Source organism: Mesorhizobium sp. M1399, assembly GCF_040317735.1.
GTDB lineage: Bacteria > Pseudomonadota > Alphaproteobacteria > Rhizobiales > Rhizobiaceae > Mesorhizobium.
This window is the reverse complement of sequence record NZ_JAMYKZ010000004.1, coordinates 1-56237: the sequence shown is the minus strand read 5'-3', so window position 1 is coordinate 56237 and position 56237 is coordinate 1. Positions and strand designations below refer to the sequence as shown.

At 62.8% G+C, this 56237-nt stretch carries 57 protein-coding genes (1 of these 57 running past the window's edge); 36 read left to right on the top strand and 21 right to left on the bottom strand.

Annotated elements, in window-relative coordinates:
- From NKH05_RS07370 to hslV, 8 genes are all read right to left on the bottom strand, one after another.
- Nucleotides 1–491 carry the 5' portion of an SDR family oxidoreductase gene (locus tag NKH05_RS07370; RefSeq protein WP_352858108.1) on the bottom strand. 253 nt of this gene lie to the left of the window's left edge, so the window shows 491 of its 744 coding nt (coding positions 1–491); the start codon lies at nt 489–491; its stop codon lies off the left edge, out of view.
- Complete coding sequence (locus NKH05_RS07365) at nt 488–853, bottom strand: putative quinol monooxygenase (protein ID WP_353025204.1); 366 nt, start codon at nt 851–853, stop codon at nt 488–490. Before NKH05_RS07365 ends, NKH05_RS07370 begins: the two co-directional genes overlap by 4 nt.
- Before the next feature lie 187 nt (nt 854–1040).
- Nucleotides 1041–2051, bottom strand: coding sequence for an AraC family transcriptional regulator (locus tag NKH05_RS07360; RefSeq protein WP_352495256.1), 1011 nt, complete (start codon nt 2049–2051; stop codon nt 1041–1043).
- Between the two features lie 319 nt (nt 2052–2370).
- Nucleotides 2371–3330: a DUF1402 family protein gene (locus NKH05_RS07355; RefSeq protein WP_023718256.1), complete on the bottom strand. Its 960-nt coding sequence runs from the start codon at nt 3328–3330 to the stop codon at nt 2371–2373.
- A gap of 184 nt (nt 3331–3514) precedes the next feature.
- A complete protein-coding gene (gene hslU / locus NKH05_RS07350) occupies nt 3515–4828 on the bottom strand; it encodes an ATP-dependent protease ATPase subunit HslU (RefSeq protein ID WP_023718257.1) in 1314 nt (437 codons plus the stop codon).
- A 4-nt stretch (nt 4829–4832) separates the two neighbouring features.
- Nucleotides 4833–5429, bottom strand: coding sequence for a DUF2585 domain-containing protein (locus NKH05_RS07345; protein WP_023718258.1), 597 nt, complete (start codon nt 5427–5429; stop codon nt 4833–4835).
- Between the two features lie 4 nt (nt 5430–5433).
- Nucleotides 5434–5976 carry a GNAT family N-acetyltransferase gene (locus tag NKH05_RS07340; RefSeq protein ID WP_352495253.1) on the bottom strand — a complete coding sequence of 181 codons (543 nt, stop codon included), beginning with the start codon at nt 5974–5976 and terminating at the stop codon, nt 5434–5436.
- Nucleotides 5966–6517: an ATP-dependent protease subunit HslV gene (gene hslV, locus NKH05_RS07335; protein WP_023718260.1), complete on the bottom strand. Its 552-nt coding sequence runs from the start codon at nt 6515–6517 to the stop codon at nt 5966–5968. The genes NKH05_RS07340 and hslV overlap by 11 nt, the downstream gene beginning before the upstream one ends.
- Nucleotides 6518–6742: 225 nt before the next feature.
- Between hslV and hisB the strand changes: the two genes are divergently transcribed.
- The 15 genes from hisB (at nt 6743) to NKH05_RS07260 (ending at nt 18771) form a co-directional block, all read left to right on the top strand.
- Nucleotides 6743–7342 (top strand): imidazoleglycerol-phosphate dehydratase HisB, encoded by a 600-nt coding sequence (gene hisB / locus NKH05_RS07330; protein WP_023718261.1) that lies wholly within the window; start codon nt 6743–6745, stop codon nt 7340–7342.
- A gap of 4 nt (nt 7343–7346) precedes the next feature.
- A complete protein-coding gene (locus NKH05_RS07325; RefSeq protein WP_352484489.1) occupies nt 7347–7820 on the top strand; it encodes a DUF2628 domain-containing protein in 474 nt (157 codons plus the stop codon).
- Between the two features lies 1 nt (nt 7821).
- Nucleotides 7822–8472: an imidazole glycerol phosphate synthase subunit HisH gene (gene hisH / locus NKH05_RS07320; RefSeq protein ID WP_352484488.1), complete on the top strand. Its 651-nt coding sequence runs from the start codon at nt 7822–7824 to the stop codon at nt 8470–8472.
- A gap of 3 nt (nt 8473–8475) precedes the next feature.
- Nucleotides 8476–8766, top strand: coding sequence for a DUF1330 domain-containing protein (locus NKH05_RS07315; protein WP_352484487.1), 291 nt, complete (start codon nt 8476–8478; stop codon nt 8764–8766).
- A 2-nt stretch (nt 8767–8768) separates the two neighbouring features.
- Entirely contained in the window at nt 8769–9518 is a 750-nt protein-coding gene (gene hisA / locus NKH05_RS07310) for a 1-(5-phosphoribosyl)-5-[(5-phosphoribosylamino)methylideneamino]imidazole-4-carboxamide isomerase (protein ID WP_023718265.1), read from the top strand.
- A complete protein-coding gene (locus tag NKH05_RS07305; protein ID WP_352495251.1) occupies nt 9515–10351 on the top strand; it encodes an arginase family protein in 837 nt (278 codons plus the stop codon). The genes hisA and NKH05_RS07305 overlap by 4 nt, the downstream gene beginning before the upstream one ends.
- Complete coding sequence (gene hisF / locus NKH05_RS07300; RefSeq protein ID WP_023718267.1) at nt 10348–11142, top strand: imidazole glycerol phosphate synthase subunit HisF; 795 nt, start codon at nt 10348–10350, stop codon at nt 11140–11142. The genes NKH05_RS07305 and hisF overlap by 4 nt, the downstream gene beginning before the upstream one ends.
- 36 nt (nt 11143–11178) lie before the next feature.
- Nucleotides 11179–11505, top strand: coding sequence for a phosphoribosyl-ATP diphosphatase (locus NKH05_RS07295; protein WP_254815934.1), 327 nt, complete (start codon nt 11179–11181; stop codon nt 11503–11505).
- Nucleotides 11506–11523: 18 nt separating this feature from the next.
- Nucleotides 11524–12483 (top strand): type I pantothenate kinase, encoded by a 960-nt coding sequence (coaA, locus tag NKH05_RS07290; RefSeq protein ID WP_023718269.1) that lies wholly within the window; start codon nt 11524–11526, stop codon nt 12481–12483.
- Nucleotides 12484–12559: 76 nt separating this feature from the next.
- Complete coding sequence (locus NKH05_RS07285; protein WP_031193759.1) at nt 12560–13567, top strand: glycosyltransferase family 2 protein; 1008 nt, start codon at nt 12560–12562, stop codon at nt 13565–13567.
- Nucleotides 13567–14337, top strand: coding sequence for a class I SAM-dependent methyltransferase (locus NKH05_RS07280; RefSeq protein ID WP_023718271.1), 771 nt, complete (start codon nt 13567–13569; stop codon nt 14335–14337). Before NKH05_RS07285 ends, NKH05_RS07280 begins: the two co-directional genes overlap by 1 nt.
- Before the next feature lie 7 nt (nt 14338–14344).
- Nucleotides 14345–14740: a GtrA family protein gene (locus NKH05_RS07275; RefSeq protein WP_023718272.1), complete on the top strand. Its 396-nt coding sequence runs from the start codon at nt 14345–14347 to the stop codon at nt 14738–14740.
- The gene (locus NKH05_RS07270; RefSeq protein WP_156948044.1) at nt 14730–16304 is read left to right on the top strand and encodes a hypothetical protein; all 1575 of its coding nucleotides are present in this window, start codon (nt 14730–14732) and stop codon (nt 16302–16304) included. Before NKH05_RS07275 ends, NKH05_RS07270 begins: the two co-directional genes overlap by 11 nt.
- A gap of 196 nt (nt 16305–16500) precedes the next feature.
- Nucleotides 16501–17994, top strand: a complete 1494-nt coding sequence (locus tag NKH05_RS07265; RefSeq protein WP_352591231.1) for a hypothetical protein — start codon at nt 16501–16503, stop codon at nt 17992–17994.
- A gap of 75 nt (nt 17995–18069) precedes the next feature.
- A complete protein-coding gene (locus NKH05_RS07260; protein WP_352484484.1) occupies nt 18070–18771 on the top strand; it encodes a hypothetical protein in 702 nt (233 codons plus the stop codon).
- On the opposite strand, the gene NKH05_RS07255 is transcribed toward NKH05_RS07260, so the two are convergent.
- The 3 genes from NKH05_RS07255 to NKH05_RS07245 all read right to left on the bottom strand — a co-directional run bounded on the left by NKH05_RS07255 (nt 18734) and on the right by NKH05_RS07245 (nt 21600).
- Nucleotides 18734–19351, bottom strand: coding sequence for an alpha-ketoglutarate-dependent dioxygenase AlkB (locus NKH05_RS07255; RefSeq protein WP_352484500.1), 618 nt, complete (start codon nt 19349–19351; stop codon nt 18734–18736). The genes NKH05_RS07260 and NKH05_RS07255 overlap by 38 nt on opposite strands.
- Before the next feature lie 131 nt (nt 19352–19482).
- Nucleotides 19483–19920 (bottom strand): alternative ribosome rescue aminoacyl-tRNA hydrolase ArfB, encoded by a 438-nt coding sequence (arfB, locus tag NKH05_RS07250; protein ID WP_023718277.1) that lies wholly within the window; start codon nt 19918–19920, stop codon nt 19483–19485.
- Between the two features lie 69 nt (nt 19921–19989).
- A complete protein-coding gene (locus NKH05_RS07245) occupies nt 19990–21600 on the bottom strand; it encodes a phosphoenolpyruvate carboxykinase (protein WP_353025200.1) in 1611 nt (536 codons plus the stop codon).
- A 342-nt stretch (nt 21601–21942) separates the two neighbouring features.
- Between NKH05_RS07245 and NKH05_RS07240 the strand changes: the two genes are divergently transcribed.
- From NKH05_RS07240 to NKH05_RS07180, 13 genes are all read left to right on the top strand, one after another.
- Complete coding sequence (locus tag NKH05_RS07240; protein ID WP_023677547.1) at nt 21943–22644, top strand: response regulator transcription factor; 702 nt, start codon at nt 21943–21945, stop codon at nt 22642–22644.
- A 22-nt stretch (nt 22645–22666) separates the two neighbouring features.
- On the top strand, nt 22667–24451 hold the full coding sequence (locus NKH05_RS07235; protein WP_352484482.1) for a sensor histidine kinase: 1785 nt from the start codon (nt 22667–22669) through the stop codon (nt 24449–24451).
- A 31-nt stretch (nt 24452–24482) separates the two neighbouring features.
- Nucleotides 24483–24929 carry an HPr kinase/phosphorylase gene (locus NKH05_RS07230; RefSeq protein WP_023718279.1) on the top strand — a complete coding sequence of 149 codons (447 nt, stop codon included), beginning with the start codon at nt 24483–24485 and terminating at the stop codon, nt 24927–24929.
- A gap of 164 nt (nt 24930–25093) precedes the next feature.
- The gene (locus NKH05_RS07225) at nt 25094–25495 is read left to right on the top strand and encodes a PTS sugar transporter subunit IIA (RefSeq protein WP_353025199.1); all 402 of its coding nucleotides are present in this window, start codon (nt 25094–25096) and stop codon (nt 25493–25495) included.
- A complete protein-coding gene (locus tag NKH05_RS07220) occupies nt 25492–25788 on the top strand; it encodes an HPr family phosphocarrier protein (protein ID WP_023718281.1) in 297 nt (98 codons plus the stop codon). Before NKH05_RS07225 ends, NKH05_RS07220 begins: the two co-directional genes overlap by 4 nt.
- A 168-nt stretch (nt 25789–25956) precedes the next feature.
- Entirely contained in the window at nt 25957–27357 is a 1401-nt protein-coding gene (ahcY, locus tag NKH05_RS07215) for an adenosylhomocysteinase (protein ID WP_352495247.1), read from the top strand.
- Nucleotides 27358–27545: 188 nt separating this feature from the next.
- Entirely contained in the window at nt 27546–30107 is a 2562-nt protein-coding gene (locus tag NKH05_RS07210; protein WP_352484479.1) for a sensor histidine kinase, read from the top strand.
- Nucleotides 30108–30115: 8 nt separating this feature from the next.
- Complete coding sequence (tsaE, locus tag NKH05_RS07205) at nt 30116–31627, top strand: tRNA (adenosine(37)-N6)-threonylcarbamoyltransferase complex ATPase subunit type 1 TsaE (RefSeq protein WP_352484478.1); 1512 nt, start codon at nt 30116–30118, stop codon at nt 31625–31627.
- 50 nt (nt 31628–31677) lie between these two features.
- Complete coding sequence (locus tag NKH05_RS07200) at nt 31678–32421, top strand: nucleotidyltransferase family protein (RefSeq protein WP_353010611.1); 744 nt, start codon at nt 31678–31680, stop codon at nt 32419–32421.
- The gene (addB, locus tag NKH05_RS07195; RefSeq protein WP_023718285.1) at nt 32418–35555 is read left to right on the top strand and encodes a double-strand break repair protein AddB; all 3138 of its coding nucleotides are present in this window, start codon (nt 32418–32420) and stop codon (nt 35553–35555) included. Before NKH05_RS07200 ends, addB begins: the two co-directional genes overlap by 4 nt.
- Nucleotides 35552–39064, top strand: a complete 3513-nt coding sequence (addA, locus tag NKH05_RS07190; RefSeq protein ID WP_352855812.1) for a double-strand break repair helicase AddA — start codon at nt 35552–35554, stop codon at nt 39062–39064. Before addB ends, addA begins: the two co-directional genes overlap by 4 nt.
- A 73-nt stretch (nt 39065–39137) precedes the next feature.
- Nucleotides 39138–39461, top strand: coding sequence for a thioredoxin (gene trxA, locus NKH05_RS07185; RefSeq protein ID WP_023677558.1), 324 nt, complete (start codon nt 39138–39140; stop codon nt 39459–39461).
- A 132-nt stretch (nt 39462–39593) separates the two neighbouring features.
- Nucleotides 39594–39875: a cupin domain-containing protein gene (locus tag NKH05_RS07180; RefSeq protein WP_023718287.1), complete on the top strand. Its 282-nt coding sequence runs from the start codon at nt 39594–39596 to the stop codon at nt 39873–39875.
- Between the two features lie 47 nt (nt 39876–39922).
- Here the strand turns inward: NKH05_RS07180 and NKH05_RS07175 are convergent, their stop codons facing one another.
- The 6 genes from NKH05_RS07175 to NKH05_RS07150 form a co-directional block, all read right to left on the bottom strand.
- On the bottom strand, nt 39923–40342 hold the full coding sequence (locus tag NKH05_RS07175) for a VOC family protein (RefSeq protein ID WP_023718288.1): 420 nt from the start codon (nt 40340–40342) through the stop codon (nt 39923–39925).
- 62 nt (nt 40343–40404) lie between these two features.
- Entirely contained in the window at nt 40405–41730 is a 1326-nt protein-coding gene (locus NKH05_RS07170; protein ID WP_023718289.1) for a bifunctional folylpolyglutamate synthase/dihydrofolate synthase, read from the bottom strand.
- 62 nt (nt 41731–41792) lie between these two features.
- A complete protein-coding gene (gene accD / locus NKH05_RS07165) occupies nt 41793–42719 on the bottom strand; it encodes an acetyl-CoA carboxylase, carboxyltransferase subunit beta (protein WP_023718290.1) in 927 nt (308 codons plus the stop codon).
- A gap of 95 nt (nt 42720–42814) precedes the next feature.
- Nucleotides 42815–43654 (bottom strand): tryptophan synthase subunit alpha, encoded by an 840-nt coding sequence (gene trpA, locus NKH05_RS07160; RefSeq protein WP_352484473.1) that lies wholly within the window; start codon nt 43652–43654, stop codon nt 42815–42817.
- A 2-nt stretch (nt 43655–43656) separates the two neighbouring features.
- Nucleotides 43657–44907, bottom strand: a complete 1251-nt coding sequence (gene trpB / locus NKH05_RS07155) for a tryptophan synthase subunit beta (RefSeq protein WP_023718292.1) — start codon at nt 44905–44907, stop codon at nt 43657–43659.
- 33 nt (nt 44908–44940) lie between these two features.
- Complete coding sequence (locus tag NKH05_RS07150; RefSeq protein ID WP_023718293.1) at nt 44941–45600, bottom strand: phosphoribosylanthranilate isomerase; 660 nt, start codon at nt 45598–45600, stop codon at nt 44941–44943.
- 167 nt (nt 45601–45767) lie between these two features.
- Between NKH05_RS07150 and NKH05_RS07145 the strand changes: the two genes are divergently transcribed.
- The gene (locus NKH05_RS07145) at nt 45768–45986 is read left to right on the top strand and encodes a hypothetical protein (protein ID WP_023718294.1); all 219 of its coding nucleotides are present in this window, start codon (nt 45768–45770) and stop codon (nt 45984–45986) included.
- Nucleotides 45987–45994: 8 nt separating this feature from the next.
- Here NKH05_RS07145 and NKH05_RS07140 read toward each other — a convergent pair whose 3' ends face one another.
- The 4 genes from NKH05_RS07140 to NKH05_RS07125 form a co-directional block, all read right to left on the bottom strand.
- On the bottom strand, nt 45995–46753 hold the full coding sequence (locus NKH05_RS07140; RefSeq protein ID WP_023718295.1) for a M48 family metallopeptidase: 759 nt from the start codon (nt 46751–46753) through the stop codon (nt 45995–45997).
- Between the two features lie 97 nt (nt 46754–46850).
- Nucleotides 46851–47327 (bottom strand): DUF2852 domain-containing protein, encoded by a 477-nt coding sequence (locus NKH05_RS07135; RefSeq protein WP_352495238.1) that lies wholly within the window; start codon nt 47325–47327, stop codon nt 46851–46853.
- A gap of 116 nt (nt 47328–47443) precedes the next feature.
- Nucleotides 47444–48586, bottom strand: coding sequence for a benzoate/H(+) symporter BenE family transporter (locus tag NKH05_RS07130; protein WP_352484470.1), 1143 nt, complete (start codon nt 48584–48586; stop codon nt 47444–47446).
- Nucleotides 48587–48590: 4 nt separating this feature from the next.
- On the bottom strand, nt 48591–49361 hold the full coding sequence (locus tag NKH05_RS07125; RefSeq protein WP_352484469.1) for an alpha/beta hydrolase: 771 nt from the start codon (nt 49359–49361) through the stop codon (nt 48591–48593).
- A 214-nt stretch (nt 49362–49575) separates the two neighbouring features.
- On the opposite strand from NKH05_RS07125, the gene infC reads away from it, so the two are divergent.
- From infC to NKH05_RS07090, 7 genes are all read left to right on the top strand, one after another.
- On the top strand, nt 49576–50112 hold the full coding sequence (gene infC / locus NKH05_RS07120; protein WP_023677573.1) for a translation initiation factor IF-3: 537 nt from the start codon (nt 49576–49578) through the stop codon (nt 50110–50112).
- A gap of 202 nt (nt 50113–50314) precedes the next feature.
- On the top strand, nt 50315–50956 hold the full coding sequence (locus tag NKH05_RS07115) for a methyltransferase family protein (RefSeq protein WP_023718299.1): 642 nt from the start codon (nt 50315–50317) through the stop codon (nt 50954–50956).
- Between the two features lie 178 nt (nt 50957–51134).
- Entirely contained in the window at nt 51135–51338 is a 204-nt protein-coding gene (gene rpmI / locus NKH05_RS07110; protein WP_006201248.1) for a 50S ribosomal protein L35, read from the top strand.
- A gap of 147 nt (nt 51339–51485) precedes the next feature.
- A complete protein-coding gene (rplT, locus tag NKH05_RS07105; protein ID WP_006201247.1) occupies nt 51486–51887 on the top strand; it encodes a 50S ribosomal protein L20 in 402 nt (133 codons plus the stop codon).
- 96 nt (nt 51888–51983) lie between these two features.
- Nucleotides 51984–53069: a phenylalanine--tRNA ligase subunit alpha gene (pheS, locus tag NKH05_RS07100; RefSeq protein WP_023718300.1), complete on the top strand. Its 1086-nt coding sequence runs from the start codon at nt 51984–51986 to the stop codon at nt 53067–53069.
- A 106-nt stretch (nt 53070–53175) separates the two neighbouring features.
- Nucleotides 53176–55584 carry a phenylalanine--tRNA ligase subunit beta gene (gene pheT / locus NKH05_RS07095; RefSeq protein ID WP_353025197.1) on the top strand — a complete coding sequence of 803 codons (2409 nt, stop codon included), beginning with the start codon at nt 53176–53178 and terminating at the stop codon, nt 55582–55584.
- A 39-nt stretch (nt 55585–55623) separates the two neighbouring features.
- The gene (locus NKH05_RS07090; protein ID WP_352484467.1) at nt 55624–56226 is read left to right on the top strand and encodes a nucleotidyltransferase family protein; all 603 of its coding nucleotides are present in this window, start codon (nt 55624–55626) and stop codon (nt 56224–56226) included.
- The last annotated feature ends 11 nt before the right edge of the window (nt 56227–56237 follow it).

Below are 56237 nucleotides of genomic sequence, written 5' to 3'. Positions count from 1 at the left end.
GCTCGCGTCAGCGCCTCCAGACCAGCAAAGGCGACCATCATCATCGATGCGCCGATGCGAGGCTTGGTCACCAAGCCACCGGTCGTGAATGTGATCGAACCACCTTTCGGCATCCTAGGCGCTGCGTGCCGCGCGCAAGACCAACTGCCCAAGAGCTTGCCGTGCAGAACGGCCTGCGCGTTGGCCATCGTCTGGGAGAGGAAGGGACCTCCCGGACTCGGCGGGGTCGCGGTGATGAGAAGGTGGTCGAGCGTCCCTAGTGTTTCGAACATTTGCTCGACCGCTGTATCATCGGTCATGTCCAGCGACTGGAACGTGATCGAACCGTGGACCCTTTGCTCTGCAACCATTCTCGCTGAAGGGCGCCGCCCGAGCGCAATGACGTCGGCGCCTGCTTGACAGGCTGCGCGGGCCGCACCCATGCCCATGCCGCTTGTCCCGCCGACGATCACGACACGCTGATTCGAAAGAGACTGCTCGTCACCGTTCATCCTGGATCTCTGCCGCTGGCATACGGACTCAGCATCTCCAGCCACTGCGTCTCCATGTCGCCCGGTTCGAGCTCACCAGCATCTACGACGAAGCTCTGGACATAGGCTTCGCCGAAGTGGCTCTTGAGTGCATTGATACTGCGCCAGACCTCGTAGATAACGATGAGATCGGGGTCGGTCCGATCTCGATGGATGTGGAATTGAAGACAGCTGGCTTCCGATCTCGTCGCTTGGAGATCTTTAAGCATACGGGCGACAAGCGCGGAGCCTTGGCCGGGAGTGGCGCGATGCTTAGCGATAACGCAATAGGGCGTGTCTTCGCCAGCGGTTGGTCGAGGAAGATCAGGCAACGTCAGCGCCATGTGGTACTCCTGCCGGAACGGCCGACCGAAGTGGTTGCGGCCATTGAAATTGGCAGATGCTGGTATGGCGTTGCTATGGCAGAAACGACTGAATATTTGACCGTTTGTCGCGCGTATTTTCCGTATTACACGCGGTCGCAACAGGAGCGTATCTGCGGCTGGTCGAAACAGCCTCGCATGAACCCGATCAGGATTCTGTTCCGCTCACACGCAGCCCTGAATCTCGGATAGCGCCGGGTGAGACACCCATGAAGCGTTTGAACGCCCTGCTGAAGGACGCATCGGACTCATATCCCAACTCCGATGCGATCTGTGACTGCGACATATATCCGTTACGCAACCAGGATGCCGCCAGCCGAAGCCTCCATTGCAGGAGATAGCGGGCGGGGGATACCGACAACAGGCTCTTGAACCGCTGCGAGAACCTCGATCGCGACAGCCCGGACAATGCAGCCAGGCGATCGACTGGCCAGTCTTCCCCAGGGGAGCGATGGATTCTTGCAAGCGCCGACCCGATTTGTGGATCCTGCACGGCCGCCAGCCAACCAGTCAGATCGTCGGAACATGTCTCGACCCAGGTTCTGATTACTTGCGTCATGACAATATCGGCAAGGCGCGCCATTATCGTTGCCGAGCCGATTCTTTGCCCTTCAGCCTCGCGCGCCATCATCGCAATGAGGCTTGGTAGGTCAGTATCGCCATGCTCGGCATGCCGGATGTGCATCACAGAAGGTAGCAGTTCCAGCAGCGGATTTGCTGTCGGGCCCTCAAAGCCGATCGTACAGCATGCGATCAACGATCGCGCGCCGCCGCCGCCAGACTTCAACTCGTAAGTTCCGTTCCCGATCAACGCTGGTTTGACATCGGCGAGCGGCAAGGTTCGCCGTTTTGGCCGATCGGACATAGTGTGCTCTGTTCCGTGGGGAAGAAGAAGCACATCGCCGTTTTCGAGCAGCAGCGGCGGCAAGCCCTTGGCTTGTATCCAGCAATGACCCTCGAGCATCGCATGAAAACGTACACCCTCCCTGAACGGCACGGCGATGCCCCAGGGCGCCGTCAACTCGCTGCGGCCATATCTCGCATGGGCAAGGCGTAGATCGCGCAGCACCTCGCTCAACAAATCATTCTCGGCCGGCTGGTAGCCCATCGTTGCACGCCCTAAACCGGGCCGATCAATGGACCTAAGCGGATCACTCATCTGCACTCCTTTGCCCCAACTTCGCATACGCTTATGCATCCCGTTACCTCTCTTAGTAGGCAACCGAACGGAGACCTATTACGGATCCAGATTCCGCAAGAGATCTGACAATGGAAATGGGATTCTGCTGGCGGCGTTCGCTTAGGGATGCGCCGGACTTTTTTCAACAATATCCACCCCTTGCTGCCCATCAGATCGCGCGCGCGACAAAGCTGTTCCCCAGCCAGGCGATCCCTTGAAAGGATCGACGGGTTCGAAGCCACAGAGTTCAAGCAGATAGGCGATTTCCTGGCGCAGGCTCCACCGCAGACCTTCACCGCTAAAACAGCGCCTTCAGCTCCGGCAGCTTGTCGTTGACTAGCCAGCCATAGTAATTTTCCTCAGGCAGCTTTTCCGGCTCGCCCGCAGCGCGGCGCTTGTCGTTCTCGGCCTTCAGCGCATAGGCACGCTGTTCCGGATTGCCGACATTGTAGAGCGTCGACGTGATGCCGGGATTGCCTGAGATGTCGAAGCCGGCAATGCTTTTATAGGCGTCGATCGACTTCCGGATCGTTGCCGCGACATAAGGCAGGGTCAGGTCAGGATCCATGATGGTCTTGTAGACCGCGTTCGGGTCGCCGACGTCGAGCTCCGGCAGGCCGGAAACCTTGTGCACGAGATCGCTCATCTGCAGTGCCGTCAGCGGATTGAGCTGGCCAAGACCAAAAGTCTGGCCGGCATAATAGGGCTGGAAGAAAGTCGCGCCGAAGCGGTCGTTGGGAAAGCTCTCGCCGTTGACGGTCTTGCCGCGGAACGACCGGTTCCACACCTGCTCGCGGCATTCCCAGAGTTCGTAACTGTCCGATTTGCCCGCGCACTTGGCAAATTGCGGCCGTTGCACGAAATCGGTGATGTCTTCGCCTTCATAGGCGAAGGAGAGTTTGCTCGACAGATACGAGATCGCCTTGACGTAGTAGGTCTGCAGCCGGTCGTAGGCATCGACATTGTAGGTGTGCTCGCCGACGATGGCGCCGACGATATGCATCGGGTCGATGCCATAGGCCGCGGCTGCCTGCATGATCTTGCCACGCAGCTCGGCATCGTTCTGGAGCAGCGCAAACACTTTGCGGTATTTCGCCTGGAAGGTGGTGTTGGTCGCCTGGGTGCGCCGGCTGGATGCGCCCGGTATGTCGGGCTGCTCGGTGTTGCGGTTGCCGGGCGGCACCATGGTTGCCGCTTGCGCGGCGAACATGGCTGCCGCCAGCGTCAGCCCGAGAATGACGAGGATCAGTTTTTTCATGCGCCGCCGCCCAAATAGTCGCCGGGCAAACTAGGTAATGCTCCAACGGGAGTCGAGAGACGCCTGCACCCGACGGGACGAAAGCTCGCCGGATGCTTCCATTTGGCCACACATCGGAAATGCCGGGCTGAATTTGGCGGAGACCGGGAGCAATTCCCCGGCCTCTTTGAGGATGAAGCGTCTCCTACAGGATGAAACGCGACAAATCCGTGTTTCTGGAGAGGTCGCCGACATGCTTCTCCACATAGGCGGCATCGACGGTCACGGAGGTGCCGTTGCGGTCCGGTGCGTCATAGGAGATCTCGTCCAGCACCCGTTCCATCACCGTCTGCAGCCGCCTGGCGCCGATGTTCTCGACGCTGGCGTTGAGGTCAACAGCGATGCCGGCCAACGAGTCGATCGCGTCATCGGTGAAGACCAGGTCGACTCCCTCGGTCTTCATCAGTGCGATATACTGCTTGATCAGGCTGGCTTCGGTCTCGGTGAGGATGCGGACGAAATCGTCCTTCTCCAGCGCCCGCAGCTCGACACGGATCGGCAGGCGGCCCTGCAATTCCGGCAGCAAGTCGGATGGCTTGGCGACGTGGAACGCACCTGAAGCGATGAACAGGATGTGGTCGGTCTTCACCGGTCCGTATTTGGTCGCAACCGTGGTGCCTTCGACCAGCGGCAGCAGGTCGCGCTGCACGCCCTCGCGCGAAACACCGGCACCGATGCCGCCTTCGCGCGAGGCGATCTTGTCGATCTCGTCGAGGAAGACAATGCCGTCATTCTCGGTCGATTCGAGTGCCCTGCGCACCACCTCGTCCTGGTCGAGCAACTTGTCGGACTCGTCGCTGATCAACAGCCCGTAGGACTCTTTAACGGTCGTCTTGCGCATCTTGGTTTTCTTGCCGCCCATCGCTTTCGACAGCATGTCGTTGATGTTGAGCACGCCGATATTGGCGCCCGGCATGCCGGGGATCTCGAAGCCGGGCATGCCGCCATTGCCGGTATCGGCCACTTCGATCTCGATCTCCTTGTCGTCAAGCTCGCCGTCGCGCAGCTTCTTGCGGAAACTGTCACGGGTGGCCGGACTCGCCGTCTTGCCGACGAGCGCTTCAAGCACCCTTTCCTCGGCGTTGATGTGGGCACGCGCCTCGACGTCCTCACGCATCTTCTCGCGCACCAGCCCGATGGCGATCTCGACCAGATCGCGGATGATCTGCTCGACATCGCGGCCGACATAGCCGACCTCCGTAAACTTGGTGGCTTCGACCTTGACGAAAGGCGCACCGGCAAGGCGCGCCAAGCGGCGAGAAATCTCGGTCTTGCCGACACCGGTCGGGCCGATCATCAGGATGTTCTTCGGCATCACCTCTTCGCGCATCTGGCCCTCGAGCTGCTGGCGGCGCCAGCGGTTGCGCAAGGCAATCGCCACGGCACGCTTGGCGTCTTTCTGGCCGATGATGAAGCGGTCGAGTTCCGAAACGATTTCGCGGGGAGAGAAGGTGCTCATGTCACTAAATTCCACTTTGCCACTGCCGAATGGACTCGAACGGATGCAGCAGCATGATCACGTTGAGTGTCAGATTGTCCCGGATGAGATAGCCGACACCGAATTCGAAGATGAGGGCGAGGGTTACGATCACCCATATAGGAAGCCTTCGCGCCATGACAAACCCCAGCACCATGGCCAGCGTGTCCGACACCGAATTGATGACGCTGTCGCCATAATAGTCGAGCGAGATCGTGCCGGCGCGATAGCGATCGATGATGAAAGGGCTGTTCTCGAGCAGCTCCCAGCCGCCCTCTATCACCACCGCAAAGGCCAGCCTGAGCCCGATCGGCGAGCGCGGGAAAAGAAACCACGCCAGCGCATAGAACAGGAAGCCGTGAATGATGTGCGAGAAGCTGTACCAGTCGGAGATATGCTGGGAATTCTCGGAGCTCTGCACGATGCCGTGCCACAGCTTGACGTAGCCGCAGGTGCAAATCGGCGTCCGCCCCATGCCGTAGAGGACCCCTGCCTGGAATATGACCAGACCGAGAACCAACAGAAGCCCCATTCGCCAACTGTCTTCGTAGGCCGAGACGGTTTTGTCGCTGGATACGCTCATGCTGCTATTGCCCCTCTTCTGCGTCACCCTGTTCGGCATCACCCTCTGGGGCATCAATCGCCATCAGCACGGCATCGCCATATTCCGACTTCCTGCGATCGATAGCCCTGAAACCGGCTTTTTCATAGGCACGGATAGCCCGTGCATTGGCCGGGTCCGGGTCGATGATGACGCGCGGCGCACCTTCCTCGAAAAGCTGCTCGACGAACTGCCGGACGATCGCCGAGCCGTGGCCGGTCCCGACAAGCTCCGGCACGCCGATCGACAGATCGATGCCGAGCGTGCCGAACGGCTGGTCGCTATAGGGATGACCGTCCTCCAGATGCGGATCGTAGCTCTGCAAATAGCCGATGGGTTTGCCGTCGAGCTCGATAATCAGCGGCTCGACCGAAATGCTGTCGATATGCTCGCGGATCTCCGCGATCTCGGTCTCTGGGTCGTTCCACCATTCGGTGACATGCGGCTCGGCAAGCCAGCCGGCGATCATCGGCAGGTCCCTCTCGGTCACCGGCCGAAAACCGTAGCGGAGGCTCCGCTCAGGCGGCATCGAGGGTTTCGACGACGAAGCTGTTGTTGGTGTAGACGCAAATGTCGGACGCGATCTGCATCGCCTTGCGGGCGATCTCCTCGGCGTCCTTATCGGTATCCATCAGGGCGCGGGCCGCGGCCAGCGCGTAGTTGCCGCCGGAGCCGATGGCCATCACGCCAAATTCGGGCTCCAGCACGTCGCCGGTGCCGGTCAGCGCCAGCGACACCGACCTGTCGGCCACCAGCATCATTGCTTCCAGCCGGCGCAAATAGCGGTCGGTGCGCCAGTCCTTGGCGAGCTCGACGCAGGCGCGTGTCAGCTGGTCGGGATATTGTTCGAGCTTGGCTTCGAGCCGCTCCAGCAGCGTGAAGGCATCGGCGGTGGCGCCGGCGAAGCCGGCAATGACGTTGCCGCCCTTGCCGATGCGGCGCACCTTCTTGGCGTTGCCCTTCATGATGGTCTGGCCGAGGCTGACCTGGCCGTCGCCGGCGATCACCACTTTGCCGCCCTTGCGCACGGTTAGGATGGTCGTGGCATGCATGGTCAGTTCATTAGACATTTTCTGCTCCGGTCAGCACCGATCCCATCAAGGCGATTGGCGCGTTACGAGTGACTTGATCGGCCATATGTATGCATAGGCCAGACGATTGCAAACCGGCCATCCACCGGGCCGGATAGTGCTCCGCAGCGGTAACTGGCAATCGCCGGATCATGCTGCTAGAAGGCTTTCGTTTTCAGGCATGTGAACGCCTGAATCGTGCAAATCTGAGACAAGGATGAGGTCATGGTGCCCCGTTCCGCCGAGATAAGCCGCAAGACCAAGGAAACCGACATCTCCGTGTCGGTTCAGGTCGACGGCTCGGGCAAATCCGACATTTCGACGGGCGTCGGCTTCTTCGACCATATGCTGGACCAGTTATCGCGCCATTCGCTGATCGACATGACGGTGAAGGCCAAGGGCGACCTGCACATAGACGACCACCACACGGTCGAGGATACTGGTATCGCGCTTGGGCAGGCGCTGGCCAAGGCATTGGGCGAGCGGCGCGGCATCATGCGCTATGCTTCGATCGATCTCGCCATGGACGAGACGCTGACGCGGGCGGCGATCGACGTCTCCGGCCGGCCTTTTCTGGTCTGGAATGTTTCGTTCTCATCGCCGAAGATCGGTACGTTCGACACCGAGCTGGTGCGCGAATTCTTCCACGCGCTGGCGCAGAATGCCGGCATCACGCTGCATGTCACCAATCATTACGGCGCCAACAACCACCACATTGCCGAGACCTGCTTCAAGGCCGTGGCGCGTGCGCTGCGTTCGGCGCTCGAGCGCGACCCGCGCCAGCCGGACGCGGTTCCCTCCACCAAGGGATCCCTGAAAGGGTAGCGCCATGGCCATCTATGTCGCGATGGAACCGCCAGGCCGCAGCGAAAGGGTGGACACCACCTTTGTCCGTGACGGCTTTGCCTGGCTCGGCTTCCTATTGCCGCCGCTGTGGCTGGCCTGGCACCGGCTGTGGGTCGAGGCGGCATTGGCCTTTGTCGCCATGGGCCTGCTTTCGATGCTGGGCGAAAGCCTGGGCCTGGAAAGCGCAGGCTCGCTTTTGTCCCTCCTTGTCATGCTCTTTGTCGGACTGGAAGGGCAGGCCCTGCGGATCGCAGCACTGCGCCGCCGTGGCTGGCGTGAATGGGGTGTCGTCGAGGCCGACAGGCTCGACGATGCCGACATTCGCTACGCGTTGGAAACCGATGCGGATTCGAATGCACGGTCCCCCGCACAGCGCATCGTCCCGGACGCAGCACTTGCCCGGCCGACGCCGATGGGCATGGCACTGGGGCTGACCCATATTCCGGGAAAGCGCTGAGATGCGGGTCGCGATCATCGATTACGGGTCGGGCAATCTGCGCTCGGCCACCAAGGCCTTCGAGCGTGCCGCTCATGAAGCCGGCATTGCCGCCGCGATTGAACTCACAGCCGATGCCGAGCGGGTCAGGACCGCCGACCGCATCGTCCTGCCCGGCGTTGGCGCCTATGCCGATTGCGCCGCTGGACTGCGCGCTGTGGCCGGCATGTGGGAAGCGGTCGAGGAGGTCGCGATCGTCAAGGGACGGCCGTTCCTAGGCATCTGCGTCGGCATGCAGCTGATGTCGGAGCGAGGCTTGGAGAAAACGGTTACGAAAGGGTTTGGCTGGATCGCCGGCGACGTCAAGGAGATCACGCCGGCCGATCCGACACTGAAGATCCCGCAGATCGGCTGGAACACGATTGACCTGAAGCGCAAGCATCCGCTGTTTTCCGGCATTGCGACGGGCGGGAAGGGGCTGCACGCCTACTTCGTCCACTCCTACCATCTCGATGCACGGAAGGAGGACGAGGTGCTGGCGGTCGCCGACTACGGTGGCCCGGTGACGGCCGCTGTCGCCCGCGGCAATCTCGCCGGAACGCAATTCCACCCCGAGAAGAGCCAGGCGCTCGGCCTCGCTTTGATCACCAACTTCCTGCAATGGAGGCCCTAGGTCATGAGCAAGAAGGGCTATTGGATGGCGATGGTCGATGTCCGCGACCCCGAGGTCTACAAGCAGTACATCGAGGCCAATGCCGCGGCTTTTGCGAAATACGGCGCGAAGTTTCCCGTGCGCGCCGGACGGTATACCAGCCCGGAAGGGCCGACAGGCAATCGCCACGTGCTGGTGGAATTCGAATCCTACGAGACGGCGATCGCCTGCTACGGCTCGCCTGAATACCAGGAGGCCTTGAAGTACAGGCTCGCCGGCTCGACCGGCCACTTTGTCATCGTCGAAGGCGCCTGAAGGTGATCCTGTTTCCGGCGATAGACCTCAAGGACGGCAAATGCGTGCGCCTCAAGCATGGCGACATGGCGACCGCGACGGTCTACAATGACGATCCCGCCGCTCAGGCGCGCGCCTTCGAAGAGCAGGGCTTCGAATGGCTGCACGTCGTCGACCTCAACGGCGCCTTCAAGGGCCAGAGCGTCAACAGCGCGGCAGTCGGCGCCATCCTCAAGGCGACGAACAACCCGGTGCAGCTCGGCGGCGGCATCCGCACTCTGGCGCAGATCGAGGACTGGCTCGACCGTGGGCTGGCCCGCGTCATTCTTGGCACTGTGGCGGTGCGCGATCCGGATCTGGTCAGGCAGGCTTGCAAGGCATTCCCGGGCAAGATCGCCGTCGGCATCGACGCCAAGGGCGGCAAGGTCGCGGTCGAAGGCTGGGCGGAGGCCTCGAGCCTCGGCGTCATCGAACTGGCGAGGAAATTCGAGGGCGCCGGCGTTGCTGCCATCATCTACACCGACATTGATCGAGACGGGGTGCTGACCGGCATCAACTGGGACGCCACCATCGATCTCGCCGAGGCGGTTTCGATCCCGGTCATCGCCTCGGGCGGGCTCGCCTCGATCGCCGACATTGTGCGCATGACCATGCCCGATGCGCGGAAGCTCGAAGGCGCGATCTCCGGCCGCGCGCTCTACGACGGCCGCATCGACCCGGCCGAGGCACTGGCGATCCTGCGTGGCAAACCGATGGCAGGGGCGTCATCATGAAAGTCTCGATTATCCTCGCCCCCTATGACAGCGGGCACCATCATGAAGGGTGCGGCCAGGGGCCGGACGCCATCATCGGCGGTGGGCTCGTCGAAGCTCTGACCGTGGCCGGCCATGACGTCGCCGTCGAAGATATCGGCAAGGTGGGAGACGAGCAGGGGCGCGAAATCGCAACCGGCTTCGCCGTCTGCAACGCCGTCGCGGCCAAGGTCGGCCTCGCCCGCGACGGAGGAGGCTTCCCCATTGTCCTTGCTGGAAATTGCCTGACCGCCGCCGGTGCGGTTGCCGGTGAAGACGCGGATTCGATTATCTGGATCGATCAGCATGGCGATCTCAACACGCCAGAGACGTCCGCCTACGGCTTTCTCGACGGCATGGCGCTGGCGGCGACACTCGGGCTCTGCTGGCGTCCGATGGCGGCAGCAATTCCGGGATTCCGGCCGATGGACCCGGCGCACTGCATGCTGGTCGATGCCCGCGACCTCGATCCCGACGAAAAGCGCCTGCTGGAAACTTTGCCGATCGTGCGCGCCGAATGTGCCGGTGCGCTCGATATGGTGGGAAAGCTCACAGCGGCAGGGGCTGTTCGGGGACATCTGCATCTGGACCTGGATGTCCTCGATCCGGATGTGCTGCAGGTGAACCGCTACACGCATCCGGGCGGTCCGAGTCCGGAACAGCTGCGGCAGCTTGCCTGCGGGCTGGCCAGATCCATCCCGATCGTGGGCGTGACGCTCTCGGCCTACGATCCGGCCTTTGATTCCCAGTCCGAGGTTCCGTCCGTCGTCGGCCAGCTGCTTGTCGACCTTCTTGCGGCGATCGAGAGGATCTGATGCTGAAAGCCCGCGTCATCCCCTGTCTCGACGTCAAGAACGGTCGCGTCGTCAAGGGCGTCAATTTCGTCGACCTGGTCGATGCCGGCGATCCCGTCGAAGCGGCAAAAGCCTATGACGCGGCCGGCGCCGACGAGCTCTGCTTTCTCGACATCACTGCCTCGTCGGAAAACCGCGAGACCATCTTCGATGTCATTACCCGAACGGCCGAACAATGTTTCATGCCGCTGACTGTCGGTGGTGGCGTCCGCCAGGTCGCCGACATCAGAAAGCTGCTTCTGGCCGGCGCCGACAAGGTGTCGATCAATACGGCGGCGGTGAAAACCCCAAATTTTGTCGCCGAGGCTGCCGACAAGTTTGGCAACCAGTGCATCGTCGTCGCCATCGACGCCAAGAAAGTGTCCGCTGCGGGCGAGGCTGATCGCTGGGAGATCTTCACCCATGGCGGCCGCGAGAAGACCGGCATCGATGCCGTCGAGTTCGCTCGGCGGATCGTCGATCTCGGCGCCGGCGAGATCCTGTTGACGTCGATGGACCGCGACGGCACCAAGGCCGGCTACGACATAGCGCTTACCCGCGCGGTCGCCGACGCCGTACGCGTGCCGGTCATCGCTTCCGGTGGCGTCGGCACGCTCGATCACATGGTCGAAGGCATTCGCGACGGCCATGCGGGCGCGGTGCTGGCAGCCTCGATCTTCCATTTCGGCACCTACAGCATCGCCGAAGCCAAGATGCATATGGCTCAGGCCGGACTGCCGATGCGGCTGGACTCGCCGGGTAATCGGTCCTAGAGCCTTTCCGGCTAAGAAGAGGCTGTAAACGCCGTTATGACCGAGTTCTCACTCTCCGATCTGGAGAAGATCATTGGCGAACGCGCACGTTCCGGCGATCCGGATTCGTGGACGGCCAAGCTCTTTCAGCGCGGCATGAGCAAGGCAGCGCAGAAACTCGGCGAAGAGGCGGTCGAAACGGTGATCGCAGCCGTCAGCGCCGACCGGGACGCGCTTGTTTCGGAAAGCGCCGATCTCATCTATCATTGGCTTGTCGTTCTCGGCATAGCGGACATTCCGCTGAGCGATGTGCTCAACGAGCTTGAACGCCGCACCGGTCGTTCGGGCATCGCCGAAAAGGCGTCTCGGCTGGACCGGGGCTGATCGCTGCGGAGGAACTCGATGGACCAGCTCGCTCCTACCGAGAAGTATTCACCCTATCGGTTCTTCTCGGCGGAGCAATGGTCGCGGTTCCGCGCCGATACGCCGATGACGCTCACCGAGGACGAGGTCCGTCGTCTGCGGTCGCTGAACGATCCGGTCGATCTCCACGAGGTCGAGCGCATCTACCTTTCGATGTCGCGGCTGTTGTCGGCCCATGTCGAAGCCAGTCAACTCCTGTTCAGGCAACGCCAGGTTTTTTTCAACGCGCTGGACGTGGCCAAGACACCGTTCATCATCGGCATTGCCGGTTCCGTGGCGGTTGGCAAATCGACCACGGCGCGCGTGCTAAAGGAGCTGCTGGCGCGCTGGCCGTCGAGTCCCAAGGTCGATCTGGTCACCACCGACGGTTTCCTGCTGCCGAACGAAGTCCTGCGCCGCAACAATCTGATGGAGCGCAAGGGCTTTCCCGACAGCTACGACGTCGGCGCGCTGCTGCGTTTCCTGTCCGGCATCAAATCGGCGCAGCGCAACGTCCGCGCGCCGGTCTATTCGCACCTGACCTATGACGTTATCCCGGGCGAGTTCCAGACCATCGACAGGCCGGACATCCTGATCTTCGAGGGCATCAATGTCCTGCAACCTGGCAAGCTGCCGAAGGACGGCAAGATCGTGCCTTTCCTGTCAGATTTCTTCGACTTCGCCATCTATATCGATGCCGAGGAGGCGCTTATCCATCACTGGTATATCGCCCGCTTCATGCGGCTGCGCGAAACCGCCTTCCGCGACCCAGCCTCCTTCTTCCACCGCTATTCGCAACTTTCCGAGGATGCGGCCCGCGCCATCGCCGAGGGCCTGTGGACCAACATCAACCTGAAGAACTTGCGCGAGAATATATTGCCGACCCGCGCCCGCGCCGATCTCATCCTGCGCAAGGGCGCCAATCATCTGGTCGAGGAAGTGGCGCTCCGAAAACTGTGAAATCCCGATTCATTCCTTAAAGTCATCTTAACCCCGTCTTCCTATTGTCAGGCCTGATCTGCGGGCTCGGCAAACAATGAATGCGCCATTCCTAAATATTGATCGGCCGGCAGCGGACCGCGTCGCACATCCGGGCAGCGGCGCCGCCACGATTGCCCTGATCGTGCCGGTCCACAATGAGGAAGGCGCGATTGCCCCGTTCCTGAAGGCGGTGTGCGAAAGCACCGCTCCGCTGAAGGACAATGGCGTTGCCCTCGAGTTCATCTTCGTCAACGACGGCAGCAGCGATACGACGCTCGAAAAGCTGATCGAAGCCCAACAAGCAGACCCTCGCATCCACATAATCGACCTTTCACGCAATTTCGGCAAGGAAGCCGCGATGACCGCGGGCCTCGACAGCTGCGATGCCGATGCCGCGATCCCGATGGACGTCGATATGCAGGATCCGCCGCATGTCATCCCCTTGCTTGTGGAAAAGTGGCGCGAGGGGTTCGAGGTTGTTCTTGCCAAGCGAGCCAACCGGTCGAGCGACAGCTTTCTCAAGCAGCGCTCCGCCTCGATGTTCTACCGCGTTCACAACTGGATCGCGCAGCAGAAGATCCCGCACGATGTCGGCGACTTCCGTTTGATCGACCGTCAGGTCATCCAGGCGCTGCGGTCTTTGCCCGAACGCCGTCGTTTTATGAAGGGCCTGTTCGCCTGGGTCGGGTTCCGCACCGCAAGCGTCGAATATGTCCGCGATCAGCGGATCGCCGGCCAGTCGAAATTCTCCGGCTGGAAGCTGTGGAACTTCGCGCTCGAAGGCATCACCAGCTTCTCCACCGCTCCGCTTGAAATCTGGACCTATGTCGGCGCGACGATTTCCGCGCTGTCGTTCCTCTACGGCCTGCTGATCGTCGCCAAGACAATGATCTTTGGCGTTGATGTGCCCGGCTACGCCTCGCTGCTGGTCAGCGTTCTTTTTCTTGGCGGCATCCAGTTGCTCGGCATCGGCATCATCGGACAATACCTCGGCAGGGTCTACGCCGAGATCAAGCAGCGTCCGATCTACATTGTGCGCCGCAAATATGAGGGAATGAGCTAATGGAGCTCGACGCCTACCGACAGATGGCCGCCACCGAAGACGAGCATTGGTGGTTCTGCGGGCGTCGCGCCATCGCAGAGGCGGTCATTCGCAGCATCGACCTGCCCGAAAAGGCGCGCATCGTCGAGATCGGCGCCGGCACCGGCGGCAACATCCGGATGCTGGAGCAGTTCGGCACCGTGACGGCAGTCGAGATGAGCGATCTCGCACGCAGGATTGCCTGGGAAAAGACCGGCCGCGACTTCCTTGCCGGACATCTGCCGGACAACATTCCTGTCACGCCGCAAAGCTGCGACCTGGTTTGCCTGTTCGACGTGCTGGAACATGTCGCCGAAGACGAGGCATCGCTTGCCGCGATCCGCCAGATGCTGAAACCAGCCGGCAGCGTCATCCTTACGGTGCCCGCACACCAATGGTTGTGGAGCACGCATGATGTGGGGCTGCATCATATGCGGCGCTATTCACGCAATCTGCTGCGTGAACGAATTGAAAGGGCTGGTTTCAGGATCGACCGGCTGAGCTACACAAATGCCGCACTCTTTCCTGTAGCGGCACTGGCACGGCTGGTGGATAGGTTGCGCAAGCCCGCCTTGCCAGCCGGCCATGCAACGCCGTCGAAACCACTGAATGCGGCGATGAAGGCAGTGTTTTCGGCGGAAGGCCGCATCATACCAAATGCAAGCCTGCCCTTCGGTGTTTCGCTGCTGGCGGTATTCCGCAAGGACGACGCCGTCGAAACCGGTCGCCTCGACGAGAAATTGGCAGCTTGACCGCGCAATGGGCACCGGTTCGTATCGTCGACTATCGCGCTTTGCGCTAATTGGCATTGCGTCGACGCTGATCTATGCCGTTTGTGCTCTCCTGCTGTCGCGTGGGCAGGCGACGGCGGCCCTGCCGGCGGCGCTCACATCGTTTGCGGCCTACGCCGTTGCCGCGCTGTTTTCTTACACCGGGCATAAATATTTCACCTTCACCTCGGGCGGCAGCCACGCGATGGAACTGCCCCGCTTTCTCCTGCTCACCGCTTCCGGCCTCGCTGTCGCAATCGCCCTGCCGGGGCTTTTGACCCAGATGCTCGGCGTCCCTGCCGCAGTCCCGATCCTGCTTACCTGCATTGCCGTGCCGGTCATCAACTATGTCGTCCTCGGACGCTGGGTGTTTCGTGGTCTCTAGCGCGCGATCCCTCAGTGAACTGCTGCCCGGTGCCAACCGTTTCTCGCCGTTTGCGGGCGTGGCGGGCGCCCCGTTGCTGCTGGCCTGCCTGGTCGTCATATACGCCGTCTGGCTGACAACAATTGCGATACCGACCAATGTCGACGTGTCATGGCTTCTGGTCGTCTGTGATCGGCTGCTTGGCGGAGAGCGGCTCAACACCGACATCATGGAGACCAACCCACCTTTCTCGATCTGGCTCTACATGCCGTTCATGCTCCTGGAAAAGCTCACCGGCATACGTGCGGAATTCTGGCTGACGCTTGGTGTCGTTTGCCTGAGCCTGGCCAGTCTTTTCGTTTCTGTCCGCATTCTCGCGCGCGATGAACCGGTTTACCGGCAGCCCCATGCGTTCTGGGCAGCAGCGGCGGCCCTGGGCTGGGTTCTCTGTTTCATGCCGGATCAATTCGGCCAACGCGAGCACTTCGCGTTGATTGCCATTCTGCCTTGGGTGGCGTTGCAATGCACACGTCAGCGGAACCCGGATTTCAGCGCCGGCTCGCGCCTGGAGCACATGGTCGCGGGCTTCGGCGCGGCGATCGTGGTCATGGTCAAGCCGCCCTATTTTGCGCTGGCCTTCATGTTGCCGTCACTCTGTCTTGCGGTTGAAAGGCGGTCGCTGAAACCGCTCTTCGTCGTGGAGAACCTGCTTGGCGCTACGATCGTGGCCGCCTATGTCGCGTCCATCGCGCTCTTCGACCGTGCTTATTTAAGCGAAGTCCTGCCCTTGGTCAGCGAGGTCTATCTTCCGTTGAGGGCCTCTACCGCCGATATGCTGGCGAACTGGCCGAAAGTGGTGCTGCTTCTGGCCGCCGCTACCGTGCTTGCGGCCGGCGGCCTGAGGCAGACGAACTGGGACGTCAGGATTCCGCTTCTGACCGCACTGGGGTTCATTCCGGCCTTCATCGTCATGGGCAAGGGTTGGCCCAATCACGCCCTGGCGATGGTCGTTGTTGCAACACTTGCATTTGGCATCCAGCTTCTGCGGTTCGGCACATTCCGCAGTGCAGGCTTCATTCGCAAGGCCGCCCTGATCTTCGGCTGCGTGCTGGTGCTGCAACTAGCGGTCAGGGCACAGTACGCGGCGCTGACGACGGACAACGGCCCGATCGGGCGCTCTGTCGCCGCGATCCGCGCAACGGTCGAAACCCCGACCATCATGTCGATCGCCGACCGGATGCAGGTTGCCCATCCCCTCGCCAGGCTGGTCGACGGCAGGTTCATATCACGCCATCCGAGCGCCTGGGCGGTCTCCAACGCTGACACGCTCGCCCGCGCCACCGGCGATCTCGAACGGAGACGGGAACTTGAAAGCATCCGCGATCGGGTGATCGGCGAATACGCCGCCGAGATATCAGCGAAGAAGCCCGATGTCGTGCTGTCAGGCTCGCCCGCGCGGACAGCCCTGATGCTGCAGGACAAGCGGATCGGAGCCGCCTTGGCCGACTATCGTCTGCTGCACCACGAGCCGGAAATCACTGTCTATCTGCGTTACACGGCGCCTGCGCCGCTCCAAACCAATTGAGCAGAGGCTCCCGGAAGACCATGGCACGGCTGGATCCAATCGCTCCGCTGGACGACATATGGCTCGAGCTCGAGAGCCTCGGTGCAACATCATGAGCGTCTCGAACGACATTGACGGCTTGAGCCGGTGGCGCGGCCGGAATATCGCGGCGGCGCTGCTTCCTAGCCGCAATGTCCTGGCCATTGCCGCAGTCACCGTGTTCTCCATCGTCTGGCAGCGGCGTTGGGGGACTGTTCCCGATACTAGCTGGCTGATCACGGTATGCGAGCGGATGCTCTCCGGTGAGCGGCTTTACTCGCAGATCCACGAGACCAACCCTCCATTCAGCGTATGGCTCTATCTGCCGCCAGTGGCTGTGGCCAGATTGCTGGGCGCCGCCCCGGAAATCCTGGTTGAGGCCTGGACATACCTTGCCGTGCTTATCGGACTTTCGCTCTCGGGCGTGATCGTCAAGCGCGGGGGTTTCACCGAAACTGCATCACTGTTTGCACTGGGGCCAGCGTTTTGCGCAATGCTGGTGATCTTCCCCGGCAACGCCTTCAGCGAGCGAGAGCATATCGGCATGGCGCTTTTCATGCCGCTGCTTGCGCTTCACGCCTGGCGTGCGCGCAGAGATGCAGCCGCCCAACCAGGCCCGGGGATCGCCGTACTCGCCGGCCTGTCGGGCAGCATTTTGCTGCTGGTCAAGCCCTACTATGCGATCATGGTGTTGGCGCCAGCGCTGGTCGTTGCAGTGCGCCGGCGCAGCCTGAAATCGATCTTCGCCCTGGAACACTGGGTCATTGGCGGCATCTGCATTGTCTATCTCGGCGCGGTCACGCTGATCCATCCGGAATTCCTGCGCGACATCTATCCCCTCTTGGCGGATGTTTATGGAAAGCTCGGCATCTTTTGGCCCATCGTGATCGGCCACGGTTTCGCGTGGTGTTTCCTCGTCTTCCTGATTTGGTGGCTGTGGCCGGCCGGGCGGTTTCCAGAGCTGGCGGCGGTAGCGCTGGCTGCATCGATCGCCGGCATGTTTCCCCTGTTCTACCAAGCGAAAGGCTGGTCTTATCATGCCTATCCCGCGATCTTTTGCGCCGTGGCAGCCATTTTGTGCCTGCTGGCAGTGCCCAGGATCGTGCGGCAGCCGTCGAAGCTGTTGGCGTTCGTGACGGCGCCTTCGCGAGCTTGGGCACTGGCGGGGGTGGCAATCGCTTTCTTGCCATACTGGAGCACCCAGAAACCGGGGCCGGCGCTGGTTGCCGCCATTCGCGCCGCGACCGATCGGCCTACTATTGCGTTGATCAGTTCGGATATGTCCTCGGGACATCCGTTGACCCGCATGATCGATGGGCAGTTCGTTTCGACCCATGTCAGCGATTGGCTCGGAGTGTTCGCGCTTTCCCTGTCCCGGCAGGCAGCCCTTTCCGGTGATACCGCTGAAGCCACGCGTTACCAGGCCATCATGGCGCGTTACGTCGAAAGCAAACGCAAAGAATTCGCGCGTCTGCGCCCGGATATCATTGTCTTCAAGAAAAACAACGCGATGTGGACAAGCCAACTGACAGAGCGTTTTGGCTTTGACGCCATCCTGGCGCACTACCGCATTCTCGTCGAGGACGAGACCGAGCGCATCTATCTGCGCGACGATTATGTCCGGTCGGGCGACCGGCCACCCGAATTGAGCAAGGCCTCGGAAAAACCATGACGCGGCTGGTGGTCGTGGCCGGTCGGCCATTTCCCAGAGCTGGCTGCCGTAGCGCTGGCAGCATCTATTGCCGGCTTGTTCCCGCTGTTCTACCAGGACAAAGGCTGGACGTATCATGCCTACCCATCGATTTTTTACGCTGTAGCGGCTAGTCTTTGCTTGCTGGCCTTGCCGAGAAGCGAGCGGCAATCGGCAGGGCTGCTCTCCCGCCTGGCGGCTCCCCCGCGAGCCTTGGTGTCGCTGGCGATTGTGGCTGCCTTCTTACCGAACTGGGGAACTCAGAAGCCAGGCGCGGTGTTGGTCGCCGTGATACGCGCCGCGACCGATCGACCAAACGTCGCCTTGATCAGTCCAGATATAGACACTGGACATCCACTAAGCCGCATGATCGGCGGCCAGTTCGTTTCGGCCGATCCCAATGACTGGCTTGGAGCGTTTGCAATGGCTCTGTCCCGGCAAGCCACGCTTTCGCGTGACGTCGCCCAAGCCACGCATTACGAGATGATCATGGAGCGTTACGCTGAAAGCAAACGCCAAGAATTTGAGCGTCTGCGCCCTGATATTATTATCTCTACGAAAGTTATCAGGAAAGATGATGGCCCTTGGACAAGCCAACTGATGGAGCGTTTTGGCTTTGACGCGATCCTGGCGCACTATCGCATTCTCGTCGAGGACGAGACCGAGCGCATCTATCTGCGCGACGATTATGTCCGGCCGGGCGACCGGCCACCCGAACAGCCTATTTCGGCATCGTCACCCGACGCAGCGTCAGATTGATGCGGCCGCCGTTCTTGAGCAATGCCGAGGTCGAGGGGTAGATGCGGTCAACGCCGTGAAAGCAGAGGCGGCCTTCGCCGCCGAGCACGACGACGTCGCCGCTCTTCAATCTGAACGATTTGGTGGCGCCGTCGCGCATGGTCTGGCCGACCCGGAACAGGCAATCGTCGCCGAGTGAGGCCGAGACGACAGGCGCGGAGAAATCGCTCTCGTCGCGATCCTGGTGAAGACCCATCTTGGCATCCTGGGAATAGAAATTGACCAGGCAGGCCTCCGGCGGGTGCGCATAGGCAGATACGTCCCGCCACAGTTCGAGCAGCATCTCCGGGATCGGCGGCCATGGCCTTCCGGTCACCGGGTGAGTCGGCTGGTAGCGATAGCCGTGCTCCTTGTCGGTGACCCAGCCCAGCGGGCCGCAATTGGTCATGCGCACGCTCATCTCCTTGCCGGTACGCGGCATCGCCGGCACGAACAGGGGGGCTTCCTGCACGACCTCCCTGATATCTTCCACCAGCACTTCCTGCATGGCGCGCGACAGGTAACCAGGCATATGGCGGACGCCTTTGGGCAGCACGAGCATCGGGTCGCTTGATCCGTTGGTCTGGAAAATCAGAATGCCACCGTCAAACGAAAACGGCGACCCGAAAGCCGCCTCCGGCAGTGGCTGCACATTTCACACCGGCGATCTGGGATCCGAAGCCGATTCGGCTGTCAGTCATCCTCGACCCGGCCACGCATTTTCTTGATCGAGCCGCGCCCGGCTTTGCTCTTCAGCCGTCTTTCGACCGCGCCCTTGGACGGCCTTGTCTTCTTGCGCGGCGGTGGCGGCGGTTCGGCGGCCTTGGCGACCAGTGCCGTCAGCCGCGCCCGGGCGTCCGCCCGGTTCTGCTCCTGCGTGCGGAAGCGTCCGGCTTCGATGACGATGACGCCGTCCTTGGTGGCGCGCTGGCCGGCAAGCTTGATGGTCCGTTCGCGCACACGCTCCGACAGGCCCGGTGCATTGGCAGCATCGAAGCGCAATTGCACCGCCGTCGCCACCTTGTTGACGTTCTGGCCGCCCGGGCCGGACGAACGGATGAAGTCCTCGTGCAGGTCACCCGGATTAATCACCGCATCGTCGGTGATGATGATTTTTTCGTCGGCGTTCATGCCGCAGTCATGGCGCGGCAGGCGAAAAAAGAAAAGGCCCGATCGAAGCCGGGCCTTGAAGCGCGACGGCTATTCAGCCGCTACCTGCATGCGTGGTGCAGCGCCGAGCACGGTTGCGTCGACATGGGCCTCGAACTTTTCGAAATTGTCGACGAACATGCCAACCAGCCTTGCCGCCTGCCGGTCATAGGCGGGCTTGTCGATCCAGGTCGATCTCGGGTCGAGAATGGCGCGGTCGACGCCGGTAACCGTCACCGGCACGTCGAAACCGAAATTGGCGTCGGTCCGGAAGTCGGCCGCTTTCAGCGAGCCGTCGAGTGCTGCCGCAAGCAGCGCCCGCGTTGCCTTGATCGGCATCCGCTTGCCGGTGCCGTAAGCGCCGCCGGTCCAGCCGGTGTTGACCAGCCAGCAATCGACGCCGTGGCGGGCGATGAGCTCGCGCAGCAGATTGCCGTATTCCGACGGATGCCGCGGCATGAACGGTGCGCCGAAGCATGTCGAAAATGTCGCTTCGGGTTCAGTAACGCCTTTCTCGGTCCCCGCCACCTTGGCGGTATAGCCGGAGAGGAAATGGTACATCGCCTGCGCCGGGGTCAGCCGCGCGATCGGCGGCATCACGCCGAACGCGTCGGCGGTCAGCATGATGATATTCTTCGGGTGGTTGGCGCGCCCCGTCTTGCTGGCGTTCGGAATGAAGTGGAGCGGGTAGGCGCAGCGTGTGTTTTCGGTCAGCCCGCCATCGTCGAAATCCGGCACGCGACCGGCGTCGAGCGCGACATTCTCCAGCACCGTGCCGAAGCGCTGGGTGGTGGCGAAGATCTCCGGCTCGGCTTCGGCCGAAAGCTTGATCGTCTTGGCATAGCAGCCGCCTTCGAAATTGAAGATGCCGTGCGGTCCCCAGCCATGCTCGTCATCGCCGACCAGCGTGCGCGACGGGTCGGCCGACAACGTCGTCTTGCCGGTCCCGGAAAGGCCGAAGAAGACGGCCGCGTCGCCGGCGAGTCCTTCATTGGCAGAGCAATGCATCGGCATCACGCCTTTTGCCGGCAGCAGATAGTTGAGCACGGTGAATACCGACTTCTTCATCTCGCCGGCATAGGAGGTACCGCCGATCAACACGATCATGCGCGAAAGATCGACGGCGATCACCGTTTCGCCGCGCGTGCCGTGGCGGGCGGGATCGGCGCGGAACGACGGCAGGTCGATGATCTTCAAATCGGGCACGAAATGCTCGAGTTCGGCGGCTGCCGGCCGGATGAGCAGATTGCGGATGAACAAGGAGTGCCAGGCAAGCTCCGTGATCACCCGGGTCGGCAGCTTCAGCTCCTCGTCGGCGCCGCCGACCAGGTCCTGCACATAAAGGTCCTTTCCAGCCGCATGGGCGCGAAAATCGGCAAGCAGCGTATCGAACTGCCCCGGCGAAATCGCTTTGTTGTTGTCCCACCATACATGCGGCGCGGTGCTTTCGTCGCGCACCACGAATTTGTCCCTGGGCGAGCGGCCGGTGTGCTGCCCGGTTTCGGCGGCAAGCGCGCCATGCGCGGTGAGTCGGGCCTCGCCACGGCGGATTGCCTCCTCGTAGAGCGCGGCCGCGCCGAAATTATAGCGCACCACGCCCGTGGTTCTCAGGCCGATCCGATCGATTGTACATGCAGGATTGCGTTTGCCGGCTTCCGACATGGGTGTCCCTTCTTCGATTTACCGCGTCTTTACCGGCGAATTCCGGAACCCCCATTGCAGGAGCTAAAAACGTCAAAACCAGAAAAGGCGAATGATATCAAATCATTAATCGATTTAAATATTTTGAAAGTTGTTTAAATCGTTTATATGTGCAAAAACACTGATGGTTGCCCAAAGGATTGGCGATGTTCATTCGTCCAATCCATATCGAGGTACAATTGTGGCCGCCGGCATGCCGCGCGTGACAGCGGATAGAGCCTATGCCACATTTTGTACCTAATTTGTCCTGCAAAAGCCCCTTCTCGACGAAAGAAGGGACAGCTCATGAGGGAGCCGCTTGAAATGGCAACAATCGCGCTTGTCGACGACGATCGCAACATTCTGACTTCGGTTTCGATCGCCCTCGAATCCGAGGGTTATCGGGTTGAAACCTACACGGATGGGGCGTCGGCGCTGGAGGGACTGGCGGCGCGCCCGCCGAACCTCGCCATCCTCGACATCAAGATGCCGCGCATGGACGGCATGGAGCTGCTGCGCCGGATGCGCCAGAAATCCGACCTGCCGGTGATCTTCCTGACCTCCAAGGACGACGAGATCGATGAACTGTTCGGCCTCAAGATGGGCGCCGACGACTTCATTCGCAAACCCTTCTCGCAGCGTCTTCTGGTCGAGCGCGTCCGCGCCGTGCTGCGCCGCGCCAGTACCCGCGAGGCGGCCGCCAAGGCACCCAACCAGCAGGCTCGGTCGCTTGAGCGCGGCCAGCTTGTCATGGACCAGGAGCGCCACACCTGCACCTGGAAGGGCGAGCCGGTGACGCTTACCGTCACCGAGTTCCTCATCCTGCATTCGCTGGCCCAGCGTCCAGGCGTCGTAAAAAGCCGTGATGCGCTGATGGATTCGGCTTATGATGAGCAGGTCTATGTCGATGACCGCACCATCGACAGTCACATCAAGCGGCTGCGCAAAAAGTTCAAGGCCGTCGATGATGACTTCGAAATGATCGAAACCCTTTACGGAGTCGGATATCGGTTCCGCGAAGCTTGAGTCGAGCGGGAGCTGCTATTCGATGGCAGTGGAAGTAGAGCGAGTGAGACGATCGGGCGCCGCCAGGCGCCCGCCGCGGATTCTGCCCGCCTTCGTGTCGAAAATCACGGTGCCGATGCGCCGGTTTCTCGGCCATCACATCTTTTCCAGCCTGACGCGGCGTATTCTCTTTCTCAATCTTGCCGGCCTGGCCGTCCTGGTCACCGGCATTCTCTACCTCAACACCTTTCGAGACGGGCTGATCGACGCCCGTGTCGAGAGCCTGATGACCCAGGGCGAGATCATTGCCGGCGCGATTGCTGCATCGGCGACGGTCGAGACCGATTCGATCAGCATCGATCCGGAAAAGCTGCTTGAGTTGCAGGCTGGCGAAAGCCTCGGCCCGGGCTCCGATCAGCTCGACAATCTCGATTTCCCGATCAATCCGGAGCGCGTGGCGCCGGTGCTCAGGCGGTTGATCTCGCCGACGCGCACGCGCGCCCGCATTTACGACCGCGACGCCAACCTGCTGCTCGATTCCCGCCATCTCTATTCGCGCGGTCAGATCCTTCGCTACGATCTGCCGCCGGTCGAAGAGGAGCAGCCGGATCTTCTGGAGCGCATCCAGAAATTCGTCTTCGATTTCTTCCGCAATAAGCAGCTGCCCGTCTATCGCGAGCAGCCGGGCGGCAACGGTGCTGCGTTTCCCGAAGTGGTCAAGGCGCTTACCGGCAGTCCGTCGACGATCGTGCGGATCTCGGAGCAGGGCGAGCAGATCGTTTCCGTGGCGGTGCCGATCCAGCGCTTCCGTGCCGTTCTCGGCGTACTGATGCTGTCGACCGAAGGTGGCGACATCGACAAGATCGTCGCGGCCGAGCGCAAGGCGATCCTGCGCGTGTTCGGCATCGCCGCGCTGGTTACCGCTATCCTGTCGATGCTGCTGGCCTCCACCATCGCCAACCCGCTGCGCCGGCTTTCCGCGGCGGCGGTCAGGGTTCGCCGCGGTGTCAAGAACCGCGAGGAAATTCCCGACTTCTCCGACCGCCAGGACGAGATCGGCAATTTGTCGATCGCCGTGCGCGACATGACCAATGCGCTCTACGCCCGCATTGAGGCGATCGAAAGTTTTGCCGCGGATGTCTCGCATGAATTGAAGAACCCACTCACCTCGCTGCGCAGCGCGGTGGAGACATTGCCGCTGGCCAAGAACGACAATTCGCGCAGCCGGCTGATGGATATCATCCAGCACGATGTGAGGCGCCTGGACCGCCTGATCACCGATATTTCCGATGCCTCCCGTCTCGATGCCGAACTGGCGCGGGAAGACGCGGGAACTGTCGACCTGAAGAAGTTCATCACCGATCTGGTCGCCGTCTCGCGCGAGGCCACACGCAACAAGAAGGCGGTCGAGATCGAATTCAAGGTCGCCAAACTGCCGCAGGGCGTGAAAGGCTACTTCGTCGTCGGCCATGATCTAAGGATCGGCCAGGTGATCACCAACCTGATCGAGAATGCCCGCTCGTTCGTTCCCGAAGAACGTGGCCACATCACCATATCGCTGGCGCGCGCCGGCAAGTTCAACATCGTCACCGTCGACGACAATGGCCCCGGCATCCGGGCCGACAACATCGATCGCATTTTCGAGCGGTTCTATACCGACCGGCCGGCCGGCGAGGCGTTCGGCCAGAACTCGGGCCTTGGCCTGTCGATATCCCGGCAGATCGTCGAAGCCCATGGCGGCACGTTGAGCGCCGAGAACATCCCGGGCACCAAGCCTGGCGAGATCAAGGGCGCCCGCTTCGTGGTGACGCTGCCGGCCGAAGGCTGACGGATGAATTCCAATCACGCCTGGTCCTATTGTGCAGCCTGAAAACATTCACGGCACCGCCATCCTGATAGGTGATTGCGGCATTCTCATCACCGGACCGTCCGGCTTGGGCAAAACGACGCTGGCGCTCGCCTTGATCGATCATTGCAGCCAGCGCGGGCTGTTTTCGCGGCTGATCGGCGATGACCAGCTCTATGCTGCCGATTGCGAGGGGCGGCTGGTCTGCCGCGCACCAGTCAGCATAGCCGGCCTCGTCGAGGTGCCGGGATTCGGCCCCAAGCCGATACCATTCGAGCCAAGCTGCGTGATCGACCTCATTATCCGGCTGGTGCCAGCCGGCAAAATGGCCCGCTTCCAGGAAGACTGCAGCGAACTCGTTTTCGGCGTACCAGTGCCGCGCATCGATCTTGCCGGGCGCAATGTCGCGGCGGCCTTGCCGGCAGTGATGTCGCGCCTGTCGATTGCGCCTTTCCTTTGATCCGATTTGGATTTTTTGCTGCAATGCGTCAAATTGGTCTGGGCCGGCGCAATTTTGGGCTTGTCAACGGGCCTTGCGTCGACAAGATAGCGCTCCCGCCACCTGGAACGGTCGGCGAGCATAAAATGCGCCTGTGAAGCGGCGATGACGGGAGCCACCAAAGAATGATCGGACTCGTGCTTGTAACGCACGGTCAACTGGCCGCCGAGTTCCGCAATGCCGTGGAACATGTCGTTGGGCCACAAGACAGTTTCGAGACCGTGGCGATCGGTGCCGACGACGATATGGAACAACGCCGCCGCGACATTATCGACGCAGTCGGCCGCGTCGATACCGGATCAGGCGTCATCGTTTTGACCGACATGTTCGGCGGCACGCCCTCCAACCTCGCCATTTCCGTGATGGAATCCGGCCGCATCGAGGTCATTGCCGGCATGAACCTGCCGATGCTGATCAAGCTGTCCAGCGTTCGCAAAGGCGACAACATGGCGGCCGCGCTGGATGAGGCGCAGGCTGCCGGCCGCAAATACATCAACGTCGCCAGTCAGCTCCTGAGCAGCAAATGAGCGCGCTGTTGCCGGAAAAGGACAAGATCGTTCGCGACTTTCCGATCGTCAACCAGCGCGGCCTGCACGCGCGCGCCTCGGCCAAGTTCGTTCAAATTGCCAGCGGCTTCAATGCCACGGTCCAGGTCGAGAAGGACGGCGTCAAGGTCGGCGGCACCTCGATCATGGGCCTGATGATGCTGGCGGCGAGCCCCGGCTATTCGATCCGCGTCACCGCCAGCGGCCCGCAGGCCGAAGAGGTCATCGATGCGCTGGAGCAACTGGTTGCTTCCCGTTTTGGCGAGGAATGCTGACGGCGCTCTCTCGTGTTGGTTGCCGCTGAAGACATGCACGGATAAAGATTTCTTTATATCCCATTGTCGTCCGACTCCCGATCTGCTAGTCAGGCCGGCAACTCGCGCCCTCCCACACGCCTTCGGGGCGGGGCGCGTCCCGCAATCAATTCGCATCGGAGCACTGCCATGACGGGTAGCAAGGATTATGTGGTCGCCGACATCGCGCTTGCCGGCTGGGGCCGCAAGGAGATCGAGATCGCCGAAACCGAAATGCCGGGCCTGATGGCCTGCCGCGAGGAATTCGGCGACAAGAAGCCGCTCAGGGGCGCGCGCATCACCGGCTCGCTGCACATGACCATCCAGACCGCGGTGCTGATCGAAACGCTTAAGGCGCTCGGCGCCGATATCCGCTGGGCTTCCTGCAACATCTTCTCGACCCAGGACCACGCTGCCGCGGCCATTGCCGAGGCCGGAATTCCGGTGTTTGCCGTCAAGGGCGAGACGCTGGAGGATTATTGGGTCTACACCGACAAGATCTTCCAGTGGGCCGATGGCGGCACCTCCAACATGATCCTCGACGACGGTGGCGATGCCACCATGTACATCCTGATCGGCGCCCGCGCCGAGGCCGGCGAGGATGTGCTGTCCAATCCGGGCAGCGAAGAGGAAGAGATCCTGTTTGCCCAGATCAAGAAACGCATGCAGGCATCGCCCGGCTTCTTCACCAAGCAGAAGGAAGCGATCCGCGGCGTCACCGAAGAGACGACGACCGGCGTCAACCGGCTCTATCAGTTGCAGAAAAAAGGCCTGCTGCCGTTCCCGGCGATCAACGTCAATGATTCCGTCACCAAGTCGAAATTCGACAACAAATATGGCTGCAAGGAATCGCTTGTCGACGGCATTCGCCGCGGCACCGACACGATGATGGCCGGCAAGGTCGCGGTCGTCTGCGGCTATGGCGACGTCGGCAAGGGCTCGTCGGCTTCGCTCAAGGGTGCCGGTGCCCGCGTCAAGGTCACCGAGGTCGATCCGATCTGCGCGCTGCAGGCAGCGATGGACGGTTTCGAGGTGGTCACGCTCGAAGACGCGGCACCGACGGCAGACATCGTCATCACCACCACCGGCAACAAGGACGTCGTTACCCTCGACCACATGCGCCTGATGAAGGACATGGTGATCGTCGGCAACATCGGTCACTTCGACAACGAGATCCAGGTGGCGTCGCTGCGCAACCTGAAATGGACCAACATCAAGCCGCAGGTCGATATGATCACCTTCCCGGACGGCAAGCGGATGATCCTTTTGTCGGAAGGCCGTCTGCTCAACCTCGGCAACGCCACCGGCCACCCGAGCTTCGTCATGTCGGCGTCCTTCACCAACCAGGTGTTGGCCCAGATCGAGCTGTACACCAAGCCCGGTCAGTACGAGAACCAGGTCTATGTCCTGCCGAAGCATCTCGACGAAAAGGTCGCGCGCCTGCATCTCGATAAGCTCGGTGCCCGCCTGACCGAACTGTCCGGCGAACAGGCCGCCTATATCGGCGTCACCCCGCAGGGACCGTTCAAGCCGGAACACTACCGCTATTAACCACGACGAAACTTGCCACTAGATATTGAAGCCGGGCGATTGACTTTTCGCCCGGCTTTATTTTTGCGCTGATTGATTCTTCACGCCGATTCGCGCAAGCGCTATGGTGCTGATTCGCGGTCCGGGGACGAGGCCCGGGCGCACGCATCAGGGCGGTCTTGCATTCAGGCGGCGAAGAGGACCAAGACATGCCGGGGGATAACCCGCCTTGCGCGGGACAGGCCGTTTCCGGCGGCCATAACGATTCGATCACGGGCTCCGCTGCCAGAGGCGGCAGCCTTTTATGCCGTGCCGGCAGCCGTGTCGGGGTGCTGCTTGCTTCTTCCGCGCTGGTTGGTCCGCTGCTTGGCTTTGCCGCACATGCCCAAACCCGCGTGGCGCAAAAGGCCGGGCTGTCGGTCAGCACGGTCGAGGTCATGCAACTCGCCATGTTTGTCGGCGTCATGGGGGCGGCATTGCTGTCGGCCATCTTTCTGATCCGCGAAAGGGCGCGCACCGCGGCGGAAAATGCCGAGCTCAGGACCCGCATCGCCGACGTCAATGCCGCGCTGCAGCGCTCCGAGGCGCTGCTCCATTCCCGCGACCAGCGCGTGGTCGTATGGGCCGCCGAAAACAAGAAACCCGAGCTTGTCGGAACATTGCCGATCGAGAGCGGCGCGCCGGAGGACCGGGCGGCCTTCCTGGCTTTCGGCCGCTGGCTGATGCCGCGTTCGGCGGCCGCGTTGGAACATGCCGTGGCGGCGCTGCGGGACAAGGCAAAGCCCTTCGATCTGGTCATCGAATCGCAGGCCGGCCAGCCGCTCGAGGTTCACGGCCGCAAGAGTGCGGCGCATGTATTGGTTCGCTTCGTCTCGCTTTCGGAGACACAGCGAAGCCAGGCCAGGCTGAAGATCGAGAACCAGCGCTTGGCCGCCGACCATGAGACGCTGATCGGACTTCTCGATGCGCTCAAGATGCCGTCATGGCTACGCACCGTCGACGGGCGGCTGAAATGGGTCAACCGGGCCTATGCCGAAGCGGTCGAGGCCGAGAATGCCGAATCGGCGGTTCGTGACAGCAAGGAATTCCTCGGCGGCCAGGCGCGCGACACGATTGCTGCGCAGCACAAGTCGCACCCCGTCTTCGAACAGACGCTCTCCACTGTGATCGAAGGCGACCGCCGTATGTTTGCCGTGACCGACTTTGCCGGGGCGGATGGTTCGGCTGGTCTTGCCTGCGACATCAGCGCCATCGAGGCCATTCGCGCCGAGTATGAGCGGACCGTGCAGAGCCACGCCGATACGCTCGATCAGCTCAACACTGCCGTGGCGATTTTCGATACCGACGAGAAATTGCGGTTTTTCAATCAGGCGTTCCAGAAACTATGGGGCCTCGACAGCGGCTTCCTGCACAGCGCGCCGGACAACGCCTTGCTGCTCGACCGCCTGCGCAGCGAAGGCAAGATTGCCGAGCAGCCCGAATGGCGGCGCTGGAAAGAGAGCTTGCTCGGCGCTTATCGCGCGGTTGAATCGCAGGAGCATTGGTGGCATCTGCCGGACGGCAAGACCATTCGCGTCGTCGCCAACCCGCAGCCCAAGGGCGGCGTCACCTGGGTCTTCGAGAACCTGACCGAGAAGATGGACCTTGAAAGCCGCTACCAGACCGCCGTCCGGGTTCAGGGCGAGACGCTCGACAACCTTGCCGAAGGCGTCGCTGTATTCGGTCCCGACGGCAGGCTGAGATTGTCCAACCCGGCCTTCGCAGCACTGTGGGGGCTGGATGCCGATGCCTCAAAACCCAACGTCCATGTCTCGACGATCCGCGACCTTTGCGACCGCCGTGCCGTCGACAGTCCGTGGGGCGGGTTCGTTGCCGCCATCACCGGCTTCGACGACGAGCGCCGCGACCGCCACGGCCAGACCGAATTGAACAACGGCACCGTTTTGCGCTACGCCGTCATCCCCTTGCCCAACGGCCAGGTGATGATGACCTTCGTCGACGTTACCGACAGCGTCAATGTCGAGCGGGCGCTGAAGGACAAGAATGAGGCGCTGCAAAAGTCCGACCAGATCAAGAACGAATTCGTGCAGCACGTCTCCTATGAGCTGCGCTCGCCACTCACCAACATCATCGGCTTTACCGAGCTTCTTTCACTGCCGTCGACTGGTCCATTGAACCAGAAGCAACGCGAATATATCGGGCATGTCGGCTCGTCCTCCTCGGTCCTGCTCACCATCGTCAACGACATCCTCGATCTGGCGACGGTGGATGCCGGCATCATGGAACTCGACATTTCCGAAGTTCACATCGATCGAACCATTACAGCCGCCGCCGAACTGGTCGCCGACCGACTGGAGGAACATGCGATCAAGCTTAGGATCGACGCAGCGGCCGCGCCGAAAACCTTCCACGGCGACGAAATCCGGGTCCGCCAGATCCTCTACAATCTGCTCAGCAATGCCGCCAATTACGCGCCGGAGGCGAGCACCATAACGCTCGCCTGCCGCCAACTTGCCGACGGCGTGGAATTTTCCGTTCACGATGACGGCCCTGGCATGCCGCCGGACCTGCTTGACTCGGTGTTCCGGCGCTTCGAGCCGCGCACCAATGGCGGCCGCCGCCGCGGCGCCGGGCTCGGCCTGTCGATCGTCAAGAGCTTTGTCGAACTGCATGGCGGCAGCGTCCGCATCGAGACCGGCAGGGACAAGGGCACTACGGTTGTTTGCGCCTTTCCCGACACGCCGTCCGGCATCCGCGCGGCGGCCGAGTAGCGCGTTCGATGGCGGTATTGGTGCTGGAGCGTTTTCTCGCCGACGAGGCTGCGACGGCAAGGCTTGGTGAGGACCTCGCCATGTCGCTGCGCATTGGCGACGTGCTCGCTCTCAAGGGCGATCTCGGCGCCGGCAAGTCGACCTTGGCGCGGGCGCTGGTCAAGGCACTGGCCGACGATGCCGGCCTCGACGTGCCGAGCCCGACCTTTACGCTGGTCCAGAGTTACGACACGCGTGTGCCGGTCCATCATTTCGATCTCTACCGCTTGGGCGCGGCATCCGAGTTGGACGAGCTGGGTTTCGACGAGGCGCTGACGCAAGGGGCCGCACTGGTCGAATGGCCGGAACGGGCAGAGGCATATTTGCCGAAAACCTCGGTGCTGGTCGAACTTCTCCAGCAGGGCGACGGCCGATTGGCGAGACTATCGGGAGGGGGCGCCGCCTTCGAGCGCGCGGCGCGATCGCTGGCCATGCGCGATTTTCTCGGCCAGGCCGGTTGGGGCGAAGCGCAGCGGCGATATTTCATCGGTGATGCCTCGGCTCGCTCCTACGAGATCGTCACGCTCGCCGGATTTCCGCCGCGCGTGCTGATGAACTCGCCAAGGCTGGTGCTCGGACCGCCAGTCCGCGACGGCAAACCCTATGCCGAGATCGCCCACACCGCGCAATCCGTTTCGGCGTTCGTCGCCATTGACCGTGCCTTGCGGGCCGGCGGCGTCAGCGTCCCGGAAATCCATGCTCAGGATCTCGACCAGGGTTTTCTGCTGCTGGAGCATCTCGGGTCCCAAGGGTTCCTGGACAAGCGCGGCCAGCCGGTGGCCGAGCGCTACGCGGCGGCGGCCGAACTGCTTGCCATGATGCACGGCAAAACATGGCCGGCCAGCATGCAGGCCGGCCCCGGCGTCTTCCACGAGGTGCCGCCTTTCGATCGCGACGCCATGATGATCGAGGCCGAATTGCTGGTCGACTGGTATGTCCCTGCGATATCAGGCGCTCCGCCAAGCGAGGCGTTGCGCGCCGGTTATCGCAGCGAATGGAATGCGGTGCTCGATCGGCTCGAGGGGCGCGAATACACGCTAATGCTGCGCGACTTCCATTCGCCCAACCTGATCTGGCGCGGTGACCGTTCCGGTCACGATCGTCTCGGCGTCGTCGATGTCCAGGATGCGCTCATCGGTCCGTCAGCCTACGACGTCGCCTCGCTCGCCATGGACGCGCGCGTCACCATTTCACCTGAAATCGAAAAGCACACGCTCGCCGCCTATATCGCCGCGCGACGCGACGCCGGCGTCTTCGACGAAGACGAATTCCGCGAAACCTATGCAATCATGGCCGCACAGCGCAATTCCAAGATCCTCGGCATTTTCGTGCGGCTCGAAAAACGCGACAGCAAGCCTTATTATCTGAAGCATCTGCCGCGCATCCGCGATTATCTTCGCCGGGCGCTGGCGCATCCGGCGCTGGCCGGGCTGCAGGATTTCTACATCGCCCACGGCTTGCTGGAGGAACGCTCGATTTGAAGGCTAAGGATTTGGGCCTGAAAGCGTCGGGACCGATGCCGACGACCGCCATGGTGCTTGCCGCCGGGCTCGGCAAGCGCATGCGGCCGATCACCGAGACCATGCCGAAGCCGCTGGTCAAGGTCGCCGGCAGGACATTGCTCGACTGGGGGCTGGACAGCCTAGCCGAAGCCGGTGTCGCCAAGGCCGTCGTCAACGTCCATTACCTGCCGCAACAGATCGTGGACCATGTAGCCCGCCGCAGTGCGCCGAGAATCGTCATCTCGGATGAGAGCAGCGGCCTGCTCGACTCTGCCGGCGGCATCGTCAAGGCATTGCCCAAGTTAGGGGCACCCTTCTATGTGCTCAACGCCGACACCTTCTGGATCGACAGGGGCGTTTCCAATCTCAGGCGACTTGCCCTTGCATGGGAGGGCGCGACAATGGACATTCTGCTGATGCTTGCGGATCTCCAGTCGGCAACCGGACATAGCGGCGGCACCGATTTCCTGATGGCGCCGGACGGCGCGTTGCGGCGTGCGAACAACGATCCGGCCGGCCTGATCTATGCCGGCGCCGCAATCGTCCATCCGCGCATCTTCAAGGACGCGCCGGCCGGCCCGCTGTCGCTCAACGCCTATTTCGATGCGGCAATCGCCGCCGGCCGCCTGTTCGGCATGACGATGCGTGGCCATTGGATCACTGTCGGTAAACCCGACGCGATCCCGCGGGCGGAAGCAGCGGTCGCCGCCGCGCTTGCCGGCACGCCTGATGCTCTTGCTGAGGCACCCGGCGCTCTTACCGAGTCGAAATGAGCGGCTCCCGCCGCGTTTTCTCGATCCCGCCCGGAGCGCCGTTCCTGCCGACGCTGGCCGAGGCGCTGCTTGCAGGGCGCCTGGTTCCGGGCTTTGCCTATGATGGCGATCCGCTGGTGCTGGCCGATCTCACCATCTACGTGCCGACGCGCCGTGCAGCGCGGGCGCTCCGCGGCGTCTTCGTCGATGCTCTCTCGCGCTCGGGAAGCCGTTCGGCGATCCTGCCGGTCATCCGCCCACTTGGTGAGTTTGATGAAGATGAAGCCGCCTTCGAGACGGAAGCTTCGGCCGCCATCGACTTTGCGCCGCCGATCGCCGCGGTCGAGCGTCTTCTGCTGCTTGCGCCGCTGGTGCGGGCGTGGAAACGCCGCCTGCCGGCACATGTCGCGGCATTGTTCGACGAGGAGATCGTCATCCCGGCCTCCGCCGCCGACGCCATCTGGCTGGCGCGCGACCTTGCACGGCTGATGGATGAGATCGAGACGGAAGGCACGGATTGGGCGAGGCTCGCCGACCTTGTAACCGGCAACCTTGCAGGCTGGTGGCAGGTGACGCTCGATTTCCTGACCATCGTGACTGAGAACTGGCCGAAGCTGCTCGAGGAACGCCGTCGCTCCAATCCGGCAGCGCATCGCAATGCCCTGATAAGGCTGGAAGCGGCGCGGCTGAAGCGCAATCCACCCGCCGGGCCGGTGATCGCCGCCGGCTCTACCGGCTCCATCCCCGCCACGGCCGAGCTGCTTGCCGTAATCGCCGGTCTGCCCAATGGCGCTGTTGTGCTGCCCGGCCTCGACCGGACGCTGGACGAGCCGTCCTTTGCCGCCGTCAGTGCACCTGGTGCGCGGCCGGCTTTGCTTGGCCATCCGCAATACGGCCTGGCAAAGTTGATCGGCAAGATCGGGGTGCTTCGGGCCGATGTCGGGGAGCTTGCTGTTGCGCCGCGGCCACTTGCGCTGCGCGCCGCACTTGTCGGCGAGGCGCTGCGGCCGGCGGAGACCACCGAGCTCTGGGCCGAGACGCGCGCGCGCTTCACCGCTGGCGATAGTGCCGAGGCCTTCGCTGGTGTGACGCTTCTCGAGGCCGCCAGCGAACGCGACGAAGCCGTGGCGATCGCCGTTGCGCTCAAACAGGCCGTCGAACGGCCCGGCCAGCGCGCCGCACTGGTCACCGGCGACCGCGCGCTGGCGCGACGCGTCTCGGTCGAGCTGTTGCGCTTCGGCGTCGCCGCCGACGATTCCGGCGGCACGCCGCTCATCAACACGCCAGCCGCCAGCCTGCTCCGGCTGGCGCTTCAGGCGGCGTTCCGCCCGGGCGATCCGGTCGCCCTGCTGTCACTGCTCAAGCATCCCTTGCTTGGCCTCGGCCTGGAGCGGGCAAGCGTCCGCCATGCGGCCGAAATCGTCGAACTCGTGGCGCTGCGCGGCGGCACCGGTCGCCCGGACGTCGCGTCGCTGCCGCAACTCTTCGGTGCCCGGCTTGCCGAATTCGACGACGGCGGCAATCGCCGCCCGCCTTTCTGGCGATCGCGCCTCTCGGTCAGGCGCATCGAACAGGCGCGCGATCTGCTGATCCGGCTAACGGCTGCGCTGGCGCCGCTGGTTGCCTTTCGCGGCGAGGAGAATGCCGATCTTGCCACGCTTGTGCGCGCCAGTGTCGGCGTGCTCGAAAGCCTCGGCCGCGCTGCTGACGGAAGCCTCAGCGAACTCTATGCCGGCGATGCCGGTGAAAAGCTTGCCGAGCTCTTGCGCGGTCTGGTCGCGGCCTCGGTGTCGTTCTCCTTCGCCGCGGACGAATGGCCCGATGTGATGGAGGCGCTGATTGCGCCCGAAATGGTCAAGCCGGCGCAGGGCACCGACAGGAGCATCGCCATCTGGGGCGTGCTGGAAGCGCGGCTTCAGGATATCGACACGCTGGTCGTCGGCGGACTCAACGAAGGCGTGTGGCCGCGCAAGCCGGAGAGTGACCGCTTTATGTCGCGGCTGATGAAGACCGGCATCGATCTTGAACCGCCGGAGCGGCGCATCGGCCTTGCCGCCCATGATTTCCAGATGGCCATGGGCGCCAAAAAAGTGGTGCTGGCTCGCTCCGCCCGTTCCGGCGACGCTCCGTCGGTGCCGTCGCGCTGGCTGCAGCGTATCCTTACCTTCGTCGGCGAGGACCATGCTGTGGCACTTCGCCGGCGCGGCGATGAACTGCTTGCCTGGGCGCGTGCGCTTGATGCCGGCGAAAAGCAGGACTTTGCGCCGAGGCCGCAGCCGAAACCGCCGCTCGCCCTGCGGCCGCACCACTTCTCGGTCACCGAGATCGAGACGCTACGTCGCGACCCATATGCGGTCTATGCCAGAAGGATACTCGGCCTGATGCCACTCGATCCGGTCGTTCGTGATCCGGGCGCTGCCGAGCGCGGCACGCTGTTTCACGCCATTCTGCACCTCTTCTCAGCGAGGGTGGCCGACCCGCGCGCGCCGGAGGCGCTGGACGGGCTCATCGCCGCCGGCCGGTCCTGCTTTGCCGAGGCTGCCCTGCCCGCCGATGTCGAGGCGGTGTGGTGGCCGCGCTTCGAAAAGCTTGCCGCCGGCATTATCGAATGGGAGCGCGGCCGGGCCGCCGCCGTGGTACGGCGGCACGCCGAGGAACGCGCCGAAAAGACCGGCGTCGGCCGATCCGGCGTGACCCTGTCCGGCTATGCCGATCGCATCGATCTGCTGGCCGGCGGCATGGCCGACATCCTCGATTACAAGACCGGCTCCTCGCCATCCAAAGCGCAGGCGCACACGCTGCTCGCGCCGCAACTGGCGCTGGAGGGCGCGCTGCTGCGTCGCGGCGCCTTCAAGGAGCTTGGCGCATGCGAGCCGTCGCAATTGGCCTTCGTGCGGCTGAAGCCGAACGGAGAGGTGTTCGAGGAATCGATCCTCGAATACAACCGCAAGCCGCGAACCGCCGCCGATCTCGCGGAAGAGGCTTGGGCGCGGCTGGAAAAACTGCTGATCCACTACGCCGACCCGGCGACCGGCTATCTGTCGCGGGCGCTGCCGTTCCGCGAAGGTGAGACCGACGGCGACTACGACCATCTCGCCCGCGTGCTGGAATGGTCCGCCGGCGGCGACGCCGACGAGGAGGGAGGGGAGGCGTGAAGAAGGCCTATCCCATCCCGAGCGACACCGCCGCCAGCCAAGCGAGCGCCTCCGACCCGCATAACTCCGCATGGGTGTCGGCAAACGCCGGATCGGGCAAGACCCATGTGCTCGCCCAGCGCGTCATCCGGCTTTTGCTGCGCGGCACCGATCCGTCCAAGATCCTGTGCTTGACCTATACGCGCGCCGCCGCCGCCAACATGTCGAACCGGGTGTTTTCGACCCTGTCGCAATGGACGGCGCTTGGTGATGCCGAGCTCTCGACACGGATAGAGGCGCTGGACAGCCGCCAGCCCGACCGCGAAACCATGCGCCAGGCGCGGCGGCTGTTTGCCGAGGCGCTGGAAACACCGGGCGGGCTGAAGATCCAGACCATTCACGCCTTCTGCGAATCGGTGCTGCATCAGTTCCCGCTGGAAGCCAACATCCCGGCGCATTTCGAAATGCTTGATCCGCAAATGGAGGCTTCGCTGTTCGCCGCCGCCCGCCGCGACATGATCTCCGGCGGCGTTGCAGGCGATGCGGCACTGGCCGAGGCTTTCGCCACCGTGCTGGAGCGCGGCGGCGAACATGGGCTCGACGCGTTGCTAGGCGAGATCGTGCGCAAGCGCGACGGTTTGCGCACCTTCATCGCCGCGGCCGGCGGCGATGGTTTTCAGGCGCTGTTCGACGAGTTCCATTTCCGCGCCGGCCAGACCGCCGAAGGCATCGCCGCCTCGGTCTGGCAGCTGCCCGGCTTCCTGCCGGATTATCTCGTCACCTTTTCACGGGCGGCCGAGGCCGCCGATGCGCGCATCGTGCTGAACAATCTGCTGCCATACGCCCGTCTTGCCTTTGCCGAGGACGATCCGGTCCGACGCCTGAATTTGCTCTCCAAGGCTTTCTTGAGGGCCGATGGCGAGCCTTATGATCCGGCAAAGACGTTCAAGAAGGCGCTGCTCGACCGGCTGCCCGATCTTGCCGAACGTTATCTCGTGGCGGTCGACGCCATTCTCGAAATCTCCGACCGCCTGGCCTTGTTCAGGATGTTGGAAGGCACGCGTGCCGCGCTGACCATCGCCGACTGGCTGATCGCCCGCTACGAGCAATTGAAGCGCGCCCGCGGCTTCCTCGACTTCAACGACCTGATCACCCGCACTGTCAATCTACTGGCGCGGCCCGACGCCGGCCCATGGGTGCAATACAAGCTCGACCAGGGCATCGACCACATCCTCCTCGACGAGGCGCAGGACACCAGTCCCGACCAGTGGGACGTGGTCAAGCGGCTGGCGGAGGAGTTCTTTGCCGGGCTCGGCGCCCGCGACGCCGTCCACCGCACCATCTTTGCGGTCGGTGACGAAAAGCAGTCGATCTATTCCTTTCAGGGGGCCGCCCCGGATTCCTTTGCTGACAGCCGGCTTTTGTTTGCCGGCAAAGTTAGAAGCGCCGCCGCCGCCTTCGCCGATCTCAAGCTGACCTGGTCGTTCCGCTCGACCGACGACGTGCTCGCGGCGGTGGATCGTGTCTTTGCCGACCCGAACGTGCGGCGCGGCATCAGCCACGATCCCGATCCGCTCGACCACAAGGCGATCCGCACCGATGCGCCGGGTTATGTCGAGGTCTGGCCGTCGATCGGCGCCGATGTCGTCGACGAACCAGACGATTGGACGCAAGCGGTCGACCATGCCCATGCGCCGGCAGTACGCGTCGCTGAAAACGTCGCGGCAACCATTGCCGGCTGGATCGGCGGCGGCGAGACTATCGAAGGCCGCGGCAAGAAACTGCGGCCCGGCGACGTGCTGGTGCTGGTGCGCAAGCGCGATCGCTTCGTCCATGCGCTGACGCGGGCGCTGAAGCGCCGCGACATTCCGGTGGCCGGCGCCGACCGGCTCAGCCTGCCCGGCCACATCGCGGTGAAGGACCTGATCGCACTCGGCCATTTTCTCATCCAGCCGCAGGACGATCTGTCGCTGGCCGCCGTGCTGCGCAGCCCGATCTTCGATGTCTCGGAAGAGCAGCTTTTCGCGCTTGCTGCCGAGAGGCCGTCGGGCGTCTCGCTGTTCGCCTCGCTGCGCCGGCATGCCGGCGAAAGCGAGGCGTTGGCCGCCGTCGTCAGCCGGCTCGACACATGGTCGAACGAAGTCGCATTCAAGCCGGTGTTCGAATTTTACGCCGGAGCTCTCGCCCGCGACGGCCTGCGCAAGAAGATGATCGCGCGGCTCGGTCCGGAGGCCGGCGACATCCTCGACGAATTCCTGAATTTCTGCCTGGCCGAGGAGCGGACCGGCCTGCCGGGACTGGAATCCTTCCTGTCGACATTGGAAAACGCCGGCCCCGAGATCAAGCGCGAAATGGACCAGACCCGCGACGAGGTTCGCGTCATGACCGTGCATGCCGCCAAGGGCCTGGAAGCGCCGGTGGTATTCCTGGTCGATGGCGGCTCCGCGCCGTTCAGCGACCAGCACCTGCCGAGATTGATGCCGTTCGAAGGGTCGGGCGACTGCTGGGAGGGCAAGGGCTATCTCTGGCGGTCGGCCAGCGATGTCGCCAATGGATTTTCACGCGCCGCATCGGCCCGCGCCCGCGAGCTCGCCGACGACGAATACCGCCGGCTGCTCTATGTCGGCATGACTCGCGCCGAGGATCGGCTGATCGTCTGCGGCTACCATGGCAAGCGGGCGCAGAATACCGGCACCTGGCATTCGGTCGTCAGCCGCGCGCTGGTCGGCGCCGCTGAAAGCGCGGAACGCCGGCATCCCGCCACTGGCGAGACCGTGCATCGTTTCCAGGTGACGAAGCTGCCGCCCATGCCACTGGCGGCAGTGGATGAGGCACGGCAGGCGGAACGCTTTGCGCCACTGCCGGAAACCCTGTTCCAGCCTTTGCCGCCTTTCGAGGAACTGCCGCGGCCGCTCTCGCCGTCCGGCGCCTCGGTGCTGATCGACGAGGCGCGGCAAGCGGTGGCCGACACGCGTTCGCCGGTATTGGATGCCGACGCCGAGCCCGGCTTTGCCGTGATTCGCGGGTTGGCGCTGCACAAATTGCTGCAGATGCTGCCCGGCATCGCCGAGGGAAAACGCCAGGATGCCGCCGAGCGCTATTTGGCGCGCGCCGGAGCTCAATGGCCTGAAGACGAGCGCGACAAAGCCTTGGCTGGCGTTTCCAGAATTCTTGCCGACAGCCGCTTCGCGCCGCTGTTTGCACCAAACTCGCGCGCTGAAGTCGCCATCATGGGCAGCCTGGAGGTGAGGGGCAAACTGCGCTCGATCTCCGGCAAGATCGACCGGCTGGCAGTAACGCCGGACAAGGTTTCGATCGTCGACTACAAGACCAATCGGCCAGCGCCAGCTACGCTCGCCGAAGTGCCGCAAGCCTATGTTCTGCAACTCGCACTTTATCGCGCGCTGCTTCAGCCGCTCTATCCGGGACGCGAGGTCTCGGCGGCGCTGCTGTTCACCGAGGCGCCGCGGCTGATCGAACCGCCGGCGGCCGCAATGGACGACGCGCTTGCTAGACTCACGGGAGCGTGACACAACACTTGCTTGAAGACGGACACGATCACCACCACATTTGGTGCGACGAACAAATCGAAAGGATCTCAGCATGGCCACCGTCAAGGTCGACAAGAGCAATTTCCAGGCCGACGTGCTCAACGCCAAGGAGCCGGTCGTGGTCGATTTCTGGGCGGAATGGTGCGGCCCGTGCAAGATGATCGCCCCGGCGCTTGAGGATATCGCCATCGAACTCGGCAGCAAGATAAAGATCGCCAAGCTCAACATCGATGAGAATCCTGAGCTGGCCGCGCAGTTCGGCGTGCGCTCGATCCCGACGCTGATGATCTTCAAGGGCGGCGAAGTCGCCGATATGAAGGTCGGTGCTGCGCCGAAAACGGCATTGTCGCACTGGATCAACGGCAGTCTCGCCTGATCCGATCAAAATTTTGCAGAAAAGCCCGGCCTCGCGCCGGGCTTTCTTTTGCTGGCGTCATTGGTGGGCCGCTCTGGCACTCGCGGCTTGCCGCCCCGTATTCTTCTCTTCTGAATACAAAGGAGAAGCGATATGACCGGATCCGCCAAGGCCACCGTCTTCATCGACAATGAGCGCGTCATCGTCACCGAATACCGCTTCGCCCCGGGCGACAACACCGGCTGGCACCGCCATGGCCACGACTATGTGATCGTGCCGTTGACCGACGGCAAGGTGAAGCTCCTGACCAAGGATGGCGAATCCTTCGCCGAAATGAAGAAGGGCGCGCCCTATTTCCGCAATGAGGGCGTCGAACATGACGTCATCAGCGCAAACGATGGCGAATTCGCCTTCATCGAGGTCGAGCTGAAGTAGTCCACCAACCATCGGCTGCGCCGCTACAATTGTCCGGCGAGGCGCGATCACCAATCCGCGATGCGATCGCCGCCGACGAATTGTGCGCTTTTCTCAGTGTATTCGAACAGTTCGATCTTCACGCCGTTGGGGTCGCGGATCCAAGCCTGGTAGGTGTCATCGCACGCGCGTTTCTTGGAAGTGACATCAACCCCCTCTGACCTCAGATGGGCGATCGCGGCGTCGATGTTTTCCACTTCGAGGCAGAAGTGGTTGATCTGGTTCAAGTCGCTATAGCTCGCGCCGTCTTTCTGGAACACTTCGACATGGCTACGGCTGCCGCAATTGAGATAGAAGCCGAAAATCTTGCCGTCGCGCAGGAAATTGAACTGCGTATCCATGCCGAGGACGTCCCGATAGAAGCTTCGCGTCTTCTCCAGGTCATTCGCGAAAATGCAAACGTGAGCGAGCTGCTTTACCTTGATCATGATTGGCTCCTCGCGGTGATCTGATAGGTGTGGCGTCATCATGGCCCGGGTGGAGGCACGCCTCAAACCGGCGGTGTGCCGTTTTCGGCCAATACCGCACCGGCCAGGTAAAGCGAGCCGCCGATAAGGATGCGCGGCGGCGGTCCGTCCCATGTGTCGCGCAGCAGCATCAGCGCATTGGCGACGGAACTGACGGGTTCGGCCGACAGGCCGGCCTCGATGGCGCGCGTCGCCAGTTCGTCGTTCGGCACGCCGGCGTCACTCGTGCTCACTGGCACGGTGTAGACATGCCGGACGAGCCCTTTGAAGGCGCGGAAATAGCCGCTCTGGTCCTTGGTGTTGATCATGCCCGAGATCAGGAACAGCGGCCGCGGGTTCTTTTCCTCCTGCTCGGCCAGCGCCTCAGCGACGACCACGCCGGCGCCGGGATTATGGCCGCCGTCGAGCCAGATGTCGGCGCCCTTCGGCGCCAGTTCGCCCAGCCGCCCCTGCGGCAGCTTTTGCATGCGGCCCGGCCAGATGACATTGGCCATCGCTTTCTCGGCGGCGCGGTGGCTAATCTCGAAGCCCGCCGCCTTGACCGCCGCGATCGCCGCTGCCGCATTGGCGAATTGGTGGCGCCCCGGCAGGCGCGGCGGCGGCAGGTCCATCAATCCGTCTTCATCCTGATAGACCATGCGCCCGTTTTCCTCATAGGCAAGGAAATCCTGGCCATAGACGAAGGCGGGGCAGTCGAGCCGTTCGGCGGTTTCGATGAGCACCTGCTGCGCCGTCTCGCTTTCCTGCGCGCCGATGACGACCGGGCATCCACGCTTGATGATGCCGGCCTTTTCGGCGGCGATCAGTTCAACGCGGTCGCCGAGATAGGCTTCGTGGTCGAGCGAGACCGGCATGATCACCGACACGGCCGGCTCGGCGATGACATTGGTTGCGTCGAATCGGCCGCCAAGGCCGACCTCGAGGATGACGGCATCGGCCGGATATTCGGAAAACAGCACGAAGGTGACTGCGGTGAGGATTTCGAACACGGTGATCTTCTGGCCTTGATTGGCCTTGGCGACGCGGGCGATGGCTTCGGCGAAGACCTTGTCGTCCACCAGCCTGCCGCCGCCATCGGCGGCCAGTCGGTAGCGCTCATGCCAGTTCACCAGATGTGGCGATGTGTGGACATGGACGCGGTAGCCGGCGGCTTCGAGCAGCGCCCGTGAAAAGGCGGCACAGGAGCCCTTGCCGTTGGTGCCGGCGATGTGGATGACCGGCGGCAGCTGGTCCTGCGGGTTGCCGAGGCGCTCGAGTAGCCGCGAAATGCGGTCAAGCGAAAGGTCGAAGCCCTTCGGGTGAAGCGCCATCAGGCTTTCGATTTCGCGGTCGGCGGCAAGCGTGGTCATGAAGGAATCCTAAGCGTGCGCACAACGGCACACAACAGCCGCCCGCGCCGCATGATGTCGTGTCAGGCTTGCGGCCTGGCCTCGACCGGGATCACCGACGGCGGCAGGATTTCCGGCTCCTGCGATTTTTGCTCTTCCGGCAGCTTGAGCAGCATTCTCAGCAGCCGCGCAATCGTCTGGCGCATCTCCAGCCGTGACACCACCATGTCGACCATGCCGTGTTCCATCAGATATTCGGCGCGCTGGAAGCCGTCGGGCAGCTTTTCCCTGATGGTCTGCTCGATGACGCGCGGGCCGGCAAAGCCGATCAGGGCGCCGGGCTCCGCAATGTGCACGTCACCCAGCATGGCGTAGGAGGCGGTGACGCCGCCGGTCGTCGGGTTGGTCAGGACGACGATGTAGGGAAGGCCGGCCTCCTTCAGTCTGTCGACGCCGACCGTGGTCCGCGGCAACTGCATCAGCGACAGGATGCCTTCCTGCATACGGGCGCCGCCGGAGGCCGCAAACAGGATCAGCGGCCGCTTGCGCTGCAGGGCGACCTCAAAGCCATGGACGATGGCGTCACCGGCCGCCATGCCGAGCGAGCCGCCCATGAAGGCAAAATCCTGCACCGTCACCACCACCGGCAGGCCTTCGACGGTACCCAGCGCATTGATGATGGCGTCTTCCATGCCGGTCTTGGCCTTGGCATCCTTCAGCCGGTCTACATAGCGCTTCTCGTCGCGGAACTTGAGTGGATCCTGCACCACCTTGGGGTTTTCCAGCGTTTCGTATTTGCCGTCGTCGAGGAAGAACTTCAGCCGTTCCTTGGCCGATATCTTCATATGGTGGCCGGAGGACGGGATGACGAACTGGTTCTGCTCCAGATCCTTGTGGAACACCATTTCGCCGGTCTCGGGATCCTTGATCCACAGGTTTTCCGGCATGTCGGTGCGGCGGCCGAGCATCGAATTGATCTTCGGGCGGACGTAATTGGTGATCCAGTTCATCGCTTCGGCTCCTGTCCTTACGAAGAGTTAGACCATGATCCCGAAAAGTGGAAACCGGTTTTCGGCAAAGATCATGGTCAACCAGTTGATCAAGACTATTCGGCGGCAGCAAGGCGAGCCGCGCGAACCCCTTGCGACAGCCCGCTGACCAGCGTGGCGACAGCTTCTGCCGGATCGGCGGTCTTTTCGCCCTTCGGCCCGAGCACGTTGGCGACCGCATTGACGATCGCCGTGCCGACGACGACGCCGTCGGCCGAGGCACCGATGGTGCGCGCCTGCTCGGCGGTCTTGACGCCGAAGCCGACGCAGACGGGCAGGTCGGTATGGCTCTTGATGCGCTTGACCGCTGCCGCCACCTTGCCGGTGTCGGCCAGCGCCGAGCCGGTAATGCCGGTCATCGAGACATAGTAGACGAAGCCCGACGTGTTCTGCAGCACCTTGCGCAGGCGCTTGTCGTCGGTGGTCGGGGTCGCCAGCCGGATGAAGTTGATGCCGGCCTTGAGTGCCGGGATGCAAAGCTCCTCGTCCATCTCCGGTGGCAGGTCGACGACGATCAGCCCGTCTATGCCGCTGGCCAGCGCGTCGCTCAGGAAGCGCTTGACGCCGTAGATGTAGATCGGATTGTAGTAGCCCATCAAGACAATCGGCGTTTCATTGTCGCCGGCGCGGAATTCCGAGGCCATCTTCAGCGTCTTGACCAGTGTCTGGCCGCCCTTCAGCGCCCGCAGGCCGGCCGCCTGGATCGCCGGGCCGTCGGCCATTGGATCAGAAAACGGCATGCCGAGCTCGATGATGTCGCTGCCGGCGCCAGGCAGCGCCTTCATGATCGACAGCGACGTGTCGTAGTCGGGGTCGCCGCCCATGAAATAGGTGACGAGTGCCGGTCGGCCTTCGGCCTTCAGCTTCGCCATGCGGCGGTCGATACGGGTGGTCATGATCAGATCTCCATGCCCAGCATATTGGCCACCGTATGCACGTCCTTGTCGCCGCGGCCGGACAGATTGACGATGACGATCTGGTCCTTGTCCATATCAGGCACGATCTTCACCGCCTGCGCGATAGCGTGGGCGGATTCCAGCGCCGGAATGATGCCCTCGACGCGCGTCGTCAGCTGAAACGCCTCGAGCGCCTCGTCGTCGAGGATCGGCACATAGTCGACGCGGCCGGAATCGCGCAGCCACGAGTGCTCCGGCCCGACGCCGGGATAGTCGAGCCCGGCCGAGATCGAGTGGCCGTCCATGATCTGGCCGTCGGCGTTCTGCAGGAGGTAGGTACGGTTGCCATGCAGCACGCCGGGCGCGCCGGCACTCATCGAAGCGCAATGCTCGATGCCATCGAGGCCGCGGCCGCCGGCTTCGACGCCGATGATGCGAACCTCTTTGTCGTCGAGGAAGGGATGGAACAGGCCGATGGCGTTGGAACCGCCGCCGACACAAGCGATGATGGTGTCCGGCAGCCGGCCTTCCTGCTCGAGGATCTGGGCGCGCGCCTCGGTGCCGATCACCGATTGGAAGTCGCGCACCAGCTCTGGATAGGGGTGGGGGCCGGCGGCGGTGCCGATCAGGTAATAGGTGTCCTCGACATTGGTCACCCAGTCGCGCAACGCCTCGTTCATGGCGTCCTTCAGCGTGCCGTGGCCGGCGGTCACCGGCCGCACTTCCGCGCCCAGAAGCTTCATGCGAAAGACGTTGGGGCTTTGCCGGGCGACATCGGTCGCGCCCATATAGACGATACAGGGAAGCCCAAAGCGCGCCGCCACTGTAGCGGAAGCGACGCCATGCTGGCCGGCTCCGGTCTCGGCGATGATCCTCGTCTTGCCCATGCGCTTGGCGAGCAGGATCTGGCCGAGGCAGTTGTTGATCTTGTGCGAGCCGGTGTGGTTCAGATCCTCGCGCTTGAAATAGACCTTTGCGCCGCCCCCGAGGCCCTTCGCTGCGGAAACCTCGCGAAGATGCCTGGTCAAGCCTTCGGCGAAATAGAGCTTCGACGGCCGCCCGGCGTAATGCGTCGAGAGATCGGTCAGTTCGGCCTTGAAGTCCGGATCGTTCTTGACCTCGTTCCAGTGCCGCTCCAGCTCAAGGATCAGCGGCATCAGCGTTTCGGCAACGAAACGACCGCCAAAAATGCCGAACATGCCCTGCTCGTCGGGGCCGGTGCGGAAGGAATTCGGTATCGCCGGCTTATCCATCGCCGATCTCCTGGTCTGTGGTTTGAAGCGTGGTCAGGCGGCGCGGTTGTCGCGTGCTGCCCCGACGGCCCGGAAAAATTGTTCGATCAGCGCCGGTTCCTTGACCCCCGGCGCGCTTTCCACGCCCGAGGAAAGATCTATTCCGGGCGGGTTCGCCAGCCGAAGGGCGTCGCCGATATTGCCTGCATTGAGCCCACCGGAAAGCATGTAATCGACGCCGGCGTCAAGGCCGGCCAGAATGCGCCAGTCGAAGGCAAGACCGTTGCCGCCCGGCAGTTCCGAACCCTTAGGCGGCTTGGCATCGAACAGGAAACGGTCGGCAATGCCGACGAAGGGTTTAACCCGCTCGAGATCGGCAGCCTCGCTGACCGGCAAGGCCTTCATCACCGGCAAGCCGTAGCGCGCCTTCACCTCAGCCACCCGGTCGGGCGTTTCGGCGCCGTGAAGCTGCAGCATGTCGGGCTGCATTTTTTCGACGATCTCGTCCAGGAACGCGTCGCTGGCGTCGACCGTCACCGCAACCGCCTTGGTCTTGCCGCGCGCCGCTTCGCGCAGGCGGCCGGCTTCCACCGGCTCGACATAGCGCGGGCTTTTGGCAAAGAAATTGAAGCCGACATGGCTGGCGCCGCCGGCCAATGCCGCGGCCAGTGCCTTGTCAGTCTTCAATCCGCATATCTTGATGTCCAGCGCCATGGCGCGGGATTGGCACGAAACGACCAAAGAGTCGAGAAAAAGCATCCTGTTTGCCGCCGGCGCGGAACGCGCTACCTTGCTAATGTAAGAGCGGAACGCGCCACCTTGCTAATATAAGAGCGCAACGCGCTACCTTGCTCAGGCACAAAGGCGGGAGAACAAAGACCATGCCGGAAAAGACCGTCGCGGAACTCAGGCAAAAGCTGGCGCAGGCCCATGAGGTCATCGCTCATTTGATGGACAAGGCAGCCTTCAACGGCGCGGAGGCGCATCGGGCGCTGGCTTATTTCAGCAACGATGGCTTCGAGAAGGATTTTCTGCCTTGGCCGCGCCATGTCGATGAGGGGTTGCGGCCGGAGGAGTTGAACGCGGCGAATGACGATTGATCGGACAACTACTCGAACGTGATCGCCTGCAGCGCGCCGCCATTGCGCTTGAGCCAATCCTTGCAGCGCTCGGTGTCCGGGCACAGCTGCTCGCATAATTTCCAGAATTTCGGGCCGTGGTTCATCTCCTTGAGATGCGCCACCTCGTGCGCCACGAGGTAGTTTATCACCGGCCGCGGCGCCATCATGATGCGCCAGGAAAACGACAGATTGCCGTCCGACGTGCAGGACCCCCAGCGGCTCGACGTATCCTTGAAGCGGATCGCCTTGGCGCGCTTGCCGACCGCAGCACTGTGCTTGGTCACCAGCGCCTCGATCTCGCGCTTGGCTTCGCGCTTGAGGAAATCGGCGATGCGGCGCGGCAGATGCAGGCGCTCACCGTGCACGATCATCAGCGGACCGCGCTCGTCGCGCGACAGCGTGACTGTACCGCGTTTCGACGGTTCATGGACGATGCGATGCGGCACACCGCGCACCGGTATCTTGATGCCGGGCCGCACCTGCGGCCGGTTGGGCACCTTGGCCAGCCTTTGCTCCAGCCAGTCCTGATGACGGTCGAGGAATCTTTCCACCTCGCCGCGCCGCAGCCCCGGCGGCACGGTGATGCGCAGGCCGCGGCCGCCGGAATCGATGCGCAGCGTCAGGCGCCGCGCCCTGTCGTTCTCGACGATCTTGAGCGGCAGCGTGCGGCCGGCAACGCAATGCTCGCGCTCCACGACGGGCGTGGGCTTGGGTTTCGTCGGGGTGCGAAAGAAGCCGAAGGACATTCCGGGACGATACGTGATTCGAGGGAAACGACTAGAACAAAAAAGAAACGGCGCCGCTGACGCGACGCCGTTGGATTATCTATCTGGGCACGGGACGTTACTCGTCGAGCAGGCCTGGCGTGGACTTGCCGGTGGTTTTGTTGTTCGTCGTCGACCCGGTCGTGGGAGACGTCGACTTGTTGCGGTTGGCCATGAAACGATCGAACTCTTCCTGGTCCTTGGCGCGGCGCAATTCGCGGGCATATTCGTCGAACTCGCTCAGCATCTCGTCGAGCTTGCGGCGTTCCTCGGCAAGCCGCTCGAGTTCCTTTTCGCGCCAGTCGTCGAAAGCGACGTTGCCGGTGCGGGCGGAGCCATGGCCCCAGCGCGCGGCCTTGTCGGAACCGCGGCGGCAGCCGGCGAAGATGCCGTCGGTGGCGCGGTTGACGTCACGCTTGAAGCCGTCGAGCCGGTCGCCCCAGATGATGTAGGCGAGCATGGCGAAGCCGAGCGGCCAGAACACCATGAACCCGATCACCATCAGCGCGATGGTCGCCGGCGTCCAGGCCGGACGGATCAATGCAGATGTGTTCATTTCTCCCAATCCTTCAGTTGGAGACAGCCAAATCCGGCTGCGTGGAATCGAAATGGGATGGAGAAAACGGCGATTCAAGACAGCAACCGCCAAAACCGGACAAGCGGCTGAAATGATTATCGCTTTTTGAGCATTTCAAGGAAAAGCACGACCAATCCGGCGATCAGGCCCCAGAACGCCGCACCGACGCCGAACAGCGTCAGCCCCGATGCGGTGACGGCGAAGGTGACGGTAGCGGCCATCCGCTCGTCCTCGTCTTTCAAGGCGATCGACAGCGCATTGGCGAGCGGTGCCATCAGCGCCAGGCCGGCGACCAGCGCGATCAGGCTCTGCGGCAATACGGCGAAGATCGCCACCAGCGAGGCGCCGAACAGGGCAAAGACAAGATAGGCCAGCGCGTAGAACGGGCCGGTCTTCCAGCGCTCGGCCGGATCGGGATGCACGTCGGGTCCGGTGCAGATCGCCGCCGAGATCGCCGCAAGATTGGTCGTCGAGGCGCCGAACGGCGCCGTCAGCAGCGAAAACAGGCCGGTGACGCCGATCAGCGGCCCGGGTTCGGGATGATAGCCGGCTGCCCTCAGCACGGCGAGGCCGGATAGGTTCTGCGAGGCCATGGTGACCAGATAGAGCGGCAATGCCAGGCCGATGATCGAAGCGGCGGTGAACTGCGGCATTACCAGCGTCAAGCTCGAGAGTTCCGGTGCCGGCAGACCGCCGACCCGGTCGGTAAGAAAGGCCGCGAGACCGCCGCCGATCAGCACCAACAGCACCGACAGCGCCGGGTTGAACAGGCGGATGACGAAGAAGACCGCAACCAGCGGCAGGATCAGCCAGGGGTCGACGGGCACGGTCTTCACCGCATTGATGGCGAAGGTTACGACGATGCCGGCCAGCATTCCGGACGCGACCGAAGCCGGTATTCTGGCGATCAGCTTGGTCAATGGCCCGAACAGGCCGGTGGCGACCAGCAGGACCCCGGTGACGATGAAGGCGCCAACCGCCTCGCCCATCGAAAAGCCGGTCGATGCGGCGATCAGCGCGACGCCCGGCGTCGACCATGCGGTGATGACCGGCATTTTCGTGCGCCACGACAGCCACAGGCTCTCGATGGCCATCGCCAGGCAGAGTGCCGTCACCCAGCTTGCGGTCTCGACCTGCGTTGCGCCGACCGCCTTGGCGGCGGCAATGACGATGGCCAGCGTACCGCCGAAGCCGACGATCGCCGCCACAAAGGCGGACACCGGAATGGAAATGCGCATGTCTCTATCCCGCCTGCCGCACCATCGCGTCCACCGCCCGCACCAGCATATCGAGATCCTGAGGTCGCGACAGGCGGTGGTCGCCGTCCGGAATGAGCGACAGCGTGACGTCGTCGGCCGGCAGCAGGCCGACCAGCTTGAGCGCATGGCTCGACGGCACGTCGGGATCGGCCAGGCCTTGCAGGATATGGACCGGACAGTGCGTGTCGACCGGCCCGGTCATCACCCGGTTGCTGCGGCCGTCCTCGATCAGAGCGCGCGTGTAGATGTAAGGCTCGGCTGAATAATCCGACGGCTCTTCGAAAAAACCCTTTTTCCTGAGGTCGCGCTTCTGCGCTCCGGTCAGCACCGGCTCCACCAGTTCGAACGTGAAATCGGGCGCCGGGGCCAGCAGCACAAGGCCGGCGACGCTGTTCTCGCCCGCCTTACGCAATTCCTGCACCATGCGCAGCGCGATCCACGCGCCCATCGACGAACCAACCAGGATTTGCCTGCCCTGGGTGAAGCGGCGGAAAACCGCCAGGCTCTCGCCTAGCCATTTCGAGATGGTGCCGTCGGCAAAGGCGCCACCCGATTCGCCATGGCCGGAATAATCGTGGCGCAGGAAGGCCCGGCTTTCTTTGCGCGTCCATTCCGACAGGGTTTCGGCCTTGGTGCCCAGCATGTCGGATTTGTAGCCGCCAAGCCAGACGATGCCGGGCTCGGCACCTGCCGCATGCCTGACGGCGATGCTCGTCCCGTCGACGTCTAGGAAGATCGGGGTGGTGGTGCTCATGGTGTATTCCCTCGCGCCGGTCTTTTGGCACAAGCGGGGGTTCAACGAAAAGTGCTCTGTTACTTTCTTCGCTTGGTGCAGAGGAGCATTCATCGAGCAGGTGATTTCCTGAGAATGCTGTGCTATTGACTCCGACCGCGCACTCACCACATTGCGCGTTCGCAATTCTGAACTGAAGAACCCCTTAACGAAACGGCTCAAGGAGACCACGACCATTCGCAGACCTTTCAAAGCAGCGGCGCCCACCAAGGAAGGCCCGCGCTCCAACCGTGATATCCGGGTTCCCCGGGTCCAGCTAATCGACGCCGAAGGCCAGAACCGGGGCGATGTCTCCATCAACGACGCATTGCTGCTCGCCGAAGAGGCTGGGCTCGATCTGGTCGAGATATCGCCCAATGCAGTGCCGCCCGTCGTAAAGATCCTCGATCTCGGGAAGCTGAAATACGCCAACCAGAAGAAGGCGGCCGAGGCGCGCAAGAACCAGAAGGTCATCGAGATCAAGGAGATCAAGATGCGCCCGAACATCGACAGCCACGACTATGAGACCAAGATGAAGGCCGTCCGGCGCTTTTTCGAGGAAGGCGATAAGGTCAAGCTGACATTGCGCTTCCGCGGTCGCGAGATGGCGCACATGGAACTCGGCATGCAGCTTCTGAATAAGGTTCGCGAGGAAGTGGCGCCCATCGCCAAGGTCGAAGCCGAACCGAAGCTCGAAGGCCGCCAGATGATGATGGTGCTGGCGCCCCGCTAAAGCGCGTTGCGCTTTAGTTCTGTTTTGTGCATGTCGTTGTCCCAAAACCGCTGCGCACTTTTGGGCGACATGCATTAAATCCGCCTGAATCATGTTGCAAGGCGTCCCGGCGATCGGCGGGGCGCCTGTTTTCTTGGCCAGACGCTGCGATCGCCGGCGAGAGCAACGACGCTCTGGTTCCCTCGACGATCGGATTCCCGACATGGTCAATGAAGTCAGATACGCGCAAGTTAAGCACGGGCTTGGCAGCTACCAGCATATGCGCAGGATGGTACTTGCCGTTCTCATCATGGTGATGTTCGCGGCGCTGCTGTTCGGCCAGTCGGTTTTCCCTCCCGATACGCCAGTGCATGAAACGATCGAAATGGTCGGCGTCGTGCTGATCTTTCTCGGCATCGTCGGGCGCTTGTGGTCGACGCTTTACATCGGCGGACGCAAATCCTCCGAAGTGGTGACCGGCGGACCCTATTCGATCACGCGCAACCCACTCTACCTTTTCTCCACTTTAGCTGCCGCTGGTGTCGGCGCACAGATCGGCTCCATCGCGGCCACGATCGGCTTTGGAGCGCTCTGCGCGGGTGCCTTTTACATCGTTATCCTGCGCGAGGAGAAATTCCTCAAGGAGGTTCTCGGCGCGCCATACCAGGCCTATCTGGCGAAAGTGCCGCGCTTCTTCCCGAAACTGTCACTGTATCAGGAAGGCGACACCGGCAGCTTCAAGCCGCGCCTGCTGCGAACCACGTTACTGGACGGGCTGGTGTTCCTCCTTGCCTTGCCGGCTTTCGAACTGATCGACGGCGCCCAGCAGTCGGGCATATTGCCGGTGCTGTTCCGTTTCCCCTGAGCACTACAAGGTTGCTGAGCGCTGGGTGTTGCGCGCGCCCTCGCTTTGACGTATATGACCGCGTTCCAAAAAAACCGCCCGGCAGGGCATGCCGTGGCGGTTTCATTTGCTTTTCGGGCTTTGGTCGGCCTGAAGCGAACAAAAAGCGCATTGGTGCGCATATAAACGGAGTAGCAAAATGCCCAAGATGAAGACCAAATCGGCCGCCAAGAAGCGGTTCAAGATCACAGGTACGGGTAAAGTTCTGTCGGCTGCGGCCGGCAAGCGTCACGGCATGATCAAGCGTTCCAACAAGTTCATTCGAAATGCCCGCGGCACGATGGTTCTGGCTGAACCGGATGGCAAGAAGGTCATCAAGAATTTTCTGCCGAACGGCCTCTAGGGCATGATGCCAAAAAGTTGCAAACTTTTTGGAAAACATCATGCGCCAAATAAGGGCATTCGGTCTGGACACGCATTTGTTTTACGCAATTCCGAACGGAAAACCGCTAGGCACTTTTCCTGGAATTGCTTTTAAGGAGATCATGACATGGCACGCGTAAAGAGAGGCGTCACCTCGCACGCCAAGCACAAGAAGGTCCTGAAAGCCGCCAAGGGTTTTTACGGCCGCCGCAAGAACACCATTCGCATCGCCAAGCAGGCGGTGGAAAAGTCGCTGCAGTACGCCTATCGCGACCGCAAGAATCGCAAGCGTTCGTTCCGCGCGCTGTGGATCCAGCGCATCAATGCGGCGACGCATGAGCATGGCTTGACCTATGGCCGTTTCATCGACGGTCTCAACAAGGCCGGCATCGAGATCGATCGCAAGATCCTGTCGGACATGGCCATCCACGAGCCGCAGGCTTTTGCCGCACTCGTGGCCAAGGCCAAGGTCGCGCTCGAATACCTCAAGAACACCACGCCGAACGCTTTTGAAAGCGCTGTCGCTTAAGACCAGCGCTTCCCAAGCTATTCGACACTTGATTTGGGAAACCCGCGCTGGCAGGGCTGGCGCGGGTTTTTCTTTGCTTCCAATCGGGTCTGGAACATGAGTGACATGGAAACTCTCGAAAATTCCCTGATGGCCGAGATCGCCTCTGCCGCCGACGAGCAGGCAATCGAGGCGGTGCGTGTCTCTGCCCTCGGCAAGAAGGGTTCGGTCTCCGAGATACTGAAGACACTCGGCTCGATGAGCGCCGAGGAGCGCCAGGTCAAAGGCCCGGCAATCAACGGCCTCAAGAACCGCGTCACCGAGGCACTTTCGGCCCGTCGCGCCGAGCTGAAAGATGTGGCGATCACGGCACGGCTTGCCGCCGAGAAGGTCGACGTCACCTTGCCGGTGCGACAATCGCCGGCCGAGCGCGGCCGCATCCATCCGATCAGCCAGGTTATCGACGAGATCGCGGCGATCTTCGGCGATCTCGGCTTTGCCATCGCCGAAGGTCCCGACATCGAGACCGACTATTACAATTTCACCTCGCTGAACTTCCCGGAAGGCCACCCGGCGCGCGAGATGCACGACACCTTCTTCTTCCAGCCGGACGAGCAGGGCGAACGCAAGCTTTTGCGCACCCACACCTCGCCGGTGCAGATCCGCACCATGGAGATGCAGAAGCCGCCGATCCGCATCGTCATTCCTGGCAAGACCTACCGGCAGGATTCCGATGCCACCCACTCACCGATGTTCCATCAGGTCGAGGGATTGGTGATCGACAAATCGGCCAACGTCGCCAACATGAAGTGGGTACTGGAGGAGTTCTGCAAGGCCTTCTTCGAGGTGCCGAGCGTCAAGATGCGCTTCCGGCCGTCCTTCTTCCCGTTCACCGAGCCCAGCCTCGAGGTCGATATCCAGTGCGACCGTTCGCGGCCTGGCGAGGTGCGCTTCGGTGAAGGCTCAGACTGGCTGGAGATCCTAGGCTGCGGCATGGTCCACCCCAACGTGCTCCGCTACGGCGGCCTCGATCCCGACGAATACCAGGGCTTCGCCTGGGGCATGGGCATCGACCGCATCGCCATGCTGAAATACGGCATGCCCGACCTGCGCGCCTTCTTCGACGCCGATGTGCGCTGGCTGTCGCATTACGGTTTTAGGCCGCTCGACATGCCGACGCTGTTTGGCGGGCTAAGCGCGTGACAACCGGGCCGCAGCAAATCCGCGGGCAGCTAGCCTTCCTGCACATGTCCGACGCGCGGCCGCATAGCTTCAAGCCCAGCGTGCCCAGACCAGACGGAACACAGTCATGAAACTTACCCTCTCCTGGCTCAAGGATCATCTCGAGACCGATGCCTCGCTGGCGGAAATCGTCGAACGTCTCACCTCGATCGGCCTCGAGGTCGAGCATGTCGACGACCGGGCGAGCTTGAAACCTTTCGTCATCGCCAAGGTGCTGACGGCAGTCCAGCATCCCGACGCCGACCGGCTGCGCGTGCTGACCGTCGACACCGGCGACGGCAGGGCGCCGGTGCAGGTTGTCTGCGGCGCGCCGAACGCCCGCGCGGGCCTGATCGGCGCCTTTGCAGCACCCGGCACCTATATTCCCGGCATCGACGTGACGCTGACCGTCGGCAAGATCCGCGGCGTCGAAAGCCACGGCATGATGTGCTCCGAGCGCGAGCTCGAACTGTCCGAGGAGCATGACGGCATCATCGACCTGCCGGCCGATGCGCCGGTCGGCACCAGTTTCGCCGCCTATGCCCATCTCGACGATCCGCTGATCGAAATCAATCTGACGCCGAACCGGCCGGATGCGACCAGCGTTTATGGCATCGCCCGCGATCTGGCGGCGAGCGGGCTCGGCACGCTGAAGAGCGCGCCGATAGAGCCGATCCCCGGCAAGGGCGAGACGCCGGTCAAGGTGACGATCGAAGCGCCGGAGCTCTGTCCCGGCTTTGCGCTGCGCCTGGTGCGCGGCGTCAAGAACGGACCGTCGCCGAAATGGTTGCAGCAAAGGCTTCTCGCCATCGGCTTGAGGCCGATCAGTGCGCTGGTCGACATCACCAATTATGTCACCTTCGATCGCGGCCGGCCGCTGCATGTCTTCGACGCTGCGAAGGTCACCGGCAATCTCACCGTGCGCCGGGCACGCGACGGCGAAAAGGTGCTGGCGCTCGACGGCCGCGAATACACGCTGACGCCGGAGATGTGCGTCATCGCCGACCAGGATGGTATCGAGTCGATCGCCGGCATCATGGGTGGCGAGCATTCCGGCTGCGACGAGAACACCACCGACGTGCTGATCGAGTCGGCACTTTGGGACCCGATCGCCACCGCCCGCACCGGCCGCACGCTCGGCATCATCACCGATGCACGCTACCGCTTCGAGCGTGGCGTCGACCCGGAAATGATGATTCCCGGTGTGGAGCTGGCGACGAGGCTGGTGCTCGATTTCTGCGGCGGTACGCCGACGCAAACCGAAGTCGTCGGCTATGCCGGCCATCGGCCGAAGATCGTCTCGTTCCCATTGTCGGACGTGAAGCGGCTGACCGGCATCGAAGTGCCGCGCTCGACGAGCCTCGACATTCTTGCCCGCCTCGGCTTCAAGCCGGAGGGCACGGGCGATGTCGTCAATGTGGCGGTCCCGTCCTGGCGGCCGGATGTCGACGGCAAGGCCGACCTGGTCGAGGAGGTCATGCGCATCCACGGCGTCGACAATATCGCGCCGCAGCCGCTCGGCAGCCACGACGCGGTCAACGCCAAGATCCTGACTGTGCTGCAGATCCGCACCCGCGCCGCCAAGCGGGCACTTGCCGTGCGCGGCATGATGGAGGCCGTCACCTGGTCGTTCATTCCGGCAAAACACGCCGAATTGTTCGGCGGCGGCCAGCAGGCGTTGAAGCTTGCCAACCCGATCGCCGCCGATATGTCGGACATGCGGCCGTCGCTGCTGCCGGGCCTGATCGCAGCCGCGCAGCGCAACGCCGACAAGGGCATCGGCGATGTCGCGCTGTTCGAAGTGTCGGGCACTTACGAGGGCGACGGCGCCGACCAGCAGCGGCGTGTTGCCGCCGGCGTTCGGCGCGGCACCGCCAAGCTCGAGGGCTCCGGCCGTCATTGGGCCGGCAACGCCGGCGCCGTCGGCGTCTTCGACGCCAAAGCCGATGCGATCGCAGCACTCGAAGCCTGCGGCGCGCCGGTCGAGCGGCTGCAGATCGAGGCCGGCAGCCCGGCCTGGTATCACCCCGGCCGCTCCGGCACGATCAAGCTCGGGCCGAAGGTAATCCTTGGCACGTTCGGCGAGTTCCACCCGAAGACGCTGGAGGCGCTTGACGTCTCCGGTCCGCTTTGCGGGTTTGAGGTGTTCATCGATGCCGTGCCCGAGCCGAAGGCCAAGCCGACGCGGACAAAGCCGAGGCTCGATCTGTCCGCCTTCCAGGCGGTCAAGCGCGATTTCGCCTTCGTCGTCGACAAGGCGGTCGAAGCCGGCACACTCGTTCGCGCCGCCCTTGCCGCAGACCGGAAGCTGATTTCCGGCGTCTCGGTGTTCGATGTTTTCGAGGGTGCAGCGCTCGGCGCGGCGAAGAAGTCGATCGCCATCGAAGTTTCGATCCAGCCGGTCGAAAAGACGCTGACCGACGAGGATTTCGAGGCGCTGGCCAAGCGCATCGTCGAGAATGTCGGCAAACGGACCGGCGGCGTGCTGCGCGGCTGAGGGATTGCGGACGCATGGCGAATCGCCCTCCAAAGGGCGATGAACCATTTGCGCTATTCAGGGCTGCCCTTCGAGGAACAGCGTGCAGCCTTTCTCGATATCGTCTCGGCCGATCCGCTGGTCGGCGAGACGCTGTCGCGGGTACGGGCGCTCGACCTCCCCGACTGGCTGGTCGTGTCCGGCGCGCTTTACAACAGCGTCTGGAATCATCTGACGGCGAAGCCTTCGGGATATGGCATTCGTGATGTCGATCTGTTCTATTTCGATGAGAGCGATCTGTCTTACGAGGCCGAGGACACGGTCATCCGCCGGGCGGCGAAGCAGTTCGAAGGACTGACGCTGCCGGTCGAAGTGCGCAACCAGGCGCGGGTGCATCTGTGGTTTGAGGCGCGCTTTGGCGGTTCCTATCCCAGACTGTCGTCGTCCGCCGAGGCGCTGTCCTATTTCGCTTCGAAAACCCATGCCGTCGGCGTTAGATTCGGCACCGATGGGCAACTCGCGCTCGTGGCGCCGTTCGGGCTCGACGACATCTTCTCGTTTCGCGTTACCCCGAACCGTGCACTGGATAATCAGCAGACGCACGAGATGAAGGGCGCGCGTGCGAGGGAGAACTGGCCGGAGATCAGTGTCGTGCCTTGGTAGGAAATGTCGGC

Excerpts from the sequence above, each read along its gene's own strand:
- NKH05_RS07200 (WP_353010611.1), top strand. The coding sequence starts at position 31,678 with ATGGTGCTTGCCGCCGGGCTCGGCAAGCGCATGCGGCCGATCACCGAG.
- trxA (WP_023677558.1), top strand. The coding sequence starts at position 39,138 with ATGGCCACCGTCAAGGTCGACAAGAGCAATTTCCAGGCCGACGTGCTC.
- ahcY (WP_352495247.1), top strand. The coding sequence starts at position 25,957 with ATGACGGGTAGCAAGGATTATGTGGTCGCCGACATCGCGCTTGCCGGC.
- addB (WP_023718285.1), top strand. The coding sequence starts at position 32,418 with ATGAGCGGCTCCCGCCGCGTTTTCTCGATCCCGCCCGGAGCGCCGTTC.
- NKH05_RS07255 (WP_352484500.1), bottom strand. The coding sequence starts at position 19,351 with ATGCTCGTGCTGCCCAAAGGCGTCCGCCATATGCCTGGTTACCTGTCG.
- rpmI (WP_006201248.1), top strand. The coding sequence starts at position 51,135 with ATGCCCAAGATGAAGACCAAATCGGCCGCCAAGAAGCGGTTCAAGATC.
- NKH05_RS07180 (WP_023718287.1), top strand. The coding sequence starts at position 39,594 with ATGACCGGATCCGCCAAGGCCACCGTCTTCATCGACAATGAGCGCGTC.
- NKH05_RS07340 (WP_352495253.1), bottom strand. The coding sequence starts at position 5,976 with ATGCCGCCTGAGCGGAGCCTCCGCTACGGTTTTCGGCCGGTGACCGAG.
- NKH05_RS07140 (WP_023718295.1), bottom strand. The coding sequence starts at position 46,753 with ATGTCCTTCGGCTTCTTTCGCACCCCGACGAAACCCAAGCCCACGCCC.
- pheT (WP_353025197.1), top strand. The coding sequence starts at position 53,176 with ATGAAACTTACCCTCTCCTGGCTCAAGGATCATCTCGAGACCGATGCC.
- tsaE (WP_352484478.1), top strand. The coding sequence starts at position 30,116 with ATGGCGGTATTGGTGCTGGAGCGTTTTCTCGCCGACGAGGCTGCGACG.
- trpB (WP_023718292.1), bottom strand. The coding sequence starts at position 44,907 with ATGGATAAGCCGGCGATACCGAATTCCTTCCGCACCGGCCCCGACGAG.
- NKH05_RS07295 (WP_254815934.1), top strand. The coding sequence starts at position 11,179 with ATGACCGAGTTCTCACTCTCCGATCTGGAGAAGATCATTGGCGAACGC.
- NKH05_RS07175 (WP_023718288.1), bottom strand. The coding sequence starts at position 40,342 with ATGATCAAGGTAAAGCAGCTCGCTCACGTTTGCATTTTCGCGAATGAC.
- trpA (WP_352484473.1), bottom strand. The coding sequence starts at position 43,654 with ATGACCACCCGTATCGACCGCCGCATGGCGAAGCTGAAGGCCGAAGGC.
- NKH05_RS07235 (WP_352484482.1), top strand. The coding sequence starts at position 22,667 with ATGGCAGTGGAAGTAGAGCGAGTGAGACGATCGGGCGCCGCCAGGCGC.
- hslV (WP_023718260.1), bottom strand. The coding sequence starts at position 6,517 with ATGTCTAATGAACTGACCATGCATGCCACGACCATCCTAACCGTGCGC.
- NKH05_RS07090 (WP_352484467.1), top strand. The coding sequence starts at position 55,624 with ATGAACCATTTGCGCTATTCAGGGCTGCCCTTCGAGGAACAGCGTGCA.
- NKH05_RS07285 (WP_031193759.1), top strand. The coding sequence starts at position 12,560 with ATGAATGCGCCATTCCTAAATATTGATCGGCCGGCAGCGGACCGCGTC.
- NKH05_RS07145 (WP_023718294.1), top strand. The coding sequence starts at position 45,768 with ATGCCGGAAAAGACCGTCGCGGAACTCAGGCAAAAGCTGGCGCAGGCC.
- NKH05_RS07355 (WP_023718256.1), bottom strand. The coding sequence starts at position 3,330 with ATGAAAAAACTGATCCTCGTCATTCTCGGGCTGACGCTGGCGGCAGCC.
- accD (WP_023718290.1), bottom strand. The coding sequence starts at position 42,719 with ATGAACTGGATCACCAATTACGTCCGCCCGAAGATCAATTCGATGCTC.
- rplT (WP_006201247.1), top strand. The coding sequence starts at position 51,486 with ATGGCACGCGTAAAGAGAGGCGTCACCTCGCACGCCAAGCACAAGAAG.
- NKH05_RS07305 (WP_352495251.1), top strand. The coding sequence starts at position 9,515 with ATGAAAGTCTCGATTATCCTCGCCCCCTATGACAGCGGGCACCATCAT.
- NKH05_RS07220 (WP_023718281.1), top strand. The coding sequence starts at position 25,492 with ATGAGCGCGCTGTTGCCGGAAAAGGACAAGATCGTTCGCGACTTTCCG.
- NKH05_RS07170 (WP_023718289.1), bottom strand. The coding sequence starts at position 41,730 with ATGACCACGCTTGCCGCCGACCGCGAAATCGAAAGCCTGATGGCGCTT.
- hisH (WP_352484488.1), top strand. The coding sequence starts at position 7,822 with ATGCGGGTCGCGATCATCGATTACGGGTCGGGCAATCTGCGCTCGGCC.
- NKH05_RS07150 (WP_023718293.1), bottom strand. The coding sequence starts at position 45,600 with ATGGCGCTGGACATCAAGATATGCGGATTGAAGACTGACAAGGCACTG.
- NKH05_RS07280 (WP_023718271.1), top strand. The coding sequence starts at position 13,567 with ATGGAGCTCGACGCCTACCGACAGATGGCCGCCACCGAAGACGAGCAT.
- NKH05_RS07115 (WP_023718299.1), top strand. The coding sequence starts at position 50,315 with ATGGTCAATGAAGTCAGATACGCGCAAGTTAAGCACGGGCTTGGCAGC.
- coaA (WP_023718269.1), top strand. The coding sequence starts at position 11,524 with ATGGACCAGCTCGCTCCTACCGAGAAGTATTCACCCTATCGGTTCTTC.
- NKH05_RS07345 (WP_023718258.1), bottom strand. The coding sequence starts at position 5,429 with ATGAGCGTATCCAGCGACAAAACCGTCTCGGCCTACGAAGACAGTTGG.
- NKH05_RS07365 (WP_353025204.1), bottom strand. The coding sequence starts at position 853 with ATGGCGCTGACGTTGCCTGATCTTCCTCGACCAACCGCTGGCGAAGAC.
- NKH05_RS07315 (WP_352484487.1), top strand. The coding sequence starts at position 8,476 with ATGAGCAAGAAGGGCTATTGGATGGCGATGGTCGATGTCCGCGACCCC.
- NKH05_RS07240 (WP_023677547.1), top strand. The coding sequence starts at position 21,943 with ATGGCAACAATCGCGCTTGTCGACGACGATCGCAACATTCTGACTTCG.
- hisB (WP_023718261.1), top strand. The coding sequence starts at position 6,743 with ATGGTGCCCCGTTCCGCCGAGATAAGCCGCAAGACCAAGGAAACCGAC.
- NKH05_RS07325 (WP_352484489.1), top strand. The coding sequence starts at position 7,347 with ATGGCCATCTATGTCGCGATGGAACCGCCAGGCCGCAGCGAAAGGGTG.
- NKH05_RS07125 (WP_352484469.1), bottom strand. The coding sequence starts at position 49,361 with ATGAGCACCACCACCCCGATCTTCCTAGACGTCGACGGGACGAGCATC.
- arfB (WP_023718277.1), bottom strand. The coding sequence starts at position 19,920 with ATGAACGCCGACGAAAAAATCATCATCACCGACGATGCGGTGATTAAT.
- pheS (WP_023718300.1), top strand. The coding sequence starts at position 51,984 with ATGAGTGACATGGAAACTCTCGAAAATTCCCTGATGGCCGAGATCGCC.
- NKH05_RS07245 (WP_353025200.1), bottom strand. The coding sequence starts at position 21,600 with ATGTCGGAAGCCGGCAAACGCAATCCTGCATGTACAATCGATCGGATC.
- NKH05_RS07225 (WP_353025199.1), top strand. The coding sequence starts at position 25,094 with ATGATCGGACTCGTGCTTGTAACGCACGGTCAACTGGCCGCCGAGTTC.
- NKH05_RS07130 (WP_352484470.1), bottom strand. The coding sequence starts at position 48,586 with ATGCGCATTTCCATTCCGGTGTCCGCCTTTGTGGCGGCGATCGTCGGC.
- NKH05_RS07135 (WP_352495238.1), bottom strand. The coding sequence starts at position 47,327 with ATGAACACATCTGCATTGATCCGTCCGGCCTGGACGCCGGCGACCATC.
- NKH05_RS07210 (WP_352484479.1), top strand. The coding sequence starts at position 27,546 with ATGCCGGGGGATAACCCGCCTTGCGCGGGACAGGCCGTTTCCGGCGGC.
- NKH05_RS07360 (WP_352495256.1), bottom strand. The coding sequence starts at position 2,051 with ATGAGTGATCCGCTTAGGTCCATTGATCGGCCCGGTTTAGGGCGTGCA.
- hslU (WP_023718257.1), bottom strand. The coding sequence starts at position 4,828 with ATGAGCACCTTCTCTCCCCGCGAAATCGTTTCGGAACTCGACCGCTTC.
- NKH05_RS07275 (WP_023718272.1), top strand. The coding sequence starts at position 14,345 with ATGGGCACCGGTTCGTATCGTCGACTATCGCGCTTTGCGCTAATTGGC.